This window comes from Burkholderia sp. COPS, from assembly GCF_019425585.1.
In the GTDB taxonomy this organism is placed as follows: domain Bacteria; phylum Pseudomonadota; class Gammaproteobacteria; order Burkholderiales; family Burkholderiaceae; genus Burkholderia; species Burkholderia cepacia.
Genome location: NZ_WIXR01000044.1, coordinates 1 through 54580, shown reverse-complemented (window position 1 = coordinate 54580; position 54580 = coordinate 1). Strand labels below are relative to the sequence as shown.

The window sequence follows — 54580 nt, the reverse complement described above, 5'->3', positions numbered from 1 at the left end:
CCCGCCCCCGCCCGCCTCGCCGCATCCTCGCCCGTTTCGTCGCGGTGTCGTGGCGCGACCTCGCGCTGTCGATCGGCCCCACCGTGCTGCTCGCCGCCACCGCCGTCTGGCTCGCGGTCAAGCTGATCCAGCCGGCCCCGCCGTCCACGCTCGTGATCTCGTCCGGGCCGCCCGGCAGCACGTACTGGAACGCCGCGCAGAAATACAAGACGATCCTCGCGAAGAATGGCGTCACGCTCGACGTCCAGTCGTCCGAAGGGTCCGCCCAGAACCTCGCGCGGCTGTCGAACCCGAACGCGCCGGTCGACGTCGGCTTCGTGCAGAGCGGCATCGGCCCGAAGGAGCGCGACGAGCACCTCGTGTCGCTGGGCAGCATCGGCTACGTGCCGCTCGCGATCATGTACCGCGGCCCGGTCGTCGCGCGCCTGTCCGACTTCAAGGGCAAGCGGCTCGCGCTCGGCGCGGAAGGCAGCGGCGCGCGCGAACTGAGCCTCGCGCTGCTGAAGATGAACGGCATCGTGCCGGGCGGGTCGACCGAGCTGCTGCCGACCGCCGGCGAGGATGCGGCCATCGCGCTGCTCGACGGCAAGATCGACGCGGCATTCCTGTCCGGCGACTCGACGCAGATCCCGGTGATGGCGAAGCTGTTCCGCGCACCGGGCGTGCACGTGTATTCGTTCACGCAGGCCGAGGCGTACGCGCGGCGCTTCCCGTACCTGACCGCGATCACGCTGCCGATGGGCGTCTACGATCTCGGCCGCAACCTGCCGCCCGCCGACATCCACACGGTCGCGCCGACCATCGAGCTGGTCGCACGCGACTCGCTGCACCCCGCGCTGTCCGACCTGCTGATCGAGGCCGCGCGCGAGGTGCACGGCCACGCGACGATCCTGCAGCACGCGGGCGAATTCCCGTCGTCCGTCACGCGCGGCTTCCCGCTGTCCGACGACGCCGCGCGCTACTACAAATCCGGCAAGTCCTTCCTGTACCGGCGGCTGCCGTTCTGGGTCGCGAGCCTCGTCGACCGGCTGCTCGTCGTGGTCGTGCCGCTGATCGTCGTGCTGATCCCCGGGCTGCGGCTCGTGCCGTCGCTGTACGGCTGGCGCGTGCGCTCGCGCATCTACCGCTGGTACGGCGCGCTGATCGCACTCGAGCGCCGCGCGCTCGGCGAGCACACGGCCGAGGAGCGCGTGCAGTTGCTCGACGAACTCGACGACATCGAGGAAGCCGTGAACCGGATGAAGATGCCGCTCGCCTATGCGGGCCAGTTCTACGTGCTGCGCGAGCACATCGGCTTCGTGCGCGAACGGCTCACCGCGCACGACCACGACACGCCGGCCGGCCCGCCGGGCGCCGGCGGTGCGCCGCAGGCACGTGCCGACGCCGCGCCACCGGCCGGCGCGCCCCCTCGGGCGACTCCCGGTTCCGCTTGACCGGACGATCCGCGATCATTGCCGCATGCGTGCGCCGCCGCGTAACATGGAGGCCGCCGCCAGACGCCGCACGCCCCATCCACTGGAGATCGACATGACAACCGGCCTCGATATCGCCCAGCCCGCCTGGTTCTTCGACTTCGTGTCGCCGTTCTCCTACCTGCTCCTCGAACAGCACGACAAGTGGCCGGACGTGCCGTTCGAACCCGTCGCCGTGTCGCTGCCCGACCTGCAGCGACACTGGGGGCAGCGCCCCAGCGCCGACGTGCCGGCCAAGCGCGTGTTCACGTACCGTCACGCGCTGTTCCGCGCCGAGCAGCTCGGCATCCGCTTCAAGATGCCGCCCGCTCACCCGTTCGAGTCCGACAAGGTGCTGCGCCTCGCGATCGCGCTGCGCGCCGACATCGCGACCGTGCTGGAAATGTTCCGCTTCATCTGGCGCGACGGCAACGACCCGTCGACGCCGGAAGGGTTCGCGGCATTGTGCGAGCGGGTCGGCGTCGGCCACGGCGACGAGCTGATCGAATTCGAGGAGACCGCCGCGCAGCTGGCGCGCAACAACGCCGACGCGATCGCGCTCGGGGTGTTCGGCGTGCCGACGTTCTGGATGAACCGGCAGCTGTTCTGGGGCGAGGACGCGCTGCCGATGGTGCTGTACTGCGCGCGCACGCCGAACTGGCTCGAATCGCGCGAGGTCAAGCGGATCAGCGCGCTGCCGAAGGGCCGCGCGTGATGGCCGGTATCACGCACGGCAACGCGCGATTACGGTAACGTTACGCGTCACCCGAATCACCCCCACCGATGGAAGACGACGACCGTACCGCCTCGCTCGATATCTGGCTCGTGCGTGTGCTGCGCACGCTGCTGCTCGAGCGCAGCGTCACGCAGGCCGCGCTGCGGCTGAACCAGACCCAGCCCGCGATCAGCACCGCGCTGCGCAAGCTGCGCGAGACGCTGAACGACCCGATCCTCGTGCGCGGCAAATCCGGCATGGTGCCGACCGAATACGGCGCGTCGCTGCTTGAGGCCGCGCAGCGCGCGCTGCGCGAGGTCGATTTCATCGCGACGCCGCACGGCGACTTCGATCCGTCGTCCGCACGGCGCACGTTCCGCGTCGCCGCGCCCGATTACCTGAACGATTTCTTCATGCCGACGCTGATCGAGCGCTTTCGCGACGCGGCGCCGCATGCGCACCTGGAAATCGATTCGCTGAATCCCGCGCTCGATCATGCGGGCGCGCTCGAATCCGGCGCGCTCGATCTCGTGATCGGCAACTGGCCGAAACCCGACCCGCAGTTCGCACGCCAGGACCTGTTCTCCGACACGATCGTGTGCCTGATGCGCGACGCGCACCCGCTCGCGCGCGGGCCGCTCACGCGCGAAGCGTACGCGTCGGCCGCGCACGTCGCGCCGACGCCGTACACCGGCGACAAACGCAACGCGATCGAGATCGGCCTTGCCCGCGCGCACCTCACGCGGCGCATCGTGACGACGCTTCCGTACTTCGGGATCGTGCCGCAGGTGCTACTGCAGTCTGACCTGATCTTCACGACGACGCGCCGCTTCGCGACGCATTACGCGCAGTTGCTGCCGCTCGTCGTCGTCACGCCGCCGGTGCCATTTCCGCGCATCAAGAGCTACCTGCTCACGCATCCGCAACCCGACCGGCCGACCGACATCGCGTGGCTGTGCGCGCTGATGCAGAGCGTGTCCGACGAGCTGACGGTCGCCCGCGGCCGCAAGCGCTGAGCCGCGAGCGTCGAGCCTCGGCGCGGCCACTCAGGCCGTGCAGAAGGTTTCCTGCAGATGGGTCCAGCGCACGACGCCCGCCGCGTCACGTTCGAACACGGCGGTCGCGCGGCGCGCGGGCAGCTCGCCCGAGGCCGCGTGCTGCGCTTCGAGATAGGTGAGCGTCGCATGCGACGCGTCGGCGGCGAGCACGCGGGTGTCCGACAGCGTGATGCGCAGCCCCGGCTTCGCGCCGGCGAGCTTCGCGAACAGCGCGCGCGTGCCGTCGTGGTCGACCTCGCGGCCGTCGGTCAGGATCATCGTGAAATCGGCGGAGAACCAAGCGAGCAGCGCGTCGAGCGCCCCGGGCGCGGTATCGGCGCCGGACAGCCAGCGCTCGATGGCGACGAGGCTCGCATCGAGCGTGTCGAGATAAACCTGGTGATCGGACATGGTGCGTGCACGGTAAGGCGCGGCCCGGTGCCGCGCGTCGTCGTGCAGTGTATGCAAAAACGCGCGGCCATGCGCTGGCCGCGCCATGCTACCGCGCGCAGGACACGTCGTCGCGCGCACGCCCCGCCGCCGCGGCCTTCGTATCGGCCACCGGCATGCCCGAGCGCGCCTGCAGCAGCTCCGCGCACACGGCCACCGCGATCGCGCCCGGCGCCTTGTCGACGATGCCCGCGACGCCGATCGGGCACACCATCTCGGCGAGCCGCGCCGGATCGACGCCGCGCGCGGCAAGCCGGCGTTCGAACTTCACGCGCTTGGTGCGCGAGCCGATCATCCCGAAGTACGCATAGTCGCGCCGCCGCATGATCTGCGCGGCGAGCGAGAAGTCGAGCGCGTGGTTGTGCGTCATCACGAGGAAATATGCGCCGGGCGGCGCCGCGTCGACGACGGCCTCCGGCGTGTCGGTCGGCTCCGGCTGCACGTTCGGCGGACATTCGTCCGGGAACAGCTCGTCGCGCGTGTCGACCCACTGCACGACGCACGGCAGCGCGCCGAGCAGCGTGACGAGCGCGTGACCGACGTGCCCGGCGCCGAACAGCACGATGTGCATCGGCGCCCGCGTGCCGCTCGCGCGGTTGCGCTGGCCGGTGCCCTGCGCGAACGCTTCCGGCGGCGCGGTGCGAAGCGAGCGTGCGGGGCCGTTCATGTCAGCCTCCGCCGGGCCGCCCCAAGGAGGCTGACCGCCCCCATCGGAAGCAGCGAACGAAGCGAGCATGGGAGCCGTTTCATCTCAGCCTGCCTGACCGGCGCGCGCCGCACGCACTGCGCTGACCGCGCGCAGGATCGACTCGCCGGTGGCCGGCGCGTCGAGCGGCGGGTTCACCTGGTAGTCGCCGACCGCGGCCACCGCGTCGCGCACCGCGAAGAACACCGAGAACGGCAGCAGCAGCGGCGGCTCGCCGACGGCCTTCGAACGGTGGATGCTGTCCTCGACGTTGCGGTTCTTGAACAGCTGCACGTTGAACTCGGGTGGCGTGTCGTTCACCGTCGGGATCTTGTACGTCGACGGCGCATGCGTCATCAGCTTGCCGCCCTTGTTCCACCACAGCTCCTCGGTCGTCAGCCAGCCCATCCCCTGGATGAACGCGCCTTCGACCTGGCCGATGTCGAGCGCCGGGTTCAGCGATGCGCCCACGTCGTGCAGCGCATCGACGCGCAGCGTGCGCATCTCGCCCGTCAGCGTGTCGATCACGACTTCCGACACGGCGGCGCCGTACGAGTAGTAGTAGAACGGCCGGCCCTGCAGCTTCGACTGATCCCAGTACAGCTTCGGCGTCGCGTAGAAACCGTCGGACCACAGCTGCACGCGCGCGAGGTACGCCTTCGCGATCACGTCGCCGAACGGCACGCCGTTGCCGCCGACCCACACGAAGTCGTTGCCGAACTTCACGTCGGCCGCATCGACCTTGCCGTCGCCGAACTGCTTCGCCGCGAACACCGCGAGCCGCTCGCGCAGCTGGCGCGCCGCATCCTGCGCGGCCTTGCCGTTCAGGTCCGAGCCCGTGGAAGCGGCCGTCGCGGACGTGTTCGCGACCTTGCTGGTGTCGGTCGCCGTCACGCGGATCCGGCCGAAGCGGATGCCGAGCTCGTGCGCGACGACCTGCGCGACCTTCGTGTTGAGCCCCTGCCCCATCTCCGTGCCGCCGTGGTTCACGAGCACCGAGCCGTCGGTATAGATGTGCACCAGCGCGCCGGCCTGGTTGAAGTGCGTGACGTTGAACGCGATGCCGAACTTCACCGGCGTGAGCGCGATGCCCTTCTTCAGCACCGTGTTGCGCGCGTTGAATTCGCGCACGCCCGCGCGCCGCGCGCGGTAGTCGCTCGTCGCCTCGAGTTCGCCGAGCAGCTCCTGCAGCACGTTGTCCTCGACCGTCTGCCCGTATGGCGTCACGTTGCGTTCGGTCTTGCCGTACAGGTTCGCGTAGCGCACGTCGAGCGGATCGCGATCGAGCGAGCGCGCGATGTCGTCGAGGATGTACTCGATCGCGAACGCGCCCTGCGGGCCGCCGAAGCCGCGGAACGCGGTGTTCGACTGCGTGTTGGTCTTGCCGCAGTAGCCGGCGATGTTCACGTCGCCGAGCCAGTACGCGTTGTCGAAATGGCACACCGCGCGCGTCATCACCGGGCCCGACAGGTCGGCCGAGAAGCCGCAGCGCGACGTCATGTCGAGCGCGACGCCGTCGATGCGGCCGTCGTCGTCGTAACCGACGTCGAAGCGGTAATGGAAGTCGTGGCGCTTGCCGGTGATCATCATGTCGTCGTCGCGATCCGGACGCAGCTTCACCGGGCACAGCAGCTTCCACGCGGCGAGCGCCGCGCAGCACGCGAACAGGCCCGACTGCGATTCCTTGCCGCCGAACCCGCCGCCCATCCGGCGGCACTCGACGAGCACGTTGTGCGACGCGACGCCGAGCACGTGCGCGACGAGGTGCTGCATCTCGCTCGGGTGCTGCGTCGAGCAGTACACGTGCATCCCGTCGTCGTCCTTCGGCACCGCGTACGCGATCTGCCCTTCGAGGTAGAACTGCTCCTGGCCGCCGAGCAGCATTTCGCCCGACTCGCGGTGCGGTGCGGCGGCAAGGCGCGCGGCCGCGTCGCCGCGCGCGAGCTTCAGCGGCGGGATCACGTAGGTTTCGGCCGCGCGCGCTTCCTGCGCGGTGAGAATCGCCGGCAACTCCTCGTAGTCGACCTGTGCGCGGCGCGCGGCAAGCCGCGCGGTTTCATGCGACGTCGCGACGACGATGAACATCGGCTGGCCGACGAACTGCACGATGCCCTTCGCGAGCACCGGGTCGTCGTGGATGATCGGGCCGCAATCGTTGACGCCCGGGATGTCGTCGGCCGTGAACACGGCGACCACGCCCGGCGTCGCGCGCACCGCGTCGAAGTTCATCGACACGATCTTCGCGTGCGGTTTCGCCGACAGGCCGAGCGCCGCGTGCAGCGTGCCCGCGACGATCGGGATGTCGTCGGTGTAGGTGGCACGTCCGCTGACGTGCAGGTGCGCGGATTCGTGCGCGCGCGAGACGTGGACCTGCGCGGCGTCGGCTTGCGGATCGAGGGTGTTCAGGAACGGTTCTGCTTGCTGGTTCATGTTCGGGGTTCTCCGTCTTCAGACGCGCGCCGCGTCGGTGCCGGTTTCGGCGGCCACTTCACGCACATTCAGGGCTTGCGGCGGCAGCGGGTCGTGCGGGCGCGTCTCCAGCCAGAATCGGTACATCAGGTTCTTCGCGGTATCGAGGCGGTACGTGCTCGTCGCGCGCATGTCGGACAGCGGCTGGTAGTCGCGCTCGAGCGCCTGCATCGCGGCCTGCGCGGTGGCTTCGTGCCATTGCGCGCCGTCGAGCACGCTCTCCGTGTGCGTCGCGCGCTTCGGCGTCGCGGCCATCCCGCCGAACGCGATGCGCGGCTCGCGGATCGTGTCGCCGTCCGCGATGAACGCGAACGCCGCGCACACGGCCGAGATGTCGGAGTCGAACCGCTTCGACAGCTTGTACGTGCGGAACTGCAGCTTTTCGCGCGCGCCGGTGCGGGTCGGCACCTTCAGGCCGACGACGAATTCGTGCGGCGCCATGTCCTTCTGCTGGTAGCCCGTGTACAACGCCTCGAGCGGCAGCTCGCGCACCGTGTCGCCGCCGCGCAGCACCACGCGTGCGCCGAGCGCGATCAGGCCCGGCATCGAATCGCCGATCGGCGAGCCGTTCGCGACGTTGCCGCCGATCGTGCCGGCGTTGCGGATCGGCAGCGACGCGAAGCGCTTCCACATTTCGGTCAGCTCCGGATATGTACCGGCCAGCGCCGCATACCCGTTCTCGACCGTCACGCCCGCACCGATCTCGATCCAGTCGTCGCCGTGCACGACGCGCTGCAGTTCGGCGATCCGGCCGACGTAGATCAGGTCGTCGAGCCGGCGCATCTGCTTCGTGACCCACAAGCCGATATCGGTGCTGCCCGCCAGAATGCGCGCGTCGGGCCGCTCGACCTTCAGCGCGGCCAGCGCGTCGAGCGTGCGCGGCGCCGCGAAGCGCGCGCCGTCGTGCGTCGTGTAGTCGAACGTGTCGTCGCGCTTGAGCGACGCGAGCGTGCGGGCCAGCGCGGCCGTGTCGACCGGCGCCGACGGTGCCGGTGCGTCGAACATCTGCACCGCGGCATCGACGATCGGCCGGTAGCCGGTGCAGCGGCACAGGTTGCCGGTCAGCGCATCGGCGATCTCGGTGCGCGTCGGCACGTCCTTCGCCTTCGCGCACACGCTGCCGCAGCCTTCGTGGCCGTGCTTCTCGTACAGCGCCCACATCGACATCACGAAGCCCGGCGTGCAGAACCCGCATTGCGAACCGTGGCAGTCGACCATCGCCTGCTGCACCGGATGCAGCGCGCCGTCCGGCTGACGCAGGTCCTCGACCGTCAGCAGCGCCTTGCCGTCGAGCGTCGGCAGGAACTGGATGCATGCGTTGACGGCCTTGAACTCGACCGCGCCGGTGTCGGTCAGCTCGCCGACGACGACCGTGCATGCGCCGCAGTCGCCTTCCGCGCAGCCTTCCTTGGTGCCGGTGCAATGCGCGTCCTCGCGCAGATACTGCAGCACGGTGCGGGTGACGTCCGCGCCGCTGACTTCGCGGATCGCGTGACGATGGTAGAAGCGGATCGGCTCACTCATGTCTCGATGATTCTTCAAATGGGGGGCAAGGCGGCCTGCGCAGTGCGCTCGACCGACGTTTTTCTGACAGTTTGCACGCTAACACCATCAAATTTCGCAACCCATAGCCCATCACGCATGGGGCCCATATAACTGCCGCGATATGAACGCCGGGGAACGCCGGAGCCGCCCGCAGCCCTTTCCGCACGGTGCCCTGCACCCGTTCCCGACGCCTTCAACACCGTCCGCCATCGTCAAAAACGGGGTGCGACTAACTAAATGGTACCTGCGTGAAAACCGGTTCCATGGGAAAATCCCGATTCCCTTTTTCGCCGTCTTCCGCTCGCTTCGCTCATTCGTTCCGACCCCATGTCAACCGATTCCGCCACACCGCCGCGCAGCGGGTTCGCGGTCACGCTGCAAATCGTGTCCGTCGTCTGCTTCACGTTCATCTGCTACCTGACCATCGGCCTGCCGCTCGCGGTGCTGCCGGGCTTCGTCCATGACGACCTCGGTTTTTCCGCGATCGTCGCGGGCGGCGCGATCAGCGTCCAGTATTTCGCGACGCTCGCGTCGCGGCCGCTCGCCGGGCGCTTCGCCGATACGCTCGGGCCGAAGCAGACGGTGCTGCGCGGGCTGGTCGGCTGCGGGGTGTCGGGCGTGCTGCTGCTCGTCGCGCTGCTGCTGGCCCACTGGCCGGTCGCGAGCCTCGTGCTGCTGGTCGCGAGCCGGCTCGTGCTCGGCGTCGGCGAGAGCCTGTGCGGCACCGGTGCGATCCTGTGGGGCATCGGCCGGGTCGGCGTCACGCACAACGCGAAGGTCATCTCGTGGAACGGGATCGCCACCTACGGCGCACTCGCGCTCGGCGCGCCGGTCGGCGTCGCGATCGCGCATACGCTGAATCCGGCGCTGATCGGCGTGATCGTGATCGCGCTCGCCGCGGCCGGCTTCTATCTCGCGCGCCTGATCGATTCCGTGCCGCTCGTGCACGGCGAACGGATGTCGTATGCGAGCGTGTTCACGCGCGTGCTGCCGCACGGCCTCGGCCTCGCGCTCGGCTCGGCCGGCTTCGGCTCGATCGCCACCTTCGTCACGCTGTACTACGCGGCGCGCCACTGGCCGAACGCCGCGCTGTCGCTGACCGTGTTCGGCACGCTGTTCATCGGTGCGCGCCTGCTGTTCGCGAACACGATCAAGACCTACGGCGGCTTCCGCGTCGCGATCGTGTCGTTCGCGTTCGAATGCTCGGGCCTCGTGCTGCTGTGGCTCGCGCCGGTGCCGCATGTCGCGCTCGTCGGCGCCGCGCTGACGGGTTTCGGCTTCGCGCTGATCTTCCCGGCACTCGGCGTCGAGGCCGTCGCGCTCGTGCCGCCCGCGAGCCGCGGCGCGGCGCTGTCCGCGTACTCGGTGTTCCTCGACCTGTCGCTCGGCATCACGGGCCCGCTCGCCGGCTATGTCGCGGGCGCGTTCGGTTATCCGCAGGTGTTCCTGTTCGCGGCGGTGGCCGCCGCCGCGGGCGTCGCGCTGTCGATGGTGCTGTACCAGCGGCAGGCGCGCGTTGCGGGGAGCGGCGCGGCGGCATGAGCGCCCGGGCCGCGGGATATCGCACGGGCCCTCCTTCCGGCGAAAGCCGCGCGGGGCCATTCGTCGGCGTCCGGCGAGGCACGGCTTGACGTGACTTAACGCGGCAGTATGTTGAAGTCCCGCAGCACGCGGGCAGCGTCGACGTGGCGCCGGAACGGCACGGCGCGCTCGAGCGTGAGCTTCGGTTCGGCACGATCGAAAAGCACGAGCGCTTCCGACGTGTTGAGATGGCGTGACATATACAGAAAACCGTCGACCCGGCGGCCATGCCCGTGCACGGCGAGCGACCATTGCTGCGGGATGCCGTACGGTACGACGGTCGACAGCGCGCCGTCGCCGCCAAGGTTTTTCAGCGGCAAGCCGTGCAGGACGGCCACCGTCAGCGGCGAGCCGGTAAACGACAGCACGAAGCGCTCGAGCTCCGTCGTCACGAGCGGAAAGCCGCCAACGGCGAGATCGGCGACTTCGTCGTGCAGCACCGTCTCGGCGAACGCACAGTGCAGGTCGAAACCGAAATAGCTGGTGCCATACCGGCGCCGCTTGCGCGGGTCGTCGAAACGGTTGCCGCCCGACTTGCCGAAGTACGGCTCGCCCGTCTCGTACCGGGAAACGCGCACCAGCGCCGCCGGCGGAATCGTCCGCGTAACCAGCGTCGCATTCGCGAAGTGTTCGCTCGGCGGCCTCAACGTCAACCGCGCCTCCTAGCGTTCCGCGAACGCCGCCGCGGCACGCTCGACCTCGGCAAGCTTCCCCTGCGACAGCGCCTTCAGCGGCGTGACATTGCCGAGGGACGCCTTGGGCGTCGTGAAGAATTGCCATTTGCTCCACCCCGGCAACCCACCGAGGCATTGCGTCACCTTTCCGAGCGTCTTGCGATCGATATCGCCCGTCAGATAAAAGGCCGGGTAGTACTGCGCCGCCCCCACGTCGACCGCGAAGATGCGCCCCGACACGACCGCCTTGCTGAGCGCCTGCCGTGTCATGCCGAGCCCTGCCCAGATCTCCGCGGCCGGCAGCAGCGCGCCCTTCGCGACGAGCGCCCGCCGTTCGGCCAGCGCACGCTGCTCGAAATCGGCGGCCGCGGCATCCGCGCGGGCCACCGGCCTCGCAGGCGGTTTCCTGCGAACGGACGGTTGCCTGTCGCGGGTCGCGGCGGCAGCGATGCCGAACGTGATCGTGCCGGCCAGATCGATGACCTGGGCGATGCCGACCTTGAACAAGTGCCCCAGCTGTTCGTCCGACAGCCTGAGCAGCGCCCGGGCCCGATCGGGCCCGAGCATGGTCGCGGCGCCGACGGCGCTGCGCAGCGCCTCCTCGGTCTCGACATCGAGAACCGCAGCCGCGCCTTCAAGCGCATGAGCCTGCCTGACCATCGCTACCTCCTCGCACGACCGGAAGCTCGAGAGTAGGCTCGATTCGAAACCAAGTCAACCATGACAACCAAACTGACGAGCGGGCAGGCGACATCGGGCAGCCCCCTCATCCGTCACGCCGTCCTCGGAAACAGCCTCCGCGTCAGGTCGAACGCGACCAGGTTGCCGGCCACCACCAGCAGCAGCCCGACCACCGCGAGCGGCGACCACTGGTAATCCTCGAACACCGTCGACACCGCCAGCGCGACGATCGGGAACAGCACCGTGCAGTACGCGGCACGCTCGGGCCCGATCCGGCCGACGAGGGTCAGATAGGCGGTGAAACCGATCACCGAGCCCGGCACGGCCAGGTAGACGAGCGCGCCGAGATAACGCGGGCTCGTGTCGAGCGTGAACGGTAAGCCGGCCGCTGCGCTGCCGACGGTCAGGATCGCCGCGCCGATCAGCATCGCCCAGCCGTTGGTCGCGAGCGGGTGCAGCCCCATCGACTGCATCCGGCTCGACAGCAGGTTGCCGGCCGAGAAGCACATCGTTCCCGCCAGCGCGATCGCGAGCCCCGTCCAGGTCGCGTGGTCGTCGAGATGGCCGGCCATCTGCTGCCAGAACAGGCACGCGATGCCGGTCAGGCCGAGCAGCGCGCCGGCGATCGCCGACGGCCGCAGCGGGCGGCCCATGAACAGCCGGCCGTTGATCGAATTCAACAGCGGCGCGGTCGAGAAGATCACCGCGACGAGGCCGCTCGGCACGACCTGTTCCGCGTAGTAGAAGCACAGGAAGTTCAGGCAGAACAGCGCGAAGCCCTGCGCCAGCAGGAAACGCCACGCTTCGCGCGGCGGGCGCACCGGCCGGCGCATCACGCGCAGCAGCGCGAACAGCACGGCGGCCGCGAGCCAGAAGCGCCATGCGATCGACACGGGCGGCGGCACGGAGCCGAGCTGCCACTTGATCGCGATCCAGGTGGTGCCCCAGATCAGCACGGTGACGAAATAAAGCGACAGGTTCATGGCGGCGACGATCCAAAAAGACGGGTGAAACGGGACTCCGACTATGCCGCCGCCCAACGCGCGCCGATTGTCCGGAATTGCGGTCTTTTTCGGGCCGCCGCCCGCGGCGCCGCCCGCCCGCTTATACTCGGCCCATCATGAGCCTCACCCTTTCCGCGCCCCCCATCGACCACCCCGCCGCCCTGGCCGGCGGCGATCTGCCGTTCGGCCTGCAGTCGGTCTGCCGCACGCTCGCCGACGCGAATGCGACGCTCGAGCGCTTCGCGTGGCTCGGCGACCATCTCGCGATCGCTGAATGGACGCGGATCACCGACGAAAGCGAGACGATCTACGAGCAGCCGGGCCACCACACGCTGTCGTGCTACCTCGACGGCGGCTACCAGACGGAACGCCAGCGCGTGCCGCGCTACGGTGCGCCGAGCCTGCTGTGCGCGCTGCCCGGCGACCACGAATCACGCTGGTGGGTGCGCGGCGAGATGCACTTCATCCACCTGTATTTCCTGCCCGAGCACTTCACGCAGCGCGCGATCCGCGAACTTGACCGCGAGCCGCGCGAGCTGAAGCTCGCCGACCGCACCTACTTCGAGGATGCGCGCGTCGCCGCCCTGCTGCGCTCGCTCGCGCTGGACGGCTGGGACGATGCCGACGAGCGGCTGCGCGTGAACGAGACCGCACACGAGGTGCTGAGCCTGCTGCTGCGCGGGCAGAGCACGACCCGCACCGACACGTCGTTCCGCGGCGGGCTCGCGCCGGCCGTGCGCCGCCGCGTGCGCGACTACATCGACACGTACCTGACGCAACCGCTGACGCTCGGCGAACTCGCCGACGTCGCCGCGCTGTCCGAGTATCACTTCTCGCGGATGTTCCGGTTGTCGTTCGGCCGGGCGCCGCACGCGTGGGTGGCCGAGCAACGGCTGGCGCGGGCGCGCGAGCTGTTGCGCACGACGGCGCTGCCGCTCGCGCAGATCGCAGCCGACTGCGGCTATGCGAACGCCGGCCACTTCAGCCATCGCTTCCGCGACGCTCACGGTACGACGCCGAATACCTACCGGCGTGCGATGCAGGGCCGCTGAGCGCGGCCCCGTCGCCGCTTACGCGCCGCGCCGCGACAGTTCCTGTTCGAGCGCCGCGACGCCGGCCGGCAGGTCGACCGGCACCTTCAGGTCGACCATCGTGCGACCGAACGCATGCAGCGTCCGGAACAGGTTGTGTTCACGGCACTGCTCGCCCATCTGTCCGATCCGCACGATCGGCAACCCGAACGAGCCCGAGATCTCGACCTGGTACTGCTTCGAGATGTGGCCGCAGACCATCCCCGGCGTCAGCCCTTCCGGCGTCTCGATCCCGACGACCGAGTTCAGCCGGCAATCCTTCGGCGCATAGAGCTTGAGCCCCATCGACTCGACGCCTGCCTGCAGCGCAAGCGAGCAGCGCAGGTGGCGCGCGAAGCGGCTTTCGAGCGTCTCCGCGCAGACGAGCCGCAGCGCTTCGTGCAGCGCGAGCACGCCCGACACGGGTGCCGTGTAGTGATAGCCCGCGTTGTGCCAGAAATTCTCCGCGAGCGCCATGTCGAGGCACCAGTGCGCGTTCGGTTCGGGGCGCTGCTTCATCCGGTCCCACGCGGCGTCGGAGAACGCGATCAGCGATACGCCGGGAATCGACGACAGCCCTTTCTGGCCGCCCGTGATCACCGCGTCGATGCCCCACGCGTCCATCTCGAGCGGCATCGTCGACAGCGTGCACACCGCGTCGACCACGACCAGCGCGCCGGCCGCCTTCGCGAGCGCCGCGATGTCGCGCAGGTCGCGGTTCCACACGGTGTTCGACGTCTCGCCCTGCACGATCGTGACGATCTCGGGCCGCTCGCGCGCGATGGCATCCGCGATCTCGTCGAGGCTCGCGACCGCGCGATCGGCCACTTCGAGCGTCGCGACGTCGGCGCCGACGCGCGTGGCCATCTCGGCCATCCGCGCGCTGAAGAAGCCATTGCGGATCGACAGCACGCGGGTACCGCGCCACGCGAGGTTCGAGATCGCCATTTCCATCGCGGCCGAACCGGGGCCCGCGACGCCGAGCACCCACTTCGTGCGGGTCTGGAACACGTAGCGCGCCATCTCCTTCACCTGCTCGATGATCTTCGCCATCGTCGCGCCGAGGTGGTTGATCACGATCGTGTTCGCCTTCGCGACGGCGGCCGGGATCGGAACCGGGCCGGCCCCCATCATCAGCAGCGGTTCTTCGGGCAGGATCGCGTCGAGCGGCACGACGACGGGACAGGGAATCGGCGAGTAATCGATGGACATGGCGGGTAAAAGGTGAGGAAAGGAAGTGCACGGACGCTCGCCGCGCTGCATGGCGAACTGATCGATCATTCCGTGTTCCGCCGCCTCGCGCAAGAGGCACGCACGACCGGACAGCGCAACGCTGGCCCGGTCGCCGGACCGGGCCAGCCAGCCGTGCGTGTGCCGCACGCCAGCCATTCGAAATGAGAAACGATTGCGGGCGAGGTTGTGAAACGGTTCCATTGGTACGCCACGCGCACGATTTTCTCCGTCAATAACACCGTGATTCGTCGAAACCGCCGGTTCAACGCGACTTCTGCATCAAAAAAATAGACCGAATCCGCCCTAAAAATCGCCTCATGGAATCCGGCACGCAAAATCGACGTGCCGCCCCAAAAAACATCCATTACCTCTGCATGTATTGGGGTACGCTTCCCTTCAATACCGGAGCAAGTGCACCAGAATTGCCTACAACCCATTGATTGACATATGAAATACCAGAAACCCAGCGCTTGCTCTAATACCCTGCCGTCTTTGAACGGCAGGCATCGATACAGCACCGTGTTTAACGCGTTACTCCCTATTTCGATTTTCCGCAACCCGCCCCTTTTCGCAGGTTGACGGATATCGCTTCTGTATTGAACAATCGTCTGCGGAATCGAAAAAAACGATTTTTCGATACGAAGGAAAACTGGGTGCCGCGCGATACGCTTTCGAGGTTGCGCGGCGAAAAGCGTCAACCATAATCAATCAACCGGGCCAGAAATACGCAAGCCATGAACCAGATTCAGACCATGCGTGTATTCGTCTGCGTCGCCGAGCAGCAGAGCTTTCGACGCGCGGCGCACCATCTCGGCGTGTCCAATGCACTCGTCACGCGTTCGATCGCGATGCTCGAGGGCCACCTGAACACACGGCTGATCCACCGCACCACGCGCAACCTGTCGCTTACCGAGGCCGGCGTGCGCTACCTCGACGGGTGCCGTGCGCTGCTCGAGGAATTCGACCACCTCGAATCGTCCGTCGCGCATGCCGTGCGCGAACCGGCCGGCACGCTGCGCGTCGTCGCGTCGGGCCTGCTGTCGCCGCTTGCACTGACGCCGCTCGTCAGCAGCTTCCGGCACCGCTACCCCGAGTTGCGCGTGCAGCTGACCGTCTCCGAGGGGCCGCTCGACGTGCTCGATTCGGGTTACGACGTCGGCATCGTCACGGGCAACCGGCTCGACGGCAACCCGACGCTGATCGGCCACGCGCTCGCGCCGAACCCGTTCGTCGCGTGCGCGGCACCGGCCTATCTCGAGCGACGCGGCGAGCCGCGCTTGCCCGACGACCTGCCGGGCCACGACTGGGTCACGCTCGCATCGCACCAGCATGCGCCCGCGTGGCAACTGGTCGGCCACGACGGCATCGCGCATTCCGTCACGGTGCGCCCGACCTGCACGGTCAACCAGCTCGCGCTCGTCCAGGCGGCGGCCGTGGCCGGCGCCGGCATCGCGGTGCTGCCCGAGCCGTGCGTCGCAGGCGCGCTCGCGAACGGCACGCTCGTGCGGCTGATGGCCGGCTACCGGATCGACGATCCCGACACGCAACTGTCGCTTGTCTACCCGAACCGCCAGTACGTGCCGGCCCGCACGCGCAGCTTCGTCGAGCACGCGCTCGATCACTTCAGTGCGCAGCCGGCCCGCGAACGAACCGACTACGGCTTCCTGCGGCCGCCGCGCGGGCCCGACCGCTCCGACATCGTCACGGGCCTGCAGTAAACTGCGCGCGTCAGCCTTCGGAGATGCAGCGTGCGCGTGATCCTGTTCAGCAGCCGGCAGTACGACGACGATTCGTTCGCTGCCGCCAACCAGCAGTTCGGCTATCGGCTGCACTTCCAGCCGTCGCACCTCGACGCGGAAACCGCGATCCTCGCGCACGGTTATGGGGTCGTCTGCCCGTTCGTCAACGACACCGTCGACGCGGCCGTGCTCGCACGGCTGGCCGACGGCGGCACGCGCCTGATCGCGCTGCGCTCGGCGGGCTTCAACCATGTCGACCTGGCCGCCGCCGAGCGGCTCGGCATCACGGTCGTGCGCGTGCCCGCCTATTCGCCGCACGCGGTGGCCGAGCACGCGGTCGCGCTGATCCTCGCGCTCAACCGCCGCCTGCCGCGCGCGGTCGCGCGCACCCGCGAAGGCGACTTCTCGCTGAACGGCCTGCTCGGCTTCGACTTGCACGGCAAGACCGTCGGCGTGATCGGTACCGGCATCATCGGCAGCGTGTTCGCGAAGATCATGATGGGCTTCGGGATGCATGTGCTCGCGCACTCGGTGCCGCCGTACAACGACGAACTGATCGCGTTCGGCGCGCGTTATGTCGAGCTCGACGAACTGCTGCACCACGCCGACATCGTCAGCCTGCACTGCCCGCTGCTGCCGTCGACGCACCACCTGATCAACGAACGGACGCTCGCGCGGATGAAGCATGGCGCGATGCTGATCAACACCGGGCGCGGCGGCCTTGTCGATGCGCAGGCGCTGGTCGATGCGCTCAAGAGCGGCCAGCTCGGCCATCTCGGGCTCGACGTGTACGAAGAGGAAAGCGGGCTCTTCTTCGAGGATCACTCCGACCTGCCGCTGCAGGACGACGTGCTCGCCCGCCTGCTGACGTTCCCCAACGTGATCGTCACGTCCCACCAGGCGTTCTTCACGCGCGAAGCGCTGGCCGAGATCGCGCACACGACGCTGCTGAACATCGAGGCCTGGCATGCGGGCACGCCGCAGAACGTCGTGACCGCGAATCGCTGACAAACCGACGAAAACGGCTCATTTGACGGTTGCCGGCGCCACCGCAATCGTTTGCTTATGGCCATCGCTGCAAACGACGCGCGTTTCATCAACAATTTCGCGCTTTGTTTCGACCGATGTGACGATTCCGGTGCGCCGTCTGCTATCGTTGCGCCGACGTTATCCCGCCCCTCCCGCTCATGCGTTTCGACGATTCCGACATCGCCGCCGTCTACCGCGCCATTTTCGAACGGCGCGACATGCGCCACTTTACGCCGGCGCCCGTCGATCCCGCCGTGCTCGCGCGCCTGCTGCGCGCGGCGCATCACGCGCCGAGCGTCGGCTTCATGCAGCCGTGGCGCTTCATCCGCATCACCGATCCCGCGCTGCGCACCGCGATCCACGCGCTGGTCGAGGCCGAGCGCCGCGCGACCGCCGACGCACTCGGCGAGCGCCAGGACGAATTCATGCGGCTGAAAGTCGAAGGCGTGCGCGAATGCGGCGAGCTGCTGGTCGTCGCGCTCGCCGACGGCCGCGAGCGCCACGTGTTCGGCCGCCGCACGCTGCCGGAAATGGATCTCGCATCCGCCGCGTGCGCGATCCAGAACATGTGGCTCGCGGCCCGCGCCGAAGGGCTCGGGATGGGCTGGGTCTCGCTGTTCGACGTCGACGCGCTGCGCGCGCTGCTGCGCATGCCCGACGGCGCGAAGCCGATCGCCGTGCTGTGCGTCGGGCACGTCGACGCGTTCTATGCGAAGCCGATGCTCGAGCAGGAGCGTTGGGCCGCACGGATGCCGATCGAAGCGTGCCTGTTCGAAAACGGCTGGGACGATCCGGCCCCGATCGATGTCGCCGGCACGCCTTCGACGCCTTCGACGCGCGCGGACGCGACAGCGGGCACCGGCACGGCCTCCGGCTCCGCAAGCACCCCGGGCGCGCCGACCACGAGCGTCGACGGCTCCCCCGAACGCATCGCCTGACGTGTACGCGGTCGCCGGCATCGTGCCGACACCGGCACATTCACCGCGGCAAGCCCCGTTGAATCCCACACTGTGAGCTTCAAGCGCGCAGCCTCGTCGCACGCCGGCAACATCCGTTTTGGCCCCAAGCATAGGGGTTTTCACTGAAGTAGAATCGCGACTGTCGTTCGCCTCCCGCCCGCCCGTCCCGCGCATCCTGCGCCAGCCCGAGCGGCGGCTTTTCCCGAGCCCACCGCGATGCCCTTACCTCTTTTCGCCCTCGCCGTCGCCGCATTTGGAATCGGTACCACCGAATTCGTGATCATGGGGCTGCTGCCCAACGTCGCGCGCGATCTCGGCGTGTCGATCCCGGCCGCCGGGATGCTCGTGTCGGGTTACGCGCTCGGCGTGACGATCGGTGCGCCGATCCTCGCGATCGTCACCGCGAAGATGCCGCGCAAGCGCGCGCTGATGGGCCTGATCGGATTGTTCATCGCGGGGAACCTGTTCTGCGCGATCGCACCGGGCTACGCGGTGCTGATGGCTGCGCGCGTCGTCACCGCGTTCTGCCACGGCGCGTTCTTCGGGATCGGCTCGGTGGTCGCGAGCAACCTCGTCGCACCGAACCGCCGCGCACAGGCGATCGCCCTGATGTTCACCGGCCTCACGCTCGCGAACGTGCTCGGCGTGCCGCTCGGCACCGCGCTCGGCCAGGCATTCGGCTGGCGCGCGACGTTCTGGGCCGTCACCGGCATCGGCATCGCCGCGGCCGCCGCGCTCGCCGCCTGCCTGCCAAGGAATCTCGCGATGCCCGACACCAGCATCACGCGCGAATTCAGCGTGCTGAAGCATCCGCAGGTGCTGATGGTGCTCGGCATCAGCGTGCTCGCGTCGGCAAGCCTGTTCAGCGTGTTCACCTACATCACGCCGATCCTCGAGGACGTGACGGGCTTCTCCCCGCGCCAGGTCACCTACGTGCTGCTGCTGTTCGGCCTCGGGCTGACGGTGGGCGGCACGCTCGGCGGCAAGCTCGCCGACTGGCGCCGGATGCCGTCGCTGATCGCGACGCTCGCGCTGATCGGCGTGGTCCTCGCGCTGTTCGCGGGCACGATGCACCTGCCGTTCGCCGCGCTCGCGACGATCTTCGTGTGGGGCATCCTCGCGTTCGCGATCGTGCCGCCGCTGCAGATCCTGATCGTCGACCGCGCAAGCGATGCGCCGAACCTCGCATCGACGCTGAACCAGGGCGCATTCAACCTCGGCAACGCGACGGGCGCGTGGCTCGGCGGGATGGCGATCGGCTCCGGCGTGTCGCTCGTGAGCCTGCCGTGGGTCGGCGTCGCGATGGCCGTCGCCGCGCTGGCGCTCACGCTGTGGTCGGCGTCGCTCGAACGCCGCCCGGTGACCGTGCCGACCGAATACGTGTAACGCCGCCCCGTACGCATTCGTTGCGCGCGCAACGCCAGCAACACCATCCGAACCTGATGGCCTTCATGGACCTTTCAAGGTCCGCGGTGTAGCATCCCGGCCGATGAAAGCCATTCTGAATCGCGATTTCCTCGCGCTGATCCTGAGCGTCGCGGTCGTCGGCCTCGGCACCGGCGCCACACTGCCGCTCACCGCACTCGCGCTGACCGAGGCCGGGCACGGCACCAACGTCGTCGGCATGCTGACCGCCGCGCAGGCCCTCGGCGGCCTCGCGATCGTCCCGTTCGTCACCGCGCTCGCACGCCACATCGGCTCGCGCCGCGCGATCGTCGTATCGGTCGTGCTGCTCGCGGCAGCCACGGCGCTGATGCAGTTCACGTCGAACCTGATCCTGTGGGGCGCGCTGCGCGTGCTGTGCGGCGCCGCGCTGATGCTGCTGTTCACGATCGGCGAGGCGTGGGTCAACCAGCTCGCCGACGATTCGACGCGCGGCCGTGTCGTCGCGATCTACGCAACCAATTTCACGCTGTTCCAGATGGCGGGCCCCGTGCTCGTGAGCCAGATCGCCGGTGCGACGAGCATCCGCTTCGCGCTGTGCGGCGCGCTGTTCCTGCTCGCGCTGCCGACGCTCGCGACGATCCGGCGCGCGCCGCTAGCCGGCGACGACGCGCATCACGAAGCGCACGGCCGCTGGCTCGACGTGCTGCCGCGCATGCCCGCGCTGATCATCGGCACCGGTTTCTTCGCGCTGTTCGATACGCTCGCGCTGTCGCTGCTGCCGCTCTACGCGATGGATCACGGCGTCGCGAGCGCCACGGCCGTGCTGCTCGCGTCGATCATGCTGTTCGGCGATACCGCGATGCAGTTCCCGATCGGCTGGCTCGCGGACAAGCTCGGCCGCGAACGCGTGCACCTCGGTGCGGGCTGGATCGTGCTGGCCGGCCTGCCGCTGCTGCCGCTCGTCATCGCGAACCCATGGCTGTGCTGGCCGCTGCTGTTCGTGCTCGGCGCGGCGGCCGGCAGCATCTACACGCTGTCGCTCGTCGCGTGCGGCGAACGCTTCCGCGGCGCGGCGCTCGTCACCGCGAGTTCGCTCGTGTCGGCGTCGTGGAGCGCCGCGAGCTTCGGCGGCCCGCTGGTCGCCGGCGCGTTGATGGAGCAACTGGGCAGCAACGCGCTGGTCGGCGTGCTGGTCGTCTGTGTCGCCGCGTTCGTCGCGGCCGCGCTGTGGGAGCGCCGCGCCGCGTTGCAGCGCGCGGTCTGATATCGGCGCTGTCGATGTCGATGTCGATGTCGATGTCGATGTCGCAGACGCAGACGCAGACGCAGACTCAAACATTAACGCTCATACTCGGCGCCCCACACGGACGCACACGCGCCGCCCCCCGGCCTGCCAAACGAAAACGGCCCGCGCAACGCGGACCGCCCTGTCCTTCCGAACGATCTGTTGCGTGTCGCGCCGCGCGCCGTCAGGCGCTCCGCGCGGGGAGGATCTTGCCGGCACACGTGCCGAACCCGACGCGATAGCCGTCGCCCTGGCACCATCCGGCGAGCGTGAGTTCGTCGCCGTCCTCGATGAAGGTGCGACTGCCGCCGCCGTTCAGCGCGACCGGCTCCTTGCCGTTCCACGTCAGTTCGAGCAGGCTGCCGAACGAATCCTTCGTCGGCCCGCTGATCGTACCCGAGCCCATCAGGTCGCCCACGCGCGTGTTGCAGCCGGCCACCGTGTGATGCGCGAGCTGCTGCGCCATCGTCCAGTACATGTGCCTGAAATTCGTGCGGCAGATCGACGTGGCCTCGGCCGCCCCTTCGGCGCGCAGCGTCACTTCGAGCGCGATATCGAACGCATGCTTGCCCGCATGGCGCAGATACGCGAGCGGCTGCGGCGACTGCTCAGGCTGCGCGACGCGGAACGGTTCGAGCGCGTCGAGCGTGACGATCCACGGCGAGATCGTCGTCGCGAAGCCCTTCGAGTTGAACGGGCCGAGCGGCACGTATTCCCACTGCTGGATGTCGCGCGCGCTCCAGTCGTTCAGCAGCACCATCCCGAAGATGTGCGCTTCCGCGTCCTCGCACGCGATCGGCTCGCCGAGCGCGTTGCCCTTGCCGACGATGAAACCCGTCTCCAGTTCGATGTCGAGCTTGCGGCACGCGCCGAACACCGGGCGCTCCTGGTCGGGCAGCTTCAGTTGCCCGTTCGGCCGCCGCACCGGCGTGCCGCTGACGACCACCGACGATGCGCGGCCGTTGTAGCCGATCGGCATCTCCGACCAGTTCGGCAGCAGCGCGTTCTTCGGATCGCGGAACATCGAGCCGACGTTGGTCGCATGTTCCTTCGACGAATAGAAATCGGTGTAGCCGGGAATCTCGACCGGCAGATGCAGCACCGCGTCGCGCTGCGCGACGAGCACCTGCGCGCGCAGCGCTGCGTCGTCGCGCAGTGTCGCGTTATCGTTCGAGAACAGCGCCGACAGTTGCACACGCACGCTGCGCCACGCGTCGCGGCCGAGCGCGATGAACGCGTTGAGCGTCGGCGCGGCGAACGCATCGACATCGGTCGGCAGCGTCACGAGGCCCGCACGCACGAGCGCCGCAAGATCGACGATCTGGTCGCCGAGCGCGACGCCCGCGCGGCGCGCCGGTTGCTTCGCATCGCTGAAGATCCCGAACGGCAGGTTCTGGATCGGGAAATCGCAGGCGGGATCGTTCGCCGTCTCGACCCAGCTCTTGCGGGCCGGGTCGAGCGTCGCGCGCCAGTCTTGGGTATCGCTCATCGTTGCTCCGGATTGAAGTGTTTCTTGATGCCTTGCCAGCATTCGAAGTAGTCGGCCTGCAGCTGCGCGGTGTCGAGCGCGTAGCGCGTCGGCCGGATCAGCGTGCGGGTTTCGAACATGAACGCCATCGTCGCGTCGACCTTGTGCGGCTTGCTCGTATCGCTCGCGGACGCCTTCTCGAACGTGTCCGCGTCGGGCCCGTGGCCCGACATGCAGTTGTGCAGGCTCGCGCCGCCCGGCACGAAGCCTTCGGCCTTGGCGTCGTACGCGCCGTGCACGAGCCCCATGAACTCGCTCGCGACGTTGCGGTGGAACCAGGGCGGGCGGAACGTATCCTCGGCCGCGAGCCAGCGCGGCGGGAAGATCACGAAGTCGATCGTGTCGACGCCCGGCGTGTCGCTCTGCGACTGCAGCACCAGGAAGATCGACGGATCGGGATGGTCGTAGCTGATCGAGCCGATCGTGTTGAACAGGCGCAGGTCGTATTTGTACGGCGCGTAGTTGCCGTGCCACGCAACGACGTCGAGCGGCGAATGGCCGATGTCCGCGCGCCACAGCCGGCCGTTCAGCTTCGCGATCAGCTCGAACGCGCCTTCGCGGTCTTCGTAAGCGGCCTGCGGCGTCAGGAAGTCGCGCGGGTTCGCGAGGCCGTTCGAGCCGATCGGGCCGAGGTCCGGCAGACGCAGCAGCGCGCCGAAGTTTTCGCAGATGTAGCCGCGCGCATCGCCGTCCGGCAGCGCGACAGAGAAACGCACGCCGCGCGGGATCACCGCGATCTCGAACGGCTCGACGTCGAGCCGGCCGAATTCCGTCGCGATGAACAGGCGCCCCTGCTGCGGCACGATCAGCAGTTCGCCGTCGGCGCTGTAGAAAAAGCGCTCCTGCATCGAGCGGTTCGCCGCGTACAGGTGGATCGCGCAACCGTTCATCGCGGCGGCCGACCCGTTGCCGGCCATCGTCACCAGCCCTTCGACGAAATCGGTCGGCTCGACCGGCATCGGCAGCGGGTCCCAGCGCAGCTGGTTCGGCGGCGTCGGCGGCACGTCGGCCGAGTCGCCGAATTCCGACACGAGCCGCTGCGGGCCCGCGTACGGCTCGAACGGCCGATGCACGGCCGCCGGGCGGATGCGGTACAGCCACGAGCGGCGGTTGTGGCCACGCGGCGCGGTAAACGCGGTGCCCGACAGTTGCTCCGCATACAGCCCGTACGGCGCGCGCTGCGGCGAGTTGCGGCCGTGCGGCAGCGCGCCGGGCAGTGCCTCGGTCGCGAATTCGTTCGCGAAACCGCTCAGGTAGCCGGCATTTGCCGGTTTCGACAGGTCAAGCGTCATCGTTTCCTTTCTCCCTCAATTCGTGGCGGCGGTCGGCGCCTGCACGCCGTTGCGCCGCGTTACGCCCGCAAGCCCGAGGACGAACAGCGCCGAGCACAGCACGGGCACCGCGGCCGCGTGGAACAGCGCGCCGTTCGACCAGTTGAGCGCAATCAGTTGCCCGCCGACGAGCGGCCCGAGCACCGAGCCGATCCGGCCGATGCCGAGGCTCCAGCCGATGCCCGTCGAGCGCAGCGACGTCGGGTAATACTGGCCCGCGAGCGCGTTCACGGCCGGCTGCCCGCCGACCACGCAGAACCCGCCCGCGAACACGACCACGAGCAGCCACGGCAGCGCATGCGCGACCGAGCCGATCAACCCGACCGACACCGCGGCGCACGCAAAGCAGGCGAACAGCACACGCACGAAGCCGTAGCGTTCGATGAACCAGCCGAGCGACAGCGTGCCGATCACGCCGCCCGTCTGCAGTACCGTGCCGACGATCACGGCCGTACCCGGCGAATAACCGGCATCGCGCATCACCGTCGGCAGCCAGTTCGACAGGAAATACAGGTCGATCAGGTTCATGAAGCTGATCGCCCACAGCAGCAGCGTGACCGGCAGGCGGCCATGGCTGAACAGCTCGGCGACCGGCGCGCCGGTCGCGGCCCGCTCGCGCACGACGAGCCGCGTGTTCGCATCGATGCCGGCCTGCGGCGCGAAACCCGCGAGCCAGTCGCGCGCCTGCGCGACGCGCCCTTTCAGCACCAGGAACTGCAGCGATTCGGGCAGCCGCGCGGCCATCGCAATCGTGAGCACGAGCGGCACCGCGCCGCCGACGAAGAACACCGAACGCCAGCCGAGCGCCGGAATCAGCGCGGCGCTGATGAAGCCGCCGAGCGCCGCGCCGAGCGTGAAGCCGCACGATACGATCATCATCCGCTTCACACGATGCGCGGCCGGGCTGAACTCGCCGACCAGCGCCATCGCGTTCGGCATGATGCAGCCGAGGCCGAGGCCCGTGACGAAGCGCAGCGCCATCAGCACCGGGATCGAACCCGCGAACGGCGTCGCGAGCATCGTCGCCGCGAAGAACAGCGTCGAACCGATCAGCACCGGGCGCCGCCCGATCCGGTCGGCCAGCACCGACAGCCCGAGCGCGCCGAGCAGCATCCCGAACAGGCTCGCGCTGAACACCGGCCCGAGCGCCTGTTTCGGCACGCCCCATTCGGCAATCACGCTCGGGGCGACGTAGCCCATCGCCTGCGCATCGAACCCGTCGATCACGAGGCACAGCCCGCACAGCACGAGCAGCATCCAGTGAAAACCCGGGCGATGGGTTTCGTCGATCACGTGCTCGACTTCGAGCACGCGTGCGTCGGCCGGCGCCGCGCTCATTGCGCGACCTCGGCGGCCGGATGCACGGGCGGCGTCACGCCCTGGCGCGCGAGCGCCATCGCTTCGCGCAGCACGTCGGCGTCACCGATCTGGTTCGCGAGCAGCAGGATCAGCTTCGCGTTGACGAGCTGGCTGTCGGCGTCGGACAGGTCGCGATGCATGTCGATCAGCGCTTCATAGAACGCGTCCGGGTCAGCCAGGCGCGGGCGGGTGTCGAGTGAGGGCATGACGGAGTCTCCGGTGTCTTTATCGTATTCAGCGTGCGCAGGTCGCGCGCGCCAGCGCGTCGGCAAGCGCCTGGCGCTCGAGCGTGCGCATGCGGGCACAGACATGCTGGTCGGGGCGCAGCAGGTAGAACGTGCCGGGCTTCGCGTCGTAGCGTTGCGCGGCGAAACCGTCGACGTCCTCCACGACGTCGACACCCGCGACCGGCTGCGCGTGCCCGGCCGGCACGACGAGCACGGGCCGCACCGGCAACGCGAGGCCGTCGAGCGCCTGCGCGAGCGCGCCCGCATCGCCCGGCAGCCCGAACAGCACGCCGGTGAAGCCGCTGCCCAGATGCTGCAGCAGCCAGCCCGGCGCGCCCTGTGCACGCACCGGCGCATCGGCTGCCGCCGCGCCCGGGCGCATCGCACCCGCGAATGCGTCGCCATTGCGGTCCGGCGTGTTCAGCGGCGAGTCGGCCAGCACCGCCGGCACCGACAGGCGGCCGCTGTTCACGAGCTTGCGCGCGAACTCGCAGTCGCGCGCGAGCTTCAGCGTCGCGTCGCGGAATACGCGCGACACCGGGCTTTTCGGCGTGATGAAGTCCGTCGAGCGCGTCGAGTTGCGGATGTTCTCGTCGGCCGCGAACTCGCGCTCGCTCGCATACGTATCGAGCAGGCGGTCGGCCGAACGGCCGTCGAGCACGAGCTTCAGCTTCCAGGCGAGGTTGTCGGCGTCCTGCACGCCGCTGTTCGCGCCGCGCGCGCCGAACGGCGACACGCCGTGCGCGGAGTCGCCCGCGAACAGTACGCGGCCGTGACGGAACGTATCCATCCGCTGGCAGCGGAACGTATAGACGCTCACCCATTCGAGCTCGAACTCGACGTCCGGCCCGAGCAGCGCGCGCACGCGCGGGATCACGCGCTCCGGCTGCTTCTCGGCGACCGGATCGGCATCCCAGCCGAGCTGGAAGTCGATGCGCCACACGTTGTCGGGCTGGCGATGCAGCAGCACCGACTGATTGGGGTGGAACGGCGGGTCGAACCAGAACCAGCGCTCGGTCGGAAACTCCGCCTTCATCTTCACGTCGGCGATCAGGAAGCGGTCCTTGAACGTGCGGCCGTGGCTTTCGAGGCCCATCATCGTGCGCATCGGGCTGCGCGAGCCGTCGGCCGCGATCACGTACTGCGCGCGCAGCGTCGCGAGGCCTTCCGGCGTCTCGATCGTCAGCACCGCGTGTTCGGCCGCCTGCTCGATGCCCGTCACCTTGTGCTTCCAGCGGATATCGATGTTCGGCAGCTCGAACGCACGATCGGCCAGATAACCTTCGACGTAGTACTGCTGCAGGTTGATGAACGCGGGGCGCGCATGCCCTTCCTCGGGCAGCAGGTCGAATGCGTACAGTTGCTCGTCCTGCAGGAACACCTTGCCGACGTGCCAGCTGACACCCTTGTCGACGAAGCGCTCGCCGCAGCCTAGCCGGTCGAAGATCTCGAGCGTGCGCTTCGCGAAGCAGATCGCGCGCGAGCCGGTGGACAGCGTGTCGTCGTCGTCGAGCAGCACGACGGGCACGCCCTGCTGCGCGAGGTCGATCGCCGCCGCGAGGCCCACCGGGCCCGCGCCGACGACGATCACCGGGTGAACGGTTGCGTCCTGCGCACGCGGACGGTATTCGAACTTCAGCGTCTGGTAATCGATGCTCATGGTCGCCGTCCGCCCCTCAACCCTGCCGGGCGCGCGCCTGCTCGCCCGTCATCCCGCCCGTCGCCTGCCGGCGCGCCGCGCCGCCGTCCCGCGTCCCATTCCTGTCAACCGCCACGTCTCGCTCCTTGCTTCCTGTTGATTCGCGAACGGCGCCGTTTCGCGGCGCCCGCCTGCCGCATTTCTTGATCGGCGACAAATTCTGGATTTACGAATAGTAAAACCAATTACGAATAGTGAAATCAACGTAAACCCTAGGCGGAGGCTCGAAGACGGGATAACCATATAAGTGAAACGCCGAGCCGAGCTTGGCCGGCACTGCTAATATCAAGCTACGAGGCGGCCCGTTCGGCCGCCGTTTTTCCTTCTCACGCCGATGATTCCGCCCACCATTCCCGAGCTGGTCGCCCGTGCCGGGCAACTGCCGTATCTGCGGGATCACCTCGCGCTCGCCGATGGCGGCACCGCAAGCGCGAACCTGCCCGAGCGCACGCTCGGCAGCGCCTACGAACCGATCTACGACGTGACGATGCCGGGCGCGCCGCAATCGACGTCGTTCGCCGACGCCATCGAGCGCTATGGCGACGAGCTCGGCTTCCAGGCCGTGACCGTCGTCACGGGCGCGCCGCACGATCCGGTCGACTCGGCCGTCGACGACCAGACGCTCGTGGCGATCGACCGCCTGTCGCGCGCACTGCACGCAATCAATTTCTTCGGCGCCCAGCGCCACGGGCTGTTGTTCCTGCGCGTGCACGAACGCCTGCTGAAGAGCGTGAAGTACGACCACGGCAAGCATTTCTCGTCGGTGCTGCAGCGCTTCGGGCTGCCGCCCGAGCGGATCGTGATCGAGCTGCCGGCGGTCGCGGTCGCGCACAAGACCTTCCTCGGCTACCTGACACGCAGCTACCAGCATCACGGCTTCAAGGTGGCGGACAAGCTGCCCGACCCGGGCCGCATCCTCGCGGTCGAATCCGACATGGCGCGCCCCGACTACATCAAGATGGATGCGGGCATCGCGTTGCGCGACGGGATGGTCAAGGCGCTCGTCGCATATGCGCAGCGCGTGCGGATTCCGCTGATCTTCGACGGCGTCGTCGACGAAACGCAGTGCGAGCTGCTGCGCCAGCACGACGTGCGGTTCATGCAGGGGCCCGTGTTCGCGAAGGTCGTGACGGCCTGAACGGACAGGAGGTAGCCGGCGCACGCGGGGAGCGGCGCGCCGGATGCGCGGCGAGGGTGTCGCGCCGCTTGAAGAAGGATGAAGCGATCGGATGGCCTGGGGCGACCGCGGCTCGGCGCCTGCCCGTCAGTGCAGACAGTTACCGCTTACGCGCTTCCACCATCGTCGTACTTGGGCAGATCGTCGTCGATCTCGATGCCCGGGAAACGATCCCCATACCAGACGTGCCACGCCGGACGTAGCCGCGACGGCTCATCGAGCGTGGCGTAATTGATCTCGACCGTTTTCGGCGCGTCGTTCAGCCGGTATTCGAGCTGCGCGCCGCAACGGCCGCAGAAGCGCCGCTCGCCCCACGCGCTCGACGCGTAGACGGTCGGTTCGCCCTGCAGGTATTCGAACGCGTCGATCGGCACCGATGCCGATGCGACGACCGCCGCACCGGTCGTGCGCTGGCAGAGCCGGCAGTGGCAGAAGCCGGCGTCGGTCGGGACCTGGGCGATACGGTAGCGGATCGCGCCGCACGCGCATCCGCCTTCCATGGATTCGGGGTGAGACATCGCAGACCTCGTCGCCGGGAAGCTGGCGAACGATGATGAGCGCGGTTCGAGCGCGGCACAAGAGACGGCGGCAGCCGTCACCCGCCGTCACCATCACCAACACCTTCACCGGCGACGACGCGGTTGCGGTGCGAGGGCAACACGCGCCGCGTTTCTCAGGCCGTCTGCCCGAGCCGCTGCGCGAGCGCCTTCAGCTTCGGCCCGACCTGCGTGCGAAACACCTCCTCGTCCATCGACGATGCGGGGCCGCTGCAGCTCAGGATCAGCCAGCGCCCCTCGCGCGGCTCGCGAAACGGCACGGCCGCCGCGTTGACGTCCATGTGCCACGCCCGGAACGAATAACAGCAACCGCCCGCCGGGAACTCGGCCACCGCGTGCTGCGCGGCGGCGACGAGCGCATCGGCGTCGGCCGCGCCGCCGGCCGCGCGGTGCAGCTCCGCATAGAGCGCGCGGCGCACGTCCTCCGGCTGTACGGCCAGATACGCGCGCCCCATCGAGCTCGTCAGCATCGACAGCCGCGAACCGGGCGCGAGCCCGAGCGTCAGCGCGGTCTCGCTGCGGATCGTCTCCAGATAGATCATGTCGAGCCCGTCGCGGCAGCCGAGCGACACGGCCGCGCCGATGTCGCGCGCGAGCGCCTGCATGTGCGGCCGCGCGAGGTCGAGCGTCCCCGAACCGGACAGCAGCGCGTAGCCGAGCGACAGCACGCCGGCGTCGAGCGCATACTTTCCGAGCGTCTCGTCGTAGCGCAGGTAGCCGAGCACGGTCAGCGTATAGGCGAGCCGGTTCACGGTCGCTTTCGGCAGCCCCGTGCGCTCCGCGAAGTCGCGGTTGCCGAGCATCGTCTCGCCGGGCCGGAATGCGCGCAGCAGGTCGAGCCCGCGCGCGAGCGCGACGACGAACTTGCGCTCGTCGATCGTGGTTTCGTCGATGGTTGAAAGTGTCATCTGGTGCTACACTGGGTTCGATTTGCAAAACATTGTTCCGCACAGCGGAACACGAGTCAAGCGAACTTTTGGCATGGGGCCGGAGCAAGCGCTGAAGCGCCGGCTTTGCCCGACAGGAGATGAGACGATGAGTGCTGCAACTTTTCATTGGGACGATCCGCTGCTGCTCGACCAGCAACTGACCGAAGAAGAGCGGATGGTGCGCGACGCGGCGCAGGCGTATGCGCAGGACAAGCTCGCCCCGCGCGTCACCGAGGCGTTCCGCCACGAGCGCACCGACGCCGAAATCTTCCGCGAGATGGGCGAAGTCGGCCTGCTCGGCCCGACGATTCCCGAAGAATATGGCGGCCCCGGCCTCAATTACGTGAGCTACGGACTGATCGCGCGCGAAGTCGAACGCGTCGATTCGGGCTACCGGTCGATGATGTCCGTCCAGTCGTCGCTCGTGATGGTGCCGATTTACGAATTCGGCTCCGACGCGCAGAAGCAGAAATACCTGCCGAAACTCGCGACCGGTGAATGGATCGGCTGTTTCGGGCTGACCGAGCCGAACCATGGCTCCGACCCGGGCAGCATGGTCACCCGCGCGAAGAAGGTGCCCGGCGGCTACTCGCTGTCCGGCGCGAAGATGTGGATCACGAACTCGCCGATCGCCGACGTCTTCGTCGTGTGGGCGAAGCTCGAGGAGAACGGCAAGGACGCGATCCGCGGCTTCATCCTCGAAAAGGGCTGGAAGGGCCTGTCGGCGCCCGCGATCCACGGCAAGGTCGGGCTGCGCGCATCGATCACCGGCGAGATCGTCCTCGACGAGGTGTTCGTACCGGAAGAGAACCTGATGCCGAACGTGAGCGGCCTGCGCGGCCCGTTCACGTGCCTGAACTCGGCCCGCTACGGGATCGCCTGGGGCGCGCTGGGCGCCGCCGAATCGTGCTGGCACACCGCGCGCCAGTACGTGCTCGACCGCCAGCAGTTCGGCCGGCCGCTCGCCGCGAACCAGCTGATCCAGAAAAAGCTCGCGGACATGCAGACCGAAATCACGCTCGGCCTGCAAGGCGTGCTGCGCCTCGGCCGGATGAAGGACGAAGGCACCGCGGCCGTCGAAATCACGTCGATCATGAAGCGCAACTCGTGCGGCAAGGCGCTCGACATCGCCCGGCTCGCGCGCGACATGCTCGGCGGCAACGGCATCTCCGACGAATTCGGCGTCGCGCGCCACCTCGTGAACCTCGAAGTGGTCAACACCTACGAAGGCACGCACGACATCCACGCGCTGATCCTCGGCCGCGCGCAGACGGGCATCCAGGCGTTCTTCTGACCGGCCGGATGCGGCGCGCCCGGCAGCCATGCCGCACCGCGCGCGCATAAAAGACACGGCCCGCCCGGCATCACTGCCGGGCGGGCCGTTTTTCATCGGATCCGCGCTCCGGGCCGGCGGCCCGGTATCGCGTTCACGTGCCGCCGATGCTTACTTGTTCGGCTGCGGCGTGAGGCGCAGATACGGACGCACTGCTTTGAAGCCCTTCGGGAAGCGCTTCTTCAGCTCTTCCGGATCCTGCAGCGACGGCACGATCACGACGTCGTCGCCATCCTTCCAGTTGCCGGGCGTCGCGACCTTGTAGTTGTCGGTCAGTTGCAGCGAGTCGATCACGCGCAGCACTTCGTCGAAGTTGCGCCCGGTGCTGGCCGGATACGTGATGATGAGCCGCACCTTCTTGTTCGGGTCGATCACGAACAGCGAACGCACCGTCAGCGTTTCGTTCGCGTTCGGGTGGATCATGTCGTACAGCTGCGAAACCTTGCGGTCCGCATCGGCGATGATCGGGAAGCCGACGACGGTCGACTGCGTTTCGTTGATGTCGTTGATCCAGCCCTTGTGCGATTCGACGCCGTCGACCGACAGCGCGATCACCTTCACGTTGCGCTTCTCGAATTCGCCCTTCAGTTTCGAGGTCAGCCCGAGTTCGGTCGTGCATACCGGCGTGTAGTCGGCCGGATGGGAGAACAGGACACCCCAGCCGTCACCCAGCCACTCGTGAAACTTGATCGGGCCCAGGCTCGATTCCTGCTCGAAATCCGGTGCGATGTCGCCAAGACGCAGACTCATGATGTTCCCTCCTCGAACGATGCTGGTTGAAACCGCGCCCGGGTCGGCGCGGGAAAGTCTGTCAGCTTACGGGAAGCAATGGGGCATGCGAACGATTATTCCGTTTGATATTCATACTTTTTTGTCATTTTTGCCCGGTGTCGATGCAGCGCTGGCAGCCCTGCGGGAAACTTTTCACCCCGTTTGCCGCTCTGTTGATGATTACAAATCGTTTACCATGCGGTCTTGCGCTGCCGTCGTGTTTCTTCCCGGCTCGCCAGCAGGCAGGCGTTTCGCTACGATGTGAACCTGCAGCATGACAGCATGAAGGGAGTTGCAATGTCGGAAATCAACAAGGAGAAACTGATGTCGGATATCAAAACCGTTCTCTCGGACGCCGAAGACCTGCTCAAGCAAGCTGCGAGCAGCACGGGCGACCGTGCGGCCGAGCTGCGCGAGAAAGCCATGTCGCGCCTGAAGCAGGCCAAGGAAAAGGCAGCCGACGTCCAGGTCGTCGTGGTCGAGAAAGGCAAGAAGGCCGCCCGCGCGACCGACGATTACGTGCACGAGCATCCGTGGACGTCGATCGGCGTCGCCGCCGGCGTCGGCGTGCTGATCGGCCTGCTGATCAACCGCAAGTAACGCGCCCTGCGCGTTCCGTCCCGCGGGCCGCTTCACGCGGCCTGCGGGCGTCGAAGCCAGCCGGCGGTTTCCGCCGGCCAGCTTTGTCCTAGCTGCACACTGCACGCGCACGCACCTCACCCATGACGACAGACACCACCTCGCAGCCGTCCGGCCAAGGACCGCTGCGCCGCCTCGTCGGCTCCGCGATCGGGCTTTTGCAAACGCGCCTCGAACTGGTGGGCATCGAGCTTGCCGAGGAGAAGGAGCGCCTGATGGGCGTGCTGTTCCTCGGGCTCGCCGCGATGATGCTCGCGACGATGGCACTCATCAGCCTGACCGTACTCGTCGCGATCGCGTTCTGGGATACCTACCGCTGGCAATCGCTCGCGGCGATCACCGCGCTCTATGCCGCAGGCGGGATCGCGTGCGCACTGAAAGCCCGCTCGGGCCTGCGCGACGCGCCGACCGTATTCGAGGCGACGCTCGCCGAACTCGAGAAAGACCGCGAACTGTTCCGCGGCAAGCCGTGAACGCAGTCGCGCTCACCCCTCCCACCTACTTCGCCGACGCGCCATGAGCCAGAACGTCACGGGCAATTCCCCCCGCTCCCATTCGTCGCGATCGAACTGGAGCGCGTCGCAGCATCGCGCGCTCCGCAAGGAACTGTTGATCCTGCGATCCGAAGTCGAGCGGCTCGAACTCGCGGAAGCCGCCGGCGAAATGCGCCAGGCCGTCACGCGCTTCAGCTGGCTCAAGGTGTTCATCCCCGGCCTGTCCAGCAACAAGTTCGGCCAGTCCGCCAGGAACCTGAACGCGAGCCTCGGCCAGCTCGTCAACCAGTATCCGATGCTGAGTTCGCTCGCATCGCTCGTGCTCGCCAAACCCGTTCGCTCGCTGCTGCGCGCGAGCGCGGGGCCCGCGCTGAAGTGGGGCACCCTCGGTTTCGCTGCATGGGAGGTCTACCGGATCTGGAAGGCGTCACGGGACGAGCGCGCGCTCGACGCGCACGACGACTGATCGTCGGCATCCTGCGCGCACGGCCATCCGCCGTGGCGCGCCTTTCGTTCGAACTCAACGCACACCCCAGCACGCGGCGTCCTGTCCGTCGACGGCATCACTTCGGACATTGCCTTTCGCCCCGTCCGAGCGCAACGTGAACGCGCCGCATGCATCGCCGTGCATCGGGCCGGTGTCGAGCGGGATGGCTTCCAGCTCGTAGCTCACGGCCGAATCGTCGCCGTCCGGCCGCCGGAGCGCCAAACGATAGACCGCGCGGGCGTCCGGCGGCGCTTGCGCGAGTGCCGTGGGCAATGCCGAAGGCGGTACGCCCTCCAGTGCTTCGAGATATTGGGCCGCCCGGTACAGCGCGGCGACTGCCGATGCGCGATGAGCGCGCGCCACCTGCTCGCGATACGACGGAATGCCCCATCCGGCCAGCACCGCGACGATCGCGAGCACGATCATCAGCTCGATCAGCGTGAATCCCGCCGCGCGTTGCATGGATGGGCCACCGCTCATCGAGGCACCGTCGCGACGTGACGCCAGCGCAAGGCGACGATGTGTCCGTCGCGGATCGCGACCTGATGCTGCAGCCAGACGGCGCTCGATGCATGCGCACCGACACCTCGCGCGGTGACCACGTACGCACGGGCATCGGCCGGCGCTGCCCCGCGCCACGCTTCGATCAGGCATCGTGGCGGTTGCCCGACCGCCGGCCATCCTGCGAACGGCGCGAACGCTTCGGCCGCCGCCAGCGCCGGCGCGCGCCGCCACGCGTCGGGCTCCGCATGCGACTCGCCTTCGCTTACGTAGGGCGCCGAGCCCCGGCGCAATCGCGCTGTGCACGCTGCAAGCGCGGCATCGGCCGCGTGAAATGCGACCAGCCGATCGGACAACGCGCGCGTGCGGCGCGATTCCGTCAGTGCAGCCTCGAACCACGTGCCTGTCAACGCCGCAACCGCCGCGCCGACCGCGATCACCACGGGCAATGCAAGGCCCGCTTCGCGACGCCGATCACGGCTGGTTGACCGCAAGCGCAGGTGCGGCGCTCGCCGTCTCGACGCCAGGACCTCCGCACCCGCAGCCCGCCGCAGGTCTTCGCCACTTGTCGCGACACGTTCGTGCGTGTTGCCTGCCGCGCCGCATCCCGGCCGCTGCGGTGCGTACCGCCCCGCTCCGCTCATCGCAGCACCTCGCGTTCATCCGTTGCATCGCGCGGCGTATCGTCGAATGCGCCCGCGACATTCCTCAACGCGACGATGCGATCGAGCGTCATGCGCGCGCGGCCGTCTTGTGCAACGACGGTACGACCATCGCAGTCGACGTGCCGCACCGGCTCGCCCGACGGTTCACCGCGCGCCCGCACGCAGACATGCACGGCCACGACCTCGCGCCAGTCGTCGACGCGCATGGCATCGGCATCGACGAACTGCGTGCCTCCGCGACGAAGATAGCGCACCCGCAACTGATCGATTCCCGACACGACCGGCTGCGGCGTGCCCGGACGGCCGTTTCCTTCGCAATACAGTTCGGGCTCACCCGTCGACGGACTAACGTGCACATCGAAGCGGTTCTCCACCGGCGCACGTTCGCCGGCCCCGCCAATACCCTGCCCGAGGCAATCCGGCACCTGGCCGCTAACGGTGGGCCACGTCGACACGGCGTCGCCGACATACCGGATCAGCAGCGCATCCGATGCAGCGCGCACGGGCTCGCACCGCACTTGCGCGCCACTTCCCCTCGCACGCGCCATCGAACAGCCGAACACCGGCGGCAACGACGACACGCCCCCTGCATCGAGCGGCCGGAATCCTGCCATCTGGATCTGCTGGCCGATCAGCATCAGTGCGGTGCCGGCCGCATCGCGCATCCGGAACCCGTCGTCCGCACGCCGCTGGGCGATGCGCTGCGCGTGGAGCAGCGCACCGGCCGCCACGAGCACGAGCAGACCGACGGTCATCGAAATCAATACTTCAAGCAGCGTATGCGCACGCGTGCGGCGATCAGCGTTCATCGGCGTCAGTCTCCCGATACGGAATCCGGACGCAAGACGACAGCTGCGCCGACCTGCCCGTCGCATCGCATCGCGGCCCGGTAGCCGCATGACCGCCGCGCCAGCCGACAACCGCGTAGCTGACGCCACCCGGCCCATCGCCACGCATCATCGCGCCGCCGGGCAGCGACGCCGCGGCCCGCGCCGCGAGGCCATCGTCAGCCTGCGCGGCCACGTGCAAGCGCTCGATACGCGCATCAGCCAGCCACAGCGCGCGTTCACGCCAGATCGTCGCGCGCTGCGCACGCGCCATCGCAAGCTGGCTGCCCGCCACGGCCAGCATGACGGCCGCGAGGAGCGCGACGGCCAGCATCGCTTCGAGCAGCGACGTGCCGCGCATTGCGTTGCGCATGACACTCACGCCGCGTCGCAGCGGCCGGCGACAACCCGCGCCCGGCCACCTGCCGCGATCCGCACGCAACGCGACGCACGTGTCGCGTCAGCCCCCGATACGTCGCGTCGTGGACTCAATTCGAACCGCCGGATACCACCGATTGCCTGACCGACCGGCGGCGCAAATGCGAGATCGTGCGCCGCACCCGCGACGGCCACTTCGACATCGCGCGGATAGCGCCTCAGCACGCGTGACTGCCCGTCGACCTGCCCGCTGACGATCCAGTCGCACGACCATTCGGCCGGATCGCACCGCTCACCCGCACGCAAACAGGTGCCGCCGCTCCCGGCCCTGCACAGCGTGACGCGCACGCCGAGGCGCATCGCCTCGGTACGTGCAAACGACAGCGCGCCGAGCAACGCGCGCGAGCGTGCATCCACACGTTCACGCATGCGCCACTGATCGAACGCGGGCGCCGCATGGAGCGCGAGCCCGGCCGCCAGCGAAAGCGCGACCATCAGCTCGACGAGCGTGAACCCGCCCGAGCGGCGCAACACATTTTTCAGGGGTAAAGCGTGCAGTCCCATCGCAGCCGTCCTTCGCCAAGGTGATGCGACGACTGTAGCGACGCGTGCGGACGCGCGCCATTTGCCGAACGGCCGACTGGCGGCATGCGATCGCGACCGACACAATCGGCGCGAACTGATCCAACGGAGAAGACGATGAACGGACGCAGCGCGTCAGCGCTTACGCGGAGTCTTGGCGGGAGAGGCGCGACGGAACTCTTCGATCACGTCGGCAAATTCGGACACGTCCTCGAACCGGCGATACACCGATGCGAAGCGCACATAGGCGATCGTATCGAGGCCGCGCAACTCGTTCATCACGAGTTCGCCCAGCTTCTCGCTACGCACTTCACGCTCGCCGGTCGCGAGCAGTTGATACTCGATGCGGGCGACCGCCGCGTCGATCGCGTCGGCGGCAACCGGCCGCTTGCGCAGCGCGAGTTGCATGCTGGCGACGATCTTGCGACGGTCGAATTCCGTGCGGCTGCCGTCCTTCTTCACGACGAACGGCAGGGACAGCTCGACCCGCTCGTACGTCGTGAAGCGCTTGTCGCAAGCCGAGCAGCGACGGCGCCGCCGGATCGCGGCGCCATCTTCGGACACGCGCGAGTCCACGACCTGCGTGTCGTCATGCCGGCAGAACGGGCAGCGCATCGTCGATCAGCGATAGACCGGGAAACGCTTGGTCAGCTCGGCGACCTGCGCGCGCACGCGCTCGATCGTCGCTGCATCTTCCGGGTTGTCCAGCACGTCAGCGATCAGGTTGCCCACCTGTTCCGCCTCCGCCGGACCGAACCCGCGCGTCGTCATCGCCGGCGAGCCCAGGCGCACGCCGCTCGTCACGAACGGCTTTTCCGGATCGTTCGGGATCGCGTTCTTGTTCACCGTGATGTGCGCGGCGCCGAGCGCGGCTTCCGCTGCCTTGCCGGTGATGTTCTTCGCGCGCAGGTCGACCAGCATCACGTGGCTTTCCGTGCGGCCCGACACGATCCGCAGCCCGCGCTTCACCAGCGTTTCGGCCAGCACACGTGCGTTCTCGACCACCTTCTCCTGGTACGCCTTGAATTCCGGCGACAGGGCTTCCTTGAACGCCACCGCCTTGCCCGCGATCACGTGCATCAGCGGGCCGCCCTGGATCCCCGGGAAGATCGCCGAATTGATCGGCTTCTCGTACTCCGCCTTCATCAGGATCACGCCGCCGCGCGGGCCGCGCAGGCTCTTGTGTGTCGTCGTCGTCACGAAGTCCGCGTGCGGCACCGGGTTCGGGTACACGCCTGCAGCGATCAGGCCGGCGTAGTGCGCCATGTCGACCATCAGGTACGCACCGACCGACTTCGCGATCTTCGCCAGACGCTCGAAATCGATCTTCAGCGAGAACGCCGACGCGCCCGCGACGATCAGCTTCGGCTTGTGTTCCTGCGCCAGCTTCTCGGCCGCTTCGTAATCGATGTCTTCGTTCTCGTTCAGGCCGTAGCTCACCACGTTGAACCACTTGCCCGACATGTTCACCGGCGAACCGTGCGTCAGGTGGCCGCCGTGCGCGAGGCTCATGCCCATGATCGTGTCGCCCGGCTTGAGCATCGCGAAGAACACGCCCTGGTTCGCCTGCGAACCCGAGTTCGGCTGCACGTTCGCCGCTTCCGCGCCGAACAGCTGCTTCACGCGATCGATCGCCAGCTGCTCGACCACGTCCACGTATTCGCAGCCGCCGTAGTAGCGCTTGCCCGGATAGCCTTCCGCGTACTTGTTCGTGAGCTGCGAACCCTGCGCGGCCATCACCGCCGGGCTCGTGTAGTTTTCCGACGCGATCAGCTCGATGTGATCTTCCTGGCGGCGGTTTTCCTGCTCGATCGCAGCAAAGATTTCGGGATCGACGTTCGCGATGGTGCTTTGGGCTCTGTCAAACATACGGTTTCCGTTAAGTGTGTACAGGTTGACCGAAGTGGCCGAGTACGGTGCGCTGCTGGCGGGACCAGCTCGACGTGGCGGAAGAATCCGTATGACGCGAGGCAGGACAGCCACCGGCGATGCACGCGACGGCGCACAACGGCTGCCCAGGCGAACGGCAAAAACGGCGCCCCGCGCTTCACGGTGGGATGCTCCACCTTGAACCCGAAGGGTTCTATCGCCAGTCACGCAGGGGTGATGAGCGCGTTAGTGTATTGGATGCGTCATGAATAGGCAACCGCACGGCGGTGCGCCCGAAGCAATTGGGGCCAGACTCTACGCGCCCGTGCCGGAACGCTTTGCCGCCTTGCCGCGGTGCGGCATTCTCAGTAGGCTTGCGGGATATCACCCGCTATTTTGTCTTCGACCAGGAGCAGCAATGATCGTGTTCGTCACAGGCGCGTCCGCCGGCTTCGGCGCCGCCATCGCCCGTGCCTTTGTCAACGGAGGCCACCGCGTCGTCGCGACCGCACGTCGCAAGGATCGTCTCGATGCGCTCGCCGCCGAACTCGGCGATTCCCTTCTGCCGCTCGAGCTCGACGTACGCGATCGCGCGGCCGTCGAGGCCGTGCCGGCCGCCCTTCCCGCCGAATTCGCGGCGCTCGACGTGCTCGTCAACAACGCCGGCCTCGCGCTCGGCGTCGAGCCGGCCCAGAAGGCCAGCCTCGACGAATGGCACACGATGATCGACACGAACTGCACGGGCCTCGTCACGGTCACGCACGCGCTGCTGCCCGGCATGATCGAGCGCGGCCGCGGCCATATCTTCAATCTCGGCTCGGTCGCGGGTTCGTACCCTTATGCAGGCGGAAACGTCTACGGGGCGACCAAGGCTTTCGTCAGACAATTCAGCCTGAACCTGCGCGCCGACCTGCTCGGCACGCCGTTGCGCGTCACCGACATCGAGCCCGGCCTGTGCGGCGGCACCGAATTCTCGAACGTCCGTTATCGCGGCGACAACGAAAAGGCGGCGAACGTCTACAACAACGTCCAGCCGCTCATGCCCGAGGACATCGCCGACACGATCTACTGGATCGCGACGCGCCCGGCGCATGTCAACGTCAACACGATCGAGCTGATGCCGATCGCGCAAGCACCCGGCGGCCCGACCGTCCACCGCGGCTGAAGCCCCGCTGGCCGGCCCCTTCGGGCCGGCCAGCAGTGTGCTACCGCATACTACATTCCGTTACGAATCGGTTACGAATCAGGCTCCTGCCTTCCGGTAGAATGCGCGCCATGACCCAGCCTACCCGCTCCCCGGAAGCGCCCTCCGGCTTCATTTGGCCGGTGCGCGTGTACTACGAGGATACCGACGCAGGCGGCATCGTCTTCTATGCCAACTACCTGAAGTTCTTCGAACGCGCCCGCACCGAGTGGCTGCGCGCCTGCGGCATCGACCAGCGTCGGCTCGCCGACGATACCGGTGCGATCTTCGTCGTCCGCAGCACGTCGCTCGACTACCGCGCACCGGCGCGACTCGACGACACCCTGGCGATCACGAGCCGGCCCGGACGCATCGGCCGCGCATCGGTGGAGTTCACGCAGGAAGCCTGGTGTGGAGACACGCTGCTCGTGGCCGGGCACATCCGCCTCGGTTGCGTCGACCGTACCGGCATCCGGCCCGCGGCGATCCCGCCGGCCGTGCTCGACGCGCTGGAACGCGGGCCCGTCATCGACGACGGGCAGACTGCACTGTCAACGAAGCTCGCATGAGCGCCGTTTAGACACAGCCTATGAACTTGCCTTTCTGATTCGATACTAAGCAAGGTTCGGCGCCAGGCATGGCCGGCGCGCCGCGCCGCACGCATACCGGGCGCCCCGAAGGGACGTTACTCAAACCTCTATGAACACTTCTCAAGACCTGTCGATCATTTCCCTCGTCCTCAACGCGAGCGTGCTGGCCCAGGCCGTGATGGGGCTGCTGCTGCTGCTGTCGCTGATGTCGTGGACCTTCATCTTCCGCAAGTGGTTCGCGATCCGCCGCGCCCGCGCGCAGACCGAACGCTTCGAGAAGGATTTCTGGTCGGGCGGCGACCTGCAGGCGCTGTACCAGAGCGCAGCCAACAACCGCCACACGATCGGCGCGCTCGAGCGGATCTTCGAATCGGGCATGCGCGAGTTCCTGAAGGCGAAGGAAAAGCGCATCAGCGATCCGGGCCTCGTGCTCGACGGCGCACGCCGCGCGATGCGCGCGTCGTTCCAGCGTGAGATGGACGTGCTCGAAGCGAACCTCGCGTTCCTCGCGTCGGTCGGCTCGGTCAGCCCGTACATCGGCCTGTTCGGCACGGTCTGGGGGATCATGAACTCGTTCCGCGGCCTCGCGAACGTGCAGCAGGCCACGCTCGCGAACGTCGCGCCAGGCATCGCCGAGGCGCTCGTCGCCACCGCGATCGGCCTGTTCGCCGCGATTCCGGCCGTGGTCGCGTACAACCGCTACGCGCACGACATCGACCGCCTCGCGATCCGCTTCGAGACCTTCATCGAAGAGTTCTCGAACATCCTGCAGCGTCAGGCCCAGTAAGGAGCGCGCCATGGCAGGAAGCCCCATCCGATCCAGCATGCGCGGCGGCCGCTCGCGCCGTGCAATGGCCGACATCAACGTCGTGCCGTACATCGACGTGATGCTGGTGCTGCTCGTGATCTTCATGGTCACCGCACCGCTCGTCGCCCCGTCGATCATCAACCTGCCGACCGTCGGCAACGCCGCGCCGCAGGAGCAGACGCCGCCCGTCGTCGTCAACATCAAGGCCGATCGCACGATGAGCGTCAAGTACAAGGGCGACTCGGGCGCGACCCAGGAAGACACGATGACGAAGGCCGAGCTCGACAGCTTCATCGTGGCCCGGCAGGCCGATCATCCCGACCAGCCGGTCGTGATCGCGGCCGACAAGACCGTGCAGTACGATGCGGTCATGACCGTGATGTCCGATCTGAAGGCGCGCGGCGTCAAGCGCGTCGGCCTCCTCGTCAAATCGCAATGAACCGGCAGCAATCCACGCGCAGCTCCGCCTACCCGCCTCAGCCTCCCCGCGAGCGCGGTACCTGGCGCGCATTCGCGCTCGCCGCGCTGATGCACGTGCTGCTCGCGCTGTTCCTCTATCACGGCGTGCAGTGGCAGAACAGCACGCCGGCCGGCGCCGAAGCCGAGCTGTGGACCGAGGTGCCCGACGTGCCCGCACCGCGGCCCGTCGTCACGCCCGCGCCGCCCGCGAAGGTCGCGCCCCCCGCTCCCCCCGTGCGCGACGAGCAGGCCGACATCGCGCTGCAGCAGAAGAAGCGGCAGCAGGAAGCGGCCGCGCGTGAAGCGCTGCTCGAGCAGCAGCGCCGCGCACAGCAGTTGAAGGCGCAACAGGAAGAGGAAGCCCGGCGCGCGCAGCTTGCCGCGCAGCAGGCAGCCGCACTCGCCGCGCAAAAGGCCGCGGAACGGGACCGGCAGAAACAGGCCGACAAGCTCAGGCAACAGCAGCTCGCCGAGCAGCAGAAGCTTGAGCAGCAGAAGCTCGAACAGCAGAAACTCCAGCAGCAGAAGCAGGCGCAGCTCGAAGCGCAGCAGGCGGCGAAGGCGAAAGCCGACGCGGCCGCGAAGGCAAAGGCGGAAGCCCAGGCCAAGGCGAAGGCCGAAGCCACCGCACGCGCGAAGGCCAATGCGGCGGCGAACGCGAAGCTCGACCGCGAGCGCAGCGCGCGTCTCGCGCAGATGCAGGGCCTGTCCGGCGCCGGTGAAGGCGGCGGCGAAGGCCTCGCGAAAAGCGGCACCGGTACGGGTTCCGGCGGCAATGCCGCGACGCCCGGCTATGCCGACAAGGTGCGCCGCCGCGTCAAGCCGAACATCGTTTGGGGCGGCGAGCGGGCAGGCCTGACCACCGTCGTCAAGATTCGGTGCACGCCGTCCGGTGACGTATTGAGCGCATCGGTCTCCCGCTCCAGCGGGAATTCGGGGTGGGATCAAGCCGTGGTCAATGCGATCCACGCATCGGTCCCGTTGCCGCCCGATTCTAACGGTCGTACCCCGTCTGACATTACGATTACCTTCAAGGCGGCGGAGTGAAACGAAATGCGCTTACACTCCGGGCGTCGCTGTCGGACGGGAACGAATCGGGTATTTTTACTGTCTCTGCCGTTGCGCAGCGATCCAGCCATACGGGAAGCAAGAAGCATGAGTTTGATGACAAAGCTAGGTTTCAGGGCACTCGTGGCCTCGTGTCTGATTACGGCGGGCAGCGCCGCTAACGCCCAGGTCAACGTGCTGATCACCGGTGTCGGGTCGACCCAGTTCCCCATCGCCACCGCGAATTTCGCGAACGAGGCGAACCTGCCGCAGCAGGTCACGTCGATCGTCCGCGCCGACCTCGCCCGCAGCGGCAAATTCACCAACATCGACGCAGGCAGCACGCCCGTGCCGGAGACCGCATCGGTCGATCTCGGCGCATGGAAGGCCAAGGGCGCCAATGCGTTCGTCGCCGGCAGCGTGAACCGCGAGGCGAACGGCCAGTACAAGGTCAACTTCATCCTGTACGACACCGTGAAGCAGCAAAGCCTCGGCGGCCTGTCGCTGACAGCCACCGACACCACGCTGCGCACGGCCGGCCACAAGATCGCCGACTACATCTACCAGAAGCTGCTCGGCGTGCGCGGCGTGTTCGCCACGCGCCTGTCGTACGTGATCAAGACCGGTAACCGCTACCAGTTGCAGATCTCGGATTCGGACGGCCAGAACGCGCGCATCGCGCTGTCGAGCACCGAGCCGATCATCTCGCCGTCGTGGTCGCCGAGCGGCACGAAGGTCGCGTACGTGTCGTTCGAGCGCAAGAAGCCGATCGTCTACATTCACGACCTGCCGACCGGCCGCCGCTACATCGTCTCCGACCAGAAGGGCAACAACAGCGCACCGGCATGGTCGCCGGACAGCAACACGCTGGCCGTCGCGCTGTCGCTGACGGGCAATACGCAAATCTATTCGGTCAATTCGACGGGCGGCGGCCTGCGCCGCCTCACGCAGAGCAGCTCGATCGACACCGAGCCGTTCTACTCGCCGGACGGCCGCTGGATCTACTTCACGAGCGATCGCGGCGGTGCGCCGCAGATCTACCGGATGCCCGCACAGGGCGAGAGCGCCGGTGCCGCGCAGCGCGTGACCTTCACCGGCAGCTACAACACGAGTCCGCGTATCAGCCCGGACGGCAAGCTGCTCGCTTACATCTCCCGCACGGGCGGGGGCTTCAAGCTGTACGTTCAGGATCTGCAATCGGGCGCGGCGAACGCCATCACGAATACGAATCGCGACGAATCGCCGAGCTTCGCGGCAAACGGCCAGTACCTTCTGTACGCTACCCAGTCGGGTGGTCGCAATGTTCTGGCAGCAGTGCCCTCCGACGGCAGCGCGCCGCCGCAAATCCTGTCCGTCCAGGGCGGCTCCGTACGTGAGCCGTCGTGGGGGCCCTTCATGCAATGACCACAAGGAGAGTAACCATGATGTCGAATAAAGCTCGTCTGGCCCTGGCCGTGATGATGATCAGCGCGCTCGCAGCGTGCAAGTCGGGCGTGAAGCTCGACGACAAGGCCAACAACGCGGGTGCGGTCAGCACGCAGCCGAGCGCCGACAACGTCGCGCAAGTGAACGTCGATCCGCTGAACGACCCGAACAGCCCGCTCGCGAAGCGCAGCATCTACTTCGACTTCGACAGCTATTCGGTGAAGGATGACTACCAGTCGCTGATGCAGCAGCACGCCCAGTACCTGAAGAGCCACCCGCAGCGCCACGTGCTGATCCAGGGCAACACCGACGAACGCGGCACGAGCGAGTACAACCTCGCGCTGGGCCAGAAGCGTGCGGAAGCCGTCCGTCGTGCGATGGCACTGCTCGGCGTGAACGATTCGCAGATGGAAGCCGTGAGCCTCGGCAAGGAAAAGCCGCAGGCAACGGGTCACGACGAAGCATCGTGGGCGCAGAACCGTCGCGCCGACCTCGTCTACCAACAGTAAGTAACGGAAGAATCGCCGTATGACGCACCGTGTATCCCTGCTGCGCGTCGCCGCAGCATTCTGCGTCGCGGGCGCGGCGTGGTCGGTCGCGCCGGCGCACGCCGGCGTGTTCGACGACAACGAAGCGCGCCGCGCTGTGCTCGATCTGCGCACCAAGACCGACAACCTGGCCAGCCAGTTGTCGGCCGCCCAGCGTACGATCCTCGATCAATCCGGCCGTCTCGACCAGCTGAACCAGCAGGTCGCGACGCTGCGCGGCGAGAACGAGGATCTGACGAACCGGCTGACGACGCTCGAACGGCAGCAGAAGGAGTACTACCAGGATCTCGACACGCGGCTCAAGAAGTTCGAGCCGCAGCAGGCGACGATCGATGGTGTCGAAGGCACCGTGCAGCCGGGTGAAACGGATGCGCTCAATGCGGCGCAACAGCAGTTCCGCAACGGCAACTTCAAGGCGGCCGCGGCTTCGTTCCGCGCGTTCATCGCGAAGTATCCGCAGAGCCCCTACCAGCCGACCGCGCAGTACTGGTACGGCAATGCGCAATACGCACTGCGCGACTACCGCGGTTCGACTGCGACGTGGCAAGGGATCGTCAGCAAGTTCCCGCAGCACCCGCGCGCGGCCGACGCCCTCGTGGCGATCGGCACGAACCAGCTCGAGCAAGGCCAGAAGGCGGCCGCGAAGAAGACGTTCGAGCAGGTCGTCTCGCAGTACGCCGGGTCGAATGCTGCACAGACGGCGCAGGGCAAGCTTGAAACGATCAAATAATTATCGTGGCGGAATGTTGACAGCCTGATATTCCGTCGCTATAATCTTTTGCTCTTTGGGTCGTTGCCCAAGTTGTTCAAGCAACGAACCAACAGGTTTCAAGAACGTGGGGTGGTAACTCAGTTGGTTAGAGTATCTGACTTTTAATCAGAGAGTCGAGGGTTCGAGTCCCTCCCACCCTACCAACTATCTTTGATAGTGCAAATAAAGCCTCCCAAGCGGAGGCTTTTTTGCGTCTGTCGCATCCGTGTCGATGGCAGGCATCTCCGCGATGCGTGCCGCCCTACTCGGCGCCTCCCCTAGGCTTCGGCAGAAGCGAATTTCCCTTCAAGCCGGCGTAAAGAAACGCCATCGTGAACGCGATCGAGATGATCGACTCGAGCCACATGTTCGTGAACGTATCGACTGTTGCGCTGGCTCGCGGCCTGGCCGGATCGTAGCGCACCGGCACCGTGTCGCCGAACCCCACCGTCACGAAGCTCCCCGGAAACGATACGCGTTCGCCGCTTTTCGTCACGAACTCGATCAACGGGTGATGCGCGCCGTGGGTCAACCGGACGACCGTCCCCTGCACGGCAACGGACGATTCGATAAACGCGAGCCGTTCGTCGATCGTTTCCGCACCCCACACCACCAGGATCGCGCCGATCGCCAGCGCCACGCAATTGAACCTCGCAGGCTTGTCGACCATCATGTTCCCGGTATCGATCCGCGCATGATTCCCGCCCCGGACGGGGCAGGCAATACCCCCTCTCGCGCGTCAATGCACGCTGACGTCGCGCAGCACCTCACCATATCCCGCGTACAGATTGCGCTCAGGCAGCAACTGCCGCTGCACGAGCTGCCGATGCAAGGCCGGCAGGTGGTGGAACGGCACCCGCATGAACAGGTGATGCTCGATGTGAAAATGAATCGCGTGCGGGCCGAACAGGAACGTCTGCCACGAACGCCGGGCGATCGTGCGCGCGTTGCGGCTCTGGTCGGCACCTGCCGGCAGCCCCGCGTGCTCGAAGATCGCGCGCACCTGTCCGGCGAGCGGCAGCAGCGTGACGGACGGCACGATCCACAACGTGACGTACAGCAGCGGATGTCCGGCCCACGCGAGCGCACCGAACAGCACACCGTTGCCTGCGAGCATCGACACGACCTCCCACGCGGCATACGCGCGCGACTTCCCGACCTTCGGCAACGCATGGGCGAACTCGCCTCGCGCAAGCTTCACGACACTCGTCACGTAGCCGATCCCGCACGCGTACGCGAACAGGCGGCCGATCAGGCGCCTGCGCGTCACCGGATAGTCGTGCACGCCGAACAGCAGCGCGACGGGATCGTCCGGCTGCATCGGCGCGCGATGGTGCTTCAGATGGCCCGCGCGATACGTACGCAGCGACAGCCACAGCGGGCCGGCCGCGAACAGCTGGCCCAGCGCGTCGTTGACACGCCGGTTCCGCGCCAGCAACCCGTGCGCGCCTTCGTGCATCATGACCGCGAGCGCCAGCTGGCTGCGCGCGATCACGATCGCGGCCAACGCGTACACGAGCGGATGCGCAAACGCGATCGCAACGGCGAACGCAGCGGCAATCATCAGCCAGTCGCCCGCCAGCGCCGCACCGACACGCGCGGCGCTCACGCGAAACAACGCGGGATCGGGCACGAACCGCGCAAGCTCGGCATTCGGCCCGGCCGGGTGAACGCGGGTATCCATCAAGCGATCCTCCTGCGCAGCGAACGCCGCTCGACCCACAGCGCACTGACCATCGCAAGCGCTACGCCGCCCAGTACATCGGCGACCGTATGCTGCTTGAGCGTCAGCGTCGACGTGCAGATCAGCAGGCCGACCGTCACGGTCGCGAGCCGCCGCCGGTCCGCCAGCATCCGGCAGGCCAGACACGTCACCGCAACATGCAGGCTCGGAAAGCCGTTGGCCGCGAGATCGAGCTGCCACATGCGCGCGAGGCGGTGGCGTACGAACGCGTTGCCGATCTCCGCGACGTCGGGCCTCGGCACGGCTTCCGGAAACAGCAGAAAACACACGACACCGAGCACGAACGCGATCAGCACCGCTTCCTTGAACGCGGCGAACGCGGGCGGCCGGGCATATCCGGCGAGCGCAATCACGAACGGAAAGAAGCCGACATAGACGAACCACGACCACGCGATGAACGGAATCCGCGCATCGATCGCCGTGGCGAACACATGGCGCGGCGTGACGCCGCGCTCCAGCAGAAAGAAGATCGCGAGGCCGGCTGCCATGCCGAACGTCGCGGCCTGCATCTGCCGGATATCGGGCCGGCGATCGTCACGAAACGACAGCGAATTCATCGTGGCGCCGGCGCCTCGCAGCGCGTATCGGCATCGGCCACCTGCGCACACGGACGCAGCGCCAGGAGGCGCGACGTCCATGCGTCCACGCGCGCACGCGCATGCTCGCGGCCGGCGATCGTTCCCGCCTGCGTACCGGGATCGCACATCAGCTCGGCCGCGGCCTGCCCGACTTCCCATCGGAACGCGGCCGCATCGCCGCGCCATGTGACGACGCGGTGCACGAGCTGCAGCTGTGCGGCGCGCGCGGCGTTGCTCGCCTGCTCGGGCTGGTCGGACTGCACGAGCAGGATCGGACGGCGATACACACGCGCGATCGACAGCGCAGCCATGCCGGGTGCCGACACGATCAGCGGTGCATGGGCGGCCCGCGTCACCCAGTCGGCGTCGACGCCGGTCCAGCCGTCGTGCCCCGCATAGCCCTCGCCCACACGGTGTGCGGCGAGCCCCGCGTCGCGCATGCCAGCCGACAACGCATCGGCGAGCGCGATATCGCGGAAGTGCGGATTCAGATAGACGGCTGCGGCGGCCGGCTCCGAGGCCGGCCGTTCGGCGACGATCGGCACCGGAGTCGGCAGCCGGCAATGCGCGTGGGCCTGCCGGACTTCGTCGGCCGCATCGTATGCAAAATCGTGTTCGATGCAGCACCGCGCCGAATCGATCTGCCAGTCGACGATCCGTGCGAAAGCACGCGCCAGCACACGCGGCAGCCGCGCATCGAAATTCGCGGTCAACGCGCGGCGCAGGCTGCCGCCGTACACGTGAACGACGCGACGCCGCCAGCCCGGCATCGCGCCCATGAACAGCAGCGCCGGATGAAACGAGTCGTTGATCATGAGATCGGCATCGCGGCCGATCGCACGCAGCCGCGCGATGTCGCGCAGCATGCGCGTCGGCCGGAACACGTAATGCGCGACATTACGATCGGTCGCATCGCGCAGCATGTTCTGCCGTTCGTCGAACTGCACCGCGTAGTGACGGGACAGCACGGCTGCGTCGATGTCGAACGCGGCCAGAAACGCCTGCCCCGCATCGGACGTCGTCAGCACGTCGACCTGCGCGCCGGCCGCGCGCAACGCATGCACGAGCAGTTGTGCGCGCATCAGGTGGCCGCGCGCGTCGGCCGTCGCGAGATAGACGATCCGCGGCATCATGCGCGCGGACGAAGCGACTGGAGCCAGCCGGCCGCGTACATCGCCAGCGCGCCCGTCACGCCGAAACCGGCTTCGATCGCGCGGATTTCGTCCAGCAACGCGGCGAGCCGCGCAAGCTCGGACGGCGCGACGAGACGGCGCAGCGTGTCCGCGCAGAGCCGGACGTGCCGTGTCTCGTCCGCGAGCACGCGCGAAAGCAGCGGATACAGCGGATGGGCAGCGCCGATCGTCGCGCAGTGGCGCGCGAGCACGCGCATCGCCATCTGTTCCGCGCACAGCCCCGTCGCATAGGCCGGCACGAGCACGCCTTGCGCGAAATGCGGTGCATGGCGCTGCGCGAGCCGGCGCCACCGCGTGATCTTGCGCCGGCTCAGCCAGTCCGGCTCGTGCGGCGCGGTCGACGGCCCGACGCCGCGTGCGCGCAGCGCTTCGGCGAACGCGGCCGCGTGGCGACGCTCGTCCGCGAGATGCTGCTCGATCCGCGGCGCGAGCCAGTCCGGCGGCTGGCCGGTCCAGTCCTCGTGCAACGCGCACTCGGTCGCTTCCTCGCCGATCAGGTACATGCGCAGCACCCAGCGCTCGCCATGCGTGCTGCGATGAAGCTGCCGGATCGCCGCCCGCTTGATACGATCGACGAGGTACGCACGCACCCGTGCCGCACCGCGCGGCGCGGGCGCATCGAGACAGTCGAAGCGTCCATCGTGCGCCGCCGGCGGCGACGCGGGCAGCTCGCGTGCCGCGGTCATGCCGGCACACCCCGTGCGGACGCGGATTTCGTCGCGGATGCCGCGGCGGCGGCCGGATCGCGACGCCATCCGAGGATCAGGCCGATGAAGCTTTCCTGCATGAACGCATGCGCGGACGCGGTCGCCCCCGCGAATGCCTCCTCGCGGCCGTTCACGCGCAGATAACCGTTGCCGTCGCGCGCGCCGAATTCGATCCGATCGTTCTTGCGGAAACCGCGCTCGCGCACGTCTTTCAGCAGCGCACTGCCGTCGAGACCGAACAGGAACAGCTCGCGCTGCGCAACCCACACCGGAATGTGATTGCTCAGTGCGTCGAAACGGATCGACCACGTGCCCGATGCCAGTGCGCGATCGACGTCCGCATCGTGCGGCGCGCTCGACGTGAAGCTCGCGCGCGCGACCGACTTCGTCAGGCCGCCGACGCCGAGTGCGATCGTGATGTCGTCCGCGGACGACTGCTTCGGATCGGTCGCGCTCACCTTCACGAGATGCCGCGCGAGCCGCGATGCCAGCGACGGATGCGCGAACAGTGCCAGCGTTTCGTCCGGCGTGAGCACGTCGCGTTCGCCATCGCCCTCCTTCACGCGCACGCGATACGGATCGATCCGCACATCGGTGAACGTGCCGTGCACGGGCGCATGAACGTACACGTCACGGTCCCATTTCGCGCCGTCGCGACGCAGCAGCACGTGCACGCTCAACGGCACGCGCCGGCCGTCGCGGTCGACGCCCGTGCCCTGAAGCAGCACGTCGCCGAGCACGTCCTTCGTGCGGCGCGTCGCATCGCTCGAGAAGACGATCGCGTGCGCATCGGTATCGATGCTCGCGTGAACGTCGGGCGCATCGAGCGCGACGCGATTGCAGTCGGCGGCGGCCGCGTTCGCGAACGGGCAGCCGCTTTGCGACGCGAAGTGGTAGATCCCGCGCCCCGCGTGATCGACTGGTGCGGCATGGGCGCCGGCGCTGGCGGCAAACAGGGCGATGCAGGCAACACGGGCGGCGAAAGAAGGCATGGTCGTGGTCGGAATGAAGGCAGGGTGCGGCGTGTCGTGGCCGCGCGCGATGCGCGGCGCAGGTTCAATGACGGTGATAGGACAGCGCGTCGAGATCGCGCCGGGCCGAAGCGCGCCCGGCGAGACCGAAACCGCGCGCGAGCGCACCGAGCGTATCGACGGCGGACGCCGCGATCGTGACGCCGACGGCCGCGAGATAACGCATGGCGCCGAGCCGCGGCGACTGCTGGCGATCGAGCGCGCGCAGGCTGTAGCCGAGCCGCATCGCCATCACGCAGAACGGGCCGAGCGGGCCGCTGCGTCCGAGCCACTGCCATCCGCGCGGCAGGTACGCGTTCACGAGATACGGCGTCAGTCCGACGCTGTCCTCGCCGCGCATCCAGCGCAGCTTCAGCGATTCGCGACGCGTGTCCGGCAGCCGATGTTCGGTATGCGCGGCCGGCGCGAATTCGACGGCCACGCCGGCCGCCTGCATCCGCAGCCCCATCACCTGGCAGTGCGCGCGATAGACGCCGTCGAGCGGCTCGTAGCGAAATTGCGCGAACACGTCGCGCCGGAACGCGACGTTGTTCGCGTAGAAGTTGCGCGTCGCGCCGGCGCGCAGCGGGCTCGGGAAATACATGAAATCGATCGACGTCAGCGCGATGCCGAGCACGTTCGGCGCATAGCTCGTGCGCCCCGCCACCGCGACGGGTGCATCGCCGGCTTCGCGTGCAAACGGCGCGAGCAGGTGCTCGAGCCAGTCGTCGGCCGGCCGGCAATCGGCATCGCCGAACACGACGATGTCGCAACGATCCGCGTCGACGCGATCGAACCCGTCGTTCTTCGCATCGTAGTAGCCGGTGCTCGCGCCGATCTCGACGAAGTCGATCGGGCGGCCGGCCAGCGCGACGATCTCCGCGCACGCATCGGCCGGCAGCCCGTCGTGCGTGATGATCCATTGCGCGAGTGCCGCGGGCGGCACGGTCTGCTTCGACAGCGCCGAAACGAGGCGCTTCAGGCTATCGACGGCCTGCGCGAGGCCGGCACCGCCGCGCAGGTTGTTCGTTTCCAGCACGAGCGCGGCCTTCGCCGCCACGGCGTGAGCCGCCGTGCGCGTGCGCGGCGAGGTTTTCGTGGTGTCCGGCATCCTGAATGTCTCCATCGTCATGCGCGACGGCATGGATGAAACGAATGGGCGGCGAGCCCGCGCGCATTGGCGGGTGCGGATCGCCCGCGACCGTCGTCGCAAAACGGGCGGCCTGGAAGGCGCCCGCTTCGCGTGCGGTCACTCCTGGACGGACGGCGCCGATTCGGCGTCGGTATAGCGCGGCTTCGCGTTCTGCAGGTCGCGCGTGTTCTTCTGCACGGCCACCGAGCCGAACAGCGCGAGCACGAACGACATCGCGTAGAAGCCTTTCTCGCTGAGTTGCAGCGTCGCATTGAAGAGGCCGACGATCAGCAGCGCGATCGACAGCAGCAGCGCGATCCAGCTGAGGCCGTAGTAGATGCCGGTGACGGGAATGCCTTCCGCGCGATCGCGCACGCTCTTCTGCAGCGAGATCGCCGCGTAGAGGCCGAACACCAGCACGGTGAAGTAGTAACCCTTCTCGTTGAGCTGCATGCCGGCGTTCCAGAGACCGATCAGGAATGCTGCGAAACCGGCGAGCAGCGCGGCCCACGATGCGGCCACGAACGCGAACGACGGTTGCTGGATGGTGGTCTGGTTCATTGCTTTGCCCTCTCTTTCTTCTTGTTCGAAATCGTTTTCGTTGAACTGCGTTTCGCGCATGGTAGCAGCTTTGGCACGCGGCAAGACGGCTTGCTTGCAGTCTTACGATTCGCGCTGCGCGCGTCGCCAGCGCCCCGGCGTCGTGCCGAGCACCGCGCGAAACGCCTTGCCGAACGCGGCTTCCGACTGGTAACCGACCGCCTGCCCGATCTCCGCCTGCCCGCGCTGCGTGTCCTGCAGCAACGCGCACGCATGCATCATCCGGATCTGCGCGACGAACGCGCCGACGCTCATTCCGGCACGCTCGCGGAAATGCCGGGCGTACGTCGCACGCGACATCGCGGACGTGTCGCCGAGCGACTCGACCGTCCACGGCTTCTCCGGTGCCTGCAGGACGGCCTGTACCGACGGGCCGAGCCGCGCATCGGCAGCGAGCGCGAGCCAGCCGGACGGCACGCGCGCGCCACGGCCGTACGCGCGCAACGCATACGCGAGCAGTGCCTGGCCGAGCGCGTTCACGATCGCGCCGGCGCCCGGCTGCCCATTCGACGCCTCGGTACGCAGCACGCTCGTCAGCAGTTGCAGCGGTGCGAACCCCGATGCCTCGCGCAGCCCGACATGCAGCACGTGCGGCAGCGTGCGCATCAGCAGTTCGCCCGCGCCGCGCGCATAGACGAACCGTCCGCACAGCAGGTCCACGCTCGCGCCGCCCGGTTCGGTCGAATCGAGATTCGACTTGACCGGCAGCACCGCGCCGCCGCCGGTGCCGTGTTCGCGCAGCGCCGCAACCGGCCGCGGCCGGCCCGCGCCGGCGTCGAGCAGCTCGTGCGCGCCGCCCGCGGGCAGCAGCACGAAATCGCCGTCGGCGAGCTGCAGCGTGCGCCCTTCCACGGTATGCAGCCGGCACGTCCCGGCCAGCACCAGGTGAAACGCCGCCTCGCCCGGCGGCAGCGGGTCGTGCGGCATCGCGAACGGCCCGCCGAGCAGGCAACGCACGTCGAGCTCGACATGGCTGCGGCCCAGCGACAGCAGTTGACTCAGGGCATCCATGAGACGATTGCGCTAAAAATTGACACTCTAGCGTATCGAAACCCTCAGCGCGAACGATCAGAATAAGCCTGCATCGCCCGAGATCGCGGCGCCCGCCGCCTTCCTCACCTCTACTCGAAAAGGACGCATCATGCTGAACTGGAACGAATACCGGAAGGAACTCTCGACGCGGATCGGCGACATCGCCAAGCTGTCGCCGGACACGCTGGCCGGCTACAAGGCGCTATCCGGCGCCGGCGCCAAGACCGGCCATCTCGACGCAAAGACGCGCGAGCTGATCGCGCTCGCGGTGGCGGTCACGACACGCTGCGACGGTTGTATCGCCGTGCACACGGCCGAAGCGGCCAAGCATGGCGCGACGAAGGAGGAAGTGGCGGAAGCGCTCGGCGTCGCGATTGCGCTGAACGCGGGTGCGGCGCTCGTCTATTCGGCGCGCGTGATGGACGCGCTGGGCGACTGAACCTGACGGCCGCGGCGCTGCCGTCGCGTGGCGGCGCCCGGCTGCATGGTTTCATGGCTGCATGTCTGCCCGGTTGCGCACCGCGCACCCGGGCAACTGACGTATGACGATTGGCCTGCGTACCTGCCCGAATGGCTGGCCCGGCGCACGCGGGCGAGGATGCGTTGCGAAGTCGGCTACCATGCGCGAACGATCCATCGTGAAGGAGCGCTCCATGTGCCGCTGGCTCGCCTATACGGGTAATCCGATCCATCTGGAAACCGTGCTGTTCCGCGCGAAGCATTCGCTGATCGACCAGAGCCTGCATTCGGAGCTGGGGGCGACGACCACCAACGGCGACGGCTTCGGCATCGGCTGGTACGGGCGCCCCGACGAACTGCCGTTCCGCTACCGCTCCGTGCATCCCGCGTGGAACGACCGCAACCTGCGCGAAGCCGCACGCGCGATCCGCTCGCGGATGTTCGTCGCGCATATCCGCGCGGCCACCGACACGCCGGTGCAGGAAACCAACTGCCACCCGTTCCGCCACGGCCGCTGGCTGTTCGCGCACAACGGGCTGATCCGCGACTTCCACAAGCTGCGCCGCGACCTGACGATGAAGGTCGATCCCGCGCTGTTCCCGACGCTCGAAGGCTCGACCGACTCCGAACTGATGTTCCGCCTCGCACTGACCTACGGCCTCGAGCAGATGCCGCTGCCCGCGCTCGAGCGGATGGTCGGCATGGTCGAGGAAACGGCCGCGCGCCACCGCGTGGACGAACCGCTCAACATGACGATCTGCGCGACCGACGGCGAGCGGATCATCGCGGTGCGTTACTCGAGCGAACGGCAGTCGCGTTCGCTGTTCCACAGCACGTCGTTCAAGCACCTCCATGAGCTGTATCCGCACAACCCGCGCATCGCCGAAGCCGGCGACGACGCATTCATGGTCGTGTCCGAGCCGCTCGTCGACCTGCGCGGCGCGTGGGAGGAAGTGCCGGAGAGCACG

The 54580-nt window shown here is 67.9% G+C and carries 59 protein-coding genes, 1 tRNA gene and 1 riboswitch; of the genes, 27 read left to right on the top strand and 33 right to left on the bottom strand.

Annotated elements, in window-relative coordinates:
- The 3 genes from FOZ70_RS30255 to FOZ70_RS30245 form a co-directional block, all read left to right on the top strand.
- On the top strand, positions 1-1433 hold a 1433-nt coding region (locus FOZ70_RS30255; RefSeq protein ID WP_219707444.1), incomplete at its 5' end, for a TAXI family TRAP transporter solute-binding subunit.
- Between the two features lie 94 nt (positions 1434-1527).
- Entirely contained in the window at positions 1528-2166 is a 639-nt protein-coding gene (locus tag FOZ70_RS30250; protein ID WP_021157130.1) for a DsbA family protein, read from the top strand.
- Positions 2167-2234: 68 nt separating this feature from the next.
- Positions 2235-3182 (top strand): LysR family transcriptional regulator, encoded by a 948-nt coding sequence (locus tag FOZ70_RS30245; protein ID WP_021157131.1) that lies wholly within the window; start codon positions 2235-2237, stop codon positions 3180-3182.
- Positions 3183-3212: 30 nt separating this feature from the next.
- Here FOZ70_RS30245 and FOZ70_RS30240 read toward each other — a convergent pair whose 3' ends face one another.
- The 4 genes from FOZ70_RS30240 to xdhA all read right to left on the bottom strand — a co-directional run bounded on the left by FOZ70_RS30240 (position 3213) and on the right by xdhA (position 8331).
- Positions 3213-3614, bottom strand: coding sequence for a nuclear transport factor 2 family protein (locus tag FOZ70_RS30240; RefSeq protein ID WP_059487306.1), 402 nt, complete (start codon positions 3612-3614; stop codon positions 3213-3215).
- Between the two features lie 88 nt (positions 3615-3702).
- Complete coding sequence (xdhC, locus tag FOZ70_RS30235) at positions 3703-4320, bottom strand: xanthine dehydrogenase accessory protein XdhC (RefSeq protein ID WP_060309030.1); 618 nt, start codon at positions 4318-4320, stop codon at positions 3703-3705.
- Between the two features lie 84 nt (positions 4321-4404).
- Positions 4405-6768: a xanthine dehydrogenase molybdopterin binding subunit gene (xdhB, locus tag FOZ70_RS30230; protein WP_048023660.1), complete on the bottom strand. Its 2364-nt coding sequence runs from the start codon at positions 6766-6768 to the stop codon at positions 4405-4407.
- Between the two features lie 18 nt (positions 6769-6786).
- Positions 6787-8331, bottom strand: a complete 1545-nt coding sequence (gene xdhA, locus FOZ70_RS30225) for a xanthine dehydrogenase small subunit (protein ID WP_219707443.1) — start codon at positions 8329-8331, stop codon at positions 6787-6789.
- Positions 8332-8679: 348 nt separating this feature from the next.
- Here xdhA and FOZ70_RS30220 point away from each other — a divergent pair, with 348 nt between their 5' ends.
- Positions 8680-9894, top strand: a complete 1215-nt coding sequence (locus FOZ70_RS30220; RefSeq protein ID WP_048023662.1) for an MFS transporter — start codon at positions 8680-8682, stop codon at positions 9892-9894.
- 95 nt (positions 9895-9989) lie between these two features.
- Here the strand turns inward: FOZ70_RS30220 and FOZ70_RS30215 are convergent, their stop codons facing one another.
- The 3 genes from FOZ70_RS30215 to FOZ70_RS30205 all read right to left on the bottom strand — a co-directional run bounded on the left by FOZ70_RS30215 (position 9990) and on the right by FOZ70_RS30205 (position 12271).
- Complete coding sequence (locus FOZ70_RS30215; protein WP_113048040.1) at positions 9990-10586, bottom strand: RES family NAD+ phosphorylase; 597 nt, start codon at positions 10584-10586, stop codon at positions 9990-9992.
- A gap of 9 nt (positions 10587-10595) precedes the next feature.
- On the bottom strand, positions 10596-11267 hold the full coding sequence (locus tag FOZ70_RS30210) for a hypothetical protein (RefSeq protein ID WP_048023664.1): 672 nt from the start codon (positions 11265-11267) through the stop codon (positions 10596-10598).
- A 113-nt stretch (positions 11268-11380) separates the two neighbouring features.
- Positions 11381-12271: an EamA family transporter gene (locus tag FOZ70_RS30205; RefSeq protein ID WP_059556006.1), complete on the bottom strand. Its 891-nt coding sequence runs from the start codon at positions 12269-12271 to the stop codon at positions 11381-11383.
- Positions 12272-12408: 137 nt separating this feature from the next.
- Between FOZ70_RS30205 and FOZ70_RS30200 the strand changes: the two genes are divergently transcribed.
- Positions 12409-13344 (top strand): AraC family transcriptional regulator, encoded by a 936-nt coding sequence (locus FOZ70_RS30200; RefSeq protein ID WP_021157141.1) that lies wholly within the window; start codon positions 12409-12411, stop codon positions 13342-13344.
- Between the two features lie 18 nt (positions 13345-13362).
- On the opposite strand, the gene FOZ70_RS30195 is transcribed toward FOZ70_RS30200, so the two are convergent.
- On the bottom strand, positions 13363-14574 hold the full coding sequence (locus tag FOZ70_RS30195) for an alanine--glyoxylate aminotransferase family protein (protein ID WP_059487241.1): 1212 nt from the start codon (positions 14572-14574) through the stop codon (positions 13363-13365).
- 65 nt (positions 14575-14639) lie between these two features.
- A complete protein-coding gene (locus FOZ70_RS30190) occupies positions 14640-15293 on the bottom strand; it encodes a hypothetical protein (protein WP_219707442.1) in 654 nt (217 codons plus the stop codon).
- Positions 15294-15329: 36 nt separating this feature from the next.
- Here FOZ70_RS30190 and FOZ70_RS30185 point away from each other — a divergent pair, with 36 nt between their 5' ends.
- The 5 genes from FOZ70_RS30185 to FOZ70_RS30165 all read left to right on the top strand — a co-directional run bounded on the left by FOZ70_RS30185 (position 15330) and on the right by FOZ70_RS30165 (position 20972).
- Entirely contained in the window at positions 15330-16313 is a 984-nt protein-coding gene (locus FOZ70_RS30185) for a LysR family transcriptional regulator (protein WP_059487238.1), read from the top strand.
- Between the two features lie 30 nt (positions 16314-16343).
- Complete coding sequence (locus FOZ70_RS30180) at positions 16344-17342, top strand: 2-hydroxyacid dehydrogenase (protein ID WP_219707441.1); 999 nt, start codon at positions 16344-16346, stop codon at positions 17340-17342.
- A gap of 179 nt (positions 17343-17521) precedes the next feature.
- Positions 17522-18301, top strand: coding sequence for a 5,6-dimethylbenzimidazole synthase (gene bluB / locus FOZ70_RS30175; RefSeq protein WP_219707440.1), 780 nt, complete (start codon positions 17522-17524; stop codon positions 18299-18301).
- A 237-nt stretch (positions 18302-18538) separates the two neighbouring features.
- A complete protein-coding gene (locus FOZ70_RS30170) occupies positions 18539-19708 on the top strand; it encodes an MFS transporter (protein WP_200059817.1) in 1170 nt (389 codons plus the stop codon).
- 103 nt (positions 19709-19811) lie between these two features.
- The gene (locus tag FOZ70_RS30165) at positions 19812-20972 is read left to right on the top strand and encodes an MFS transporter (RefSeq protein ID WP_021157148.1); all 1161 of its coding nucleotides are present in this window, start codon (positions 19812-19814) and stop codon (positions 20970-20972) included.
- Between the two features lie 205 nt (positions 20973-21177).
- Here the strand turns inward: FOZ70_RS30165 and fahA are convergent, their stop codons facing one another.
- From fahA to FOZ70_RS30140, 5 genes are read right to left on the bottom strand one after another with little or no spacing between them, the layout of a single operon-like run.
- On the bottom strand, positions 21178-22482 hold the full coding sequence (fahA, locus tag FOZ70_RS30160; RefSeq protein WP_219707439.1) for a fumarylacetoacetase: 1305 nt from the start codon (positions 22480-22482) through the stop codon (positions 21178-21180).
- Positions 22479-23813 (bottom strand): homogentisate 1,2-dioxygenase, encoded by a 1335-nt coding sequence (hmgA, locus tag FOZ70_RS30155; protein WP_059860481.1) that lies wholly within the window; start codon positions 23811-23813, stop codon positions 22479-22481. The genes fahA and hmgA overlap by 4 nt, the downstream gene beginning before the upstream one ends.
- Positions 23814-23828: 15 nt before the next feature.
- Complete coding sequence (locus FOZ70_RS30150; protein WP_219707438.1) at positions 23829-25190, bottom strand: MFS transporter; 1362 nt, start codon at positions 25188-25190, stop codon at positions 23829-23831.
- Complete coding sequence (locus FOZ70_RS30145) at positions 25187-25417, bottom strand: DUF2783 domain-containing protein (protein WP_021157152.1); 231 nt, start codon at positions 25415-25417, stop codon at positions 25187-25189. The genes FOZ70_RS30150 and FOZ70_RS30145 overlap by 4 nt, the downstream gene beginning before the upstream one ends.
- A 28-nt stretch (positions 25418-25445) precedes the next feature.
- A complete protein-coding gene (locus FOZ70_RS30140) occupies positions 25446-27098 on the bottom strand; it encodes an FAD-dependent oxidoreductase (protein ID WP_060051871.1) in 1653 nt (550 codons plus the stop codon).
- 373 nt (positions 27099-27471) lie between these two features.
- Here FOZ70_RS30140 and FOZ70_RS30135 point away from each other — a divergent pair, with 373 nt between their 5' ends.
- Positions 27472-28275, top strand: a complete 804-nt coding sequence (locus tag FOZ70_RS30135; RefSeq protein ID WP_021157154.1) for an EAL domain-containing protein — start codon at positions 27472-27474, stop codon at positions 28273-28275.
- A gap of 146 nt (positions 28276-28421) precedes the next feature.
- Here FOZ70_RS30135 and FOZ70_RS30130 read toward each other — a convergent pair whose 3' ends face one another.
- Together FOZ70_RS30130 and FOZ70_RS30125 are read right to left on the bottom strand one after the other, a co-directional pair.
- A complete protein-coding gene (locus FOZ70_RS30130; RefSeq protein WP_219707437.1) occupies positions 28422-28832 on the bottom strand; it encodes a GFA family protein in 411 nt (136 codons plus the stop codon).
- 155 nt (positions 28833-28987) lie between these two features.
- Positions 28988-29779, bottom strand: coding sequence for an IclR family transcriptional regulator (locus FOZ70_RS30125; protein WP_021157156.1), 792 nt, complete (start codon positions 29777-29779; stop codon positions 28988-28990).
- A 127-nt stretch (positions 29780-29906) separates the two neighbouring features.
- On the opposite strand from FOZ70_RS30125, the gene FOZ70_RS30120 reads away from it, so the two are divergent.
- On the top strand, positions 29907-31094 hold the full coding sequence (locus tag FOZ70_RS30120) for an acyl-CoA dehydrogenase (RefSeq protein ID WP_021157157.1): 1188 nt from the start codon (positions 29907-29909) through the stop codon (positions 31092-31094).
- A gap of 150 nt (positions 31095-31244) precedes the next feature.
- Here FOZ70_RS30120 and FOZ70_RS30115 read toward each other — a convergent pair whose 3' ends face one another.
- Positions 31245-31883: a peroxiredoxin gene (locus FOZ70_RS30115; RefSeq protein ID WP_021157158.1), complete on the bottom strand. Its 639-nt coding sequence runs from the start codon at positions 31881-31883 to the stop codon at positions 31245-31247.
- An 85-nt stretch (positions 31884-31968) separates the two neighbouring features.
- On the opposite strand from FOZ70_RS30115, the gene FOZ70_RS30110 reads away from it, so the two are divergent.
- From FOZ70_RS30110 to FOZ70_RS30095, 4 genes are all read left to right on the top strand, one after another.
- Positions 31969-32169: a hypothetical protein gene (locus tag FOZ70_RS30110; RefSeq protein WP_124589402.1), complete on the top strand. Its 201-nt coding sequence runs from the start codon at positions 31969-31971 to the stop codon at positions 32167-32169.
- 32 nt (positions 32170-32201) lie between these two features.
- Positions 32202-32504: a YqjD family protein gene (locus FOZ70_RS30105; protein WP_006494044.1), complete on the top strand. Its 303-nt coding sequence runs from the start codon at positions 32202-32204 to the stop codon at positions 32502-32504.
- Positions 32505-32626: 122 nt separating this feature from the next.
- Entirely contained in the window at positions 32627-33016 is a 390-nt protein-coding gene (locus FOZ70_RS30100; RefSeq protein WP_021157159.1) for a phage holin family protein, read from the top strand.
- Positions 33017-33059: 43 nt separating this feature from the next.
- On the top strand, positions 33060-33503 hold the full coding sequence (locus tag FOZ70_RS30095) for a DUF3318 domain-containing protein (protein ID WP_124626536.1): 444 nt from the start codon (positions 33060-33062) through the stop codon (positions 33501-33503).
- 54 nt (positions 33504-33557) lie between these two features.
- Here the strand turns inward: FOZ70_RS30095 and FOZ70_RS30090 are convergent, their stop codons facing one another.
- From FOZ70_RS30090 to glyA, 7 genes are all read right to left on the bottom strand, one after another.
- Entirely contained in the window at positions 33558-33986 is a 429-nt protein-coding gene (locus FOZ70_RS30090; protein ID WP_219707436.1) for a type IV pilin protein, read from the bottom strand.
- Positions 33987-34000: 14 nt separating this feature from the next.
- Positions 34001-34462 (bottom strand): hypothetical protein, encoded by a 462-nt coding sequence (locus tag FOZ70_RS30085; protein ID WP_346656422.1) that lies wholly within the window; start codon positions 34460-34462, stop codon positions 34001-34003.
- Between the two features lie 203 nt (positions 34463-34665).
- Positions 34666-35499, bottom strand: coding sequence for a PilW family protein (locus FOZ70_RS30080; RefSeq protein ID WP_219707434.1), 834 nt, complete (start codon positions 35497-35499; stop codon positions 34666-34668).
- Positions 35489-35878 carry a hypothetical protein gene (locus tag FOZ70_RS30075; protein WP_192499525.1) on the bottom strand — a complete coding sequence of 130 codons (390 nt, stop codon included), beginning with the start codon at positions 35876-35878 and terminating at the stop codon, positions 35489-35491. The genes FOZ70_RS30080 and FOZ70_RS30075 overlap by 11 nt, the downstream gene beginning before the upstream one ends.
- A 17-nt stretch (positions 35879-35895) precedes the next feature.
- Positions 35896-36459: a GspH/FimT family pseudopilin gene (locus tag FOZ70_RS30070; protein ID WP_060051865.1), complete on the bottom strand. Its 564-nt coding sequence runs from the start codon at positions 36457-36459 to the stop codon at positions 35896-35898.
- Positions 36460-36612: 153 nt separating this feature from the next.
- Positions 36613-37092, bottom strand: coding sequence for a transcriptional regulator NrdR (gene nrdR, locus FOZ70_RS30065; protein WP_006476792.1), 480 nt, complete (start codon positions 37090-37092; stop codon positions 36613-36615).
- Between the two features lie 6 nt (positions 37093-37098).
- Positions 37099-38346 carry a serine hydroxymethyltransferase gene (glyA, locus tag FOZ70_RS30060; RefSeq protein ID WP_021157166.1) on the bottom strand — a complete coding sequence of 416 codons (1248 nt, stop codon included), beginning with the start codon at positions 38344-38346 and terminating at the stop codon, positions 37099-37101.
- Between the two features lie 137 nt (positions 38347-38483).
- Positions 38484-38584: riboswitch (ZMP/ZTP riboswitch) on the bottom strand.
- Positions 38585-38764: 180 nt separating this feature from the next.
- Between glyA and FOZ70_RS30055 the strand changes: the two genes are divergently transcribed.
- From FOZ70_RS30055 to FOZ70_RS30015, 9 genes are all read left to right on the top strand, one after another.
- The gene (locus tag FOZ70_RS30055) at positions 38765-39511 is read left to right on the top strand and encodes an SDR family NAD(P)-dependent oxidoreductase (RefSeq protein ID WP_021157168.1); all 747 of its coding nucleotides are present in this window, start codon (positions 38765-38767) and stop codon (positions 39509-39511) included.
- Between the two features lie 101 nt (positions 39512-39612).
- Positions 39613-40098 carry a tol-pal system-associated acyl-CoA thioesterase gene (gene ybgC / locus FOZ70_RS30050; protein ID WP_042973175.1) on the top strand — a complete coding sequence of 162 codons (486 nt, stop codon included), beginning with the start codon at positions 39613-39615 and terminating at the stop codon, positions 40096-40098.
- Between the two features lie 130 nt (positions 40099-40228).
- Positions 40229-40906 (top strand): protein TolQ, encoded by a 678-nt coding sequence (tolQ, locus tag FOZ70_RS30045; protein WP_021157170.1) that lies wholly within the window; start codon positions 40229-40231, stop codon positions 40904-40906.
- 10 nt (positions 40907-40916) lie between these two features.
- A complete protein-coding gene (gene tolR / locus FOZ70_RS30040; protein ID WP_011351075.1) occupies positions 40917-41366 on the top strand; it encodes a protein TolR in 450 nt (149 codons plus the stop codon).
- Entirely contained in the window at positions 41363-42433 is a 1071-nt protein-coding gene (gene tolA / locus FOZ70_RS30035) for a cell envelope integrity protein TolA (protein WP_021157172.1), read from the top strand. The genes tolR and tolA overlap by 4 nt, the downstream gene beginning before the upstream one ends.
- Positions 42434-42541: 108 nt before the next feature.
- Positions 42542-43837 carry a Tol-Pal system beta propeller repeat protein TolB gene (tolB, locus tag FOZ70_RS30030; RefSeq protein WP_027788267.1) on the top strand — a complete coding sequence of 432 codons (1296 nt, stop codon included), beginning with the start codon at positions 42542-42544 and terminating at the stop codon, positions 43835-43837.
- A 17-nt stretch (positions 43838-43854) separates the two neighbouring features.
- A complete protein-coding gene (gene pal / locus FOZ70_RS30025; RefSeq protein WP_021157174.1) occupies positions 43855-44367 on the top strand; it encodes a peptidoglycan-associated lipoprotein Pal in 513 nt (170 codons plus the stop codon).
- Positions 44368-44386: 19 nt separating this feature from the next.
- Positions 44387-45136 (top strand): tol-pal system protein YbgF, encoded by a 750-nt coding sequence (ybgF, locus tag FOZ70_RS30020; RefSeq protein ID WP_021157175.1) that lies wholly within the window; start codon positions 44387-44389, stop codon positions 45134-45136.
- 108 nt (positions 45137-45244) lie between these two features.
- Positions 45245-45321: transfer RNA gene (locus FOZ70_RS30015), tRNA-Lys, on the top strand.
- Between the two features lie 98 nt (positions 45322-45419).
- Here FOZ70_RS30015 and FOZ70_RS30010 read toward each other — a convergent pair.
- The 9 genes from FOZ70_RS30010 to FOZ70_RS29970 form a co-directional block, all read right to left on the bottom strand.
- On the bottom strand, positions 45420-45830 hold the full coding sequence (locus tag FOZ70_RS30010; protein WP_219707433.1) for a DUF3592 domain-containing protein: 411 nt from the start codon (positions 45828-45830) through the stop codon (positions 45420-45422).
- Between the two features lie 66 nt (positions 45831-45896).
- Positions 45897-46841, bottom strand: a complete 945-nt coding sequence (locus FOZ70_RS30005) for a fatty acid desaturase family protein (protein WP_258025771.1) — start codon at positions 46839-46841, stop codon at positions 45897-45899.
- Positions 46841-47458: a phosphatase PAP2 family protein gene (locus tag FOZ70_RS30000; RefSeq protein ID WP_219707431.1), complete on the bottom strand. Its 618-nt coding sequence runs from the start codon at positions 47456-47458 to the stop codon at positions 46841-46843. Before FOZ70_RS30000 ends, FOZ70_RS30005 begins: the two co-directional genes overlap by 1 nt.
- Positions 47455-48612 carry a hypothetical protein gene (locus FOZ70_RS29995; protein WP_060130928.1) on the bottom strand — a complete coding sequence of 386 codons (1158 nt, stop codon included), beginning with the start codon at positions 48610-48612 and terminating at the stop codon, positions 47455-47457. The genes FOZ70_RS30000 and FOZ70_RS29995 overlap by 4 nt, the downstream gene beginning before the upstream one ends.
- The gene (locus FOZ70_RS29990; RefSeq protein ID WP_219707430.1) at positions 48609-49358 is read right to left on the bottom strand and encodes a hypothetical protein; all 750 of its coding nucleotides are present in this window, start codon (positions 49356-49358) and stop codon (positions 48609-48611) included. Before FOZ70_RS29990 ends, FOZ70_RS29995 begins: the two co-directional genes overlap by 4 nt.
- Entirely contained in the window at positions 49355-50371 is a 1017-nt protein-coding gene (locus tag FOZ70_RS29985; protein WP_219707429.1) for a hypothetical protein, read from the bottom strand. Before FOZ70_RS29985 ends, FOZ70_RS29990 begins: the two co-directional genes overlap by 4 nt.
- Positions 50372-50435: 64 nt before the next feature.
- On the bottom strand, positions 50436-51500 hold the full coding sequence (locus tag FOZ70_RS29980) for a glycosyltransferase family 2 protein (RefSeq protein WP_219707428.1): 1065 nt from the start codon (positions 51498-51500) through the stop codon (positions 50436-50438).
- A gap of 138 nt (positions 51501-51638) precedes the next feature.
- Positions 51639-52082: an inner membrane protein YiaA gene (yiaA, locus tag FOZ70_RS29975; RefSeq protein WP_027788274.1), complete on the bottom strand. Its 444-nt coding sequence runs from the start codon at positions 52080-52082 to the stop codon at positions 51639-51641.
- 102 nt (positions 52083-52184) lie between these two features.
- Complete coding sequence (locus FOZ70_RS29970; protein WP_219707427.1) at positions 52185-53132, bottom strand: AraC family transcriptional regulator; 948 nt, start codon at positions 53130-53132, stop codon at positions 52185-52187.
- Positions 53133-53262: 130 nt separating this feature from the next.
- On the opposite strand from FOZ70_RS29970, the gene FOZ70_RS29965 reads away from it, so the two are divergent.
- Together FOZ70_RS29965 and FOZ70_RS29960 are read left to right on the top strand one after the other, a co-directional pair.
- The gene (locus tag FOZ70_RS29965; RefSeq protein ID WP_006484989.1) at positions 53263-53592 is read left to right on the top strand and encodes a carboxymuconolactone decarboxylase family protein; all 330 of its coding nucleotides are present in this window, start codon (positions 53263-53265) and stop codon (positions 53590-53592) included.
- Positions 53593-53806: 214 nt separating this feature from the next.
- Positions 53807-54580 (top strand): class II glutamine amidotransferase (locus tag FOZ70_RS29960; protein WP_219707445.1); only part of this gene is annotated, 774 nt, incomplete at its 3' end.

Excerpts from the sequence above, each read along its gene's own strand:
- FOZ70_RS30250 (WP_021157130.1), top strand. The coding sequence starts at position 1,528 with ATGACAACCGGCCTCGATATCGCCCAGCCCGCCTGGTTCTTCGACTTC.
- FOZ70_RS30245 (WP_021157131.1), top strand. The coding sequence starts at position 2,235 with ATGGAAGACGACGACCGTACCGCCTCGCTCGATATCTGGCTCGTGCGT.
- FOZ70_RS30240 (WP_059487306.1), bottom strand. The coding sequence starts at position 3,614 with ATGTCCGATCACCAGGTTTATCTCGACACGCTCGATGCGAGCCTCGTC.
- xdhC (WP_060309030.1), bottom strand. The coding sequence starts at position 4,320 with ATGAACGGCCCCGCACGCTCGCTTCGCACCGCGCCGCCGGAAGCGTTC.
- xdhB (WP_048023660.1), bottom strand. The coding sequence starts at position 6,768 with ATGAACCAGCAAGCAGAACCGTTCCTGAACACCCTCGATCCGCAAGCC.
- xdhA (WP_219707443.1), bottom strand. The coding sequence starts at position 8,331 with ATGAGTGAGCCGATCCGCTTCTACCATCGTCACGCGATCCGCGAAGTC.
- FOZ70_RS30220 (WP_048023662.1), top strand. The coding sequence starts at position 8,680 with ATGTCAACCGATTCCGCCACACCGCCGCGCAGCGGGTTCGCGGTCACG.
- FOZ70_RS30210 (WP_048023664.1), bottom strand. The coding sequence starts at position 11,267 with ATGGTCAGGCAGGCTCATGCGCTTGAAGGCGCGGCTGCGGTTCTCGAT.
- FOZ70_RS30205 (WP_059556006.1), bottom strand. The coding sequence starts at position 12,271 with ATGAACCTGTCGCTTTATTTCGTCACCGTGCTGATCTGGGGCACCACC.
- FOZ70_RS30200 (WP_021157141.1), top strand. The coding sequence starts at position 12,409 with ATGAGCCTCACCCTTTCCGCGCCCCCCATCGACCACCCCGCCGCCCTG.
- FOZ70_RS30195 (WP_059487241.1), bottom strand. The coding sequence starts at position 14,574 with ATGTCCATCGATTACTCGCCGATTCCCTGTCCCGTCGTCGTGCCGCTC.
- FOZ70_RS30185 (WP_059487238.1), top strand. The coding sequence starts at position 15,330 with ATGAACCAGATTCAGACCATGCGTGTATTCGTCTGCGTCGCCGAGCAG.
- bluB (WP_219707440.1), top strand. The coding sequence starts at position 17,522 with ATGCGTTTCGACGATTCCGACATCGCCGCCGTCTACCGCGCCATTTTC.
- FOZ70_RS30170 (WP_200059817.1), top strand. The coding sequence starts at position 18,539 with ATGCCCTTACCTCTTTTCGCCCTCGCCGTCGCCGCATTTGGAATCGGT.
- FOZ70_RS30165 (WP_021157148.1), top strand. The coding sequence starts at position 19,812 with ATGAAAGCCATTCTGAATCGCGATTTCCTCGCGCTGATCCTGAGCGTC.
- fahA (WP_219707439.1), bottom strand. The coding sequence starts at position 22,482 with ATGAGCGATACCCAAGACTGGCGCGCGACGCTCGACCCGGCCCGCAAG.
- hmgA (WP_059860481.1), bottom strand. The coding sequence starts at position 23,813 with ATGACGCTTGACCTGTCGAAACCGGCAAATGCCGGCTACCTGAGCGGT.
- FOZ70_RS30150 (WP_219707438.1), bottom strand. The coding sequence starts at position 25,190 with ATGAGCGCGGCGCCGGCCGACGCACGCGTGCTCGAAGTCGAGCACGTG.
- FOZ70_RS30145 (WP_021157152.1), bottom strand. The coding sequence starts at position 25,417 with ATGCCCTCACTCGACACCCGCCCGCGCCTGGCTGACCCGGACGCGTTC.
- FOZ70_RS30140 (WP_060051871.1), bottom strand. The coding sequence starts at position 27,098 with ATGAGCATCGATTACCAGACGCTGAAGTTCGAATACCGTCCGCGTGCG.
- FOZ70_RS30135 (WP_021157154.1), top strand. The coding sequence starts at position 27,472 with ATGATTCCGCCCACCATTCCCGAGCTGGTCGCCCGTGCCGGGCAACTG.
- FOZ70_RS30130 (WP_219707437.1), bottom strand. The coding sequence starts at position 28,832 with ATGTCTCACCCCGAATCCATGGAAGGCGGATGCGCGTGCGGCGCGATC.
- FOZ70_RS30125 (WP_021157156.1), bottom strand. The coding sequence starts at position 29,779 with ATGACACTTTCAACCATCGACGAAACCACGATCGACGAGCGCAAGTTC.
- FOZ70_RS30120 (WP_021157157.1), top strand. The coding sequence starts at position 29,907 with ATGAGTGCTGCAACTTTTCATTGGGACGATCCGCTGCTGCTCGACCAG.
- FOZ70_RS30115 (WP_021157158.1), bottom strand. The coding sequence starts at position 31,883 with ATGAGTCTGCGTCTTGGCGACATCGCACCGGATTTCGAGCAGGAATCG.
- FOZ70_RS30110 (WP_124589402.1), top strand. The coding sequence starts at position 31,969 with ATGCGAACGATTATTCCGTTTGATATTCATACTTTTTTGTCATTTTTG.
- FOZ70_RS30105 (WP_006494044.1), top strand. The coding sequence starts at position 32,202 with ATGTCGGAAATCAACAAGGAGAAACTGATGTCGGATATCAAAACCGTT.
- FOZ70_RS30100 (WP_021157159.1), top strand. The coding sequence starts at position 32,627 with ATGACGACAGACACCACCTCGCAGCCGTCCGGCCAAGGACCGCTGCGC.
- FOZ70_RS30095 (WP_124626536.1), top strand. The coding sequence starts at position 33,060 with ATGAGCCAGAACGTCACGGGCAATTCCCCCCGCTCCCATTCGTCGCGA.
- FOZ70_RS30090 (WP_219707436.1), bottom strand. The coding sequence starts at position 33,986 with ATGCAACGCGCGGCGGGATTCACGCTGATCGAGCTGATGATCGTGCTC.
- FOZ70_RS30080 (WP_219707434.1), bottom strand. The coding sequence starts at position 35,499 with ATGAACGCTGATCGCCGCACGCGTGCGCATACGCTGCTTGAAGTATTG.
- FOZ70_RS30075 (WP_192499525.1), bottom strand. The coding sequence starts at position 35,878 with ATGCGCGGCACGTCGCTGCTCGAAGCGATGCTGGCCGTCGCGCTCCTC.
- FOZ70_RS30070 (WP_060051865.1), bottom strand. The coding sequence starts at position 36,459 with ATGGGACTGCACGCTTTACCCCTGAAAAATGTGTTGCGCCGCTCGGGC.
- nrdR (WP_006476792.1), bottom strand. The coding sequence starts at position 37,092 with ATGCGCTGCCCGTTCTGCCGGCATGACGACACGCAGGTCGTGGACTCG.
- glyA (WP_021157166.1), bottom strand. The coding sequence starts at position 38,346 with ATGTTTGACAGAGCCCAAAGCACCATCGCGAACGTCGATCCCGAAATC.
- FOZ70_RS30055 (WP_021157168.1), top strand. The coding sequence starts at position 38,765 with ATGATCGTGTTCGTCACAGGCGCGTCCGCCGGCTTCGGCGCCGCCATC.
- ybgC (WP_042973175.1), top strand. The coding sequence starts at position 39,613 with ATGCGCGCCATGACCCAGCCTACCCGCTCCCCGGAAGCGCCCTCCGGC.
- tolQ (WP_021157170.1), top strand. The coding sequence starts at position 40,229 with ATGAACACTTCTCAAGACCTGTCGATCATTTCCCTCGTCCTCAACGCG.
- tolR (WP_011351075.1), top strand. The coding sequence starts at position 40,917 with ATGGCAGGAAGCCCCATCCGATCCAGCATGCGCGGCGGCCGCTCGCGC.
- tolA (WP_021157172.1), top strand. The coding sequence starts at position 41,363 with ATGAACCGGCAGCAATCCACGCGCAGCTCCGCCTACCCGCCTCAGCCT.
- tolB (WP_027788267.1), top strand. The coding sequence starts at position 42,542 with ATGAGTTTGATGACAAAGCTAGGTTTCAGGGCACTCGTGGCCTCGTGT.
- pal (WP_021157174.1), top strand. The coding sequence starts at position 43,855 with ATGATGTCGAATAAAGCTCGTCTGGCCCTGGCCGTGATGATGATCAGC.
- ybgF (WP_021157175.1), top strand. The coding sequence starts at position 44,387 with ATGACGCACCGTGTATCCCTGCTGCGCGTCGCCGCAGCATTCTGCGTC.
- FOZ70_RS30010 (WP_219707433.1), bottom strand. The coding sequence starts at position 45,830 with ATGATGGTCGACAAGCCTGCGAGGTTCAATTGCGTGGCGCTGGCGATC.
- FOZ70_RS30005 (WP_258025771.1), bottom strand. The coding sequence starts at position 46,841 with ATGGATACCCGCGTTCACCCGGCCGGGCCGAATGCCGAGCTTGCGCGG.
- FOZ70_RS30000 (WP_219707431.1), bottom strand. The coding sequence starts at position 47,458 with ATGAATTCGCTGTCGTTTCGTGACGATCGCCGGCCCGATATCCGGCAG.
- FOZ70_RS29995 (WP_060130928.1), bottom strand. The coding sequence starts at position 48,612 with ATGATGCCGCGGATCGTCTATCTCGCGACGGCCGACGCGCGCGGCCAC.
- FOZ70_RS29990 (WP_219707430.1), bottom strand. The coding sequence starts at position 49,358 with ATGACCGCGGCACGCGAGCTGCCCGCGTCGCCGCCGGCGGCGCACGAT.
- FOZ70_RS29985 (WP_219707429.1), bottom strand. The coding sequence starts at position 50,371 with ATGCCTTCTTTCGCCGCCCGTGTTGCCTGCATCGCCCTGTTTGCCGCC.
- FOZ70_RS29980 (WP_219707428.1), bottom strand. The coding sequence starts at position 51,500 with ATGCCGGACACCACGAAAACCTCGCCGCGCACGCGCACGGCGGCTCAC.
- yiaA (WP_027788274.1), bottom strand. The coding sequence starts at position 52,082 with ATGAACCAGACCACCATCCAGCAACCGTCGTTCGCGTTCGTGGCCGCA.
- FOZ70_RS29970 (WP_219707427.1), bottom strand. The coding sequence starts at position 53,132 with ATGGATGCCCTGAGTCAACTGCTGTCGCTGGGCCGCAGCCATGTCGAG.
- FOZ70_RS29965 (WP_006484989.1), top strand. The coding sequence starts at position 53,263 with ATGCTGAACTGGAACGAATACCGGAAGGAACTCTCGACGCGGATCGGC.